This is a genomic window from Streptomyces sp. NPDC059166, assembly GCF_042755185.1.
In the GTDB taxonomy this organism is placed as follows: Bacteria; Actinomycetota; Actinomycetes; order Streptomycetales; family Streptomycetaceae; genus Streptomyces.
The window spans coordinates 113,459-165,289 of sequence record NZ_JBHZCI010000011.1 but is presented as its reverse complement, the minus strand read 5'-3'; the positions used below and the strand labels follow the sequence as shown (position 1 = coordinate 165,289).

General features: G+C 70.9%; 48 protein-coding genes and 1 pseudogene (1 of these 49 running past the window's edge). 7 read left to right on the top strand and 42 right to left on the bottom strand.

The window, feature by feature from the left end; translation table 11 throughout:
* Positions 1-79: 79 nt before the first annotated feature.
* The 5 genes from ACFXOA_RS11385 to rpsB form a co-directional block, all read right to left on the bottom strand.
* Positions 80-1,165, bottom strand: coding sequence for a phosphatidate cytidylyltransferase (locus ACFXOA_RS11385; protein WP_385025115.1), 1,086 nt, complete (start codon positions 1,163-1,165; stop codon positions 80-82).
* Positions 1,165-1,722: a ribosome recycling factor gene (gene frr / locus ACFXOA_RS11380; RefSeq protein ID WP_031100531.1), complete on the bottom strand. Its 558-nt coding sequence runs from the start codon at positions 1,720-1,722 to the stop codon at positions 1,165-1,167. The genes ACFXOA_RS11385 and frr overlap by 1 nt, the downstream gene beginning before the upstream one ends.
* Before the next feature lie 106 nt (positions 1,723-1,828).
* Positions 1,829-2,605 carry a UMP kinase gene (gene pyrH / locus ACFXOA_RS11375; RefSeq protein ID WP_362555085.1) on the bottom strand — a complete coding sequence of 259 codons (777 nt, stop codon included), beginning with the start codon at positions 2,603-2,605 and terminating at the stop codon, positions 1,829-1,831.
* Between the two features lie 159 nt (positions 2,606-2,764).
* A complete protein-coding gene (gene tsf / locus ACFXOA_RS11370) occupies positions 2,765-3,601 on the bottom strand; it encodes a translation elongation factor Ts (protein ID WP_385025111.1) in 837 nt (278 codons plus the stop codon).
* Positions 3,602-3,700: 99 nt separating this feature from the next.
* Complete coding sequence (gene rpsB / locus ACFXOA_RS11365; protein WP_365521390.1) at positions 3,701-4,612, bottom strand: 30S ribosomal protein S2; 912 nt, start codon at positions 4,610-4,612, stop codon at positions 3,701-3,703.
* A gap of 200 nt (positions 4,613-4,812) precedes the next feature.
* On the opposite strand from rpsB, the pseudogene ACFXOA_RS11360 reads away from it, so the two are divergent.
* A pseudogene (locus ACFXOA_RS11360) lies at positions 4,813-5,682 on the top strand (peptidoglycan DD-metalloendopeptidase family protein); the annotation flags it as partial.
* 158 nt (positions 5,683-5,840) lie between these two features.
* On the opposite strand, the gene ACFXOA_RS11355 reads toward ACFXOA_RS11360, so the two are convergent.
* The 17 genes from ACFXOA_RS11355 to ACFXOA_RS11275 form a co-directional block, all read right to left on the bottom strand.
* On the bottom strand, positions 5,841-6,407 hold the full coding sequence (locus ACFXOA_RS11355; protein WP_385025133.1) for a TetR/AcrR family transcriptional regulator: 567 nt from the start codon (positions 6,405-6,407) through the stop codon (positions 5,841-5,843).
* A gap of 180 nt (positions 6,408-6,587) precedes the next feature.
* Positions 6,588-7,424 (bottom strand): RNA polymerase sigma factor WhiG, encoded by an 837-nt coding sequence (whiG, locus tag ACFXOA_RS11350; protein WP_385025108.1) that lies wholly within the window; start codon positions 7,422-7,424, stop codon positions 6,588-6,590.
* Positions 7,425-7,687: 263 nt separating this feature from the next.
* Entirely contained in the window at positions 7,688-8,857 is a 1,170-nt protein-coding gene (gene dprA / locus ACFXOA_RS11345; protein ID WP_385025105.1) for a DNA-processing protein DprA, read from the bottom strand.
* Positions 8,854-10,479, bottom strand: a complete 1,626-nt coding sequence (locus tag ACFXOA_RS11340) for a YifB family Mg chelatase-like AAA ATPase (RefSeq protein WP_385025102.1) — start codon at positions 10,477-10,479, stop codon at positions 8,854-8,856. Before ACFXOA_RS11340 ends, dprA begins: the two co-directional genes overlap by 4 nt.
* Positions 10,479-10,838, bottom strand: coding sequence for a YraN family protein (locus ACFXOA_RS11335; protein WP_385025099.1), 360 nt, complete (start codon positions 10,836-10,838; stop codon positions 10,479-10,481). The genes ACFXOA_RS11340 and ACFXOA_RS11335 overlap by 1 nt, the downstream gene beginning before the upstream one ends.
* Before the next feature lie 133 nt (positions 10,839-10,971).
* Positions 10,972-11,280, bottom strand: coding sequence for a DUF2469 domain-containing protein (locus ACFXOA_RS11330; protein ID WP_003965949.1), 309 nt, complete (start codon positions 11,278-11,280; stop codon positions 10,972-10,974).
* A 62-nt stretch (positions 11,281-11,342) separates the two neighbouring features.
* Complete coding sequence (locus ACFXOA_RS11325; RefSeq protein ID WP_385025097.1) at positions 11,343-11,831, bottom strand: NUDIX hydrolase; 489 nt, start codon at positions 11,829-11,831, stop codon at positions 11,343-11,345.
* Positions 11,821-12,591, bottom strand: coding sequence for a signal peptidase I (gene lepB / locus ACFXOA_RS11320; RefSeq protein WP_385025094.1), 771 nt, complete (start codon positions 12,589-12,591; stop codon positions 11,821-11,823). The genes ACFXOA_RS11325 and lepB (ACFXOA_RS11320) overlap by 11 nt, the downstream gene beginning before the upstream one ends.
* A gap of 50 nt (positions 12,592-12,641) precedes the next feature.
* Positions 12,642-13,523 (bottom strand): signal peptidase I, encoded by an 882-nt coding sequence (lepB, locus tag ACFXOA_RS11315; RefSeq protein ID WP_385025130.1) that lies wholly within the window; start codon positions 13,521-13,523, stop codon positions 12,642-12,644.
* Positions 13,441-14,499, bottom strand: coding sequence for a signal peptidase I (lepB, locus tag ACFXOA_RS11310; RefSeq protein ID WP_385025091.1), 1,059 nt, complete (start codon positions 14,497-14,499; stop codon positions 13,441-13,443). The genes lepB (ACFXOA_RS11315) and lepB (ACFXOA_RS11310) overlap by 83 nt, the downstream gene beginning before the upstream one ends.
* Positions 14,492-15,265 carry a signal peptidase I gene (lepB, locus tag ACFXOA_RS11305; protein ID WP_385025088.1) on the bottom strand — a complete coding sequence of 258 codons (774 nt, stop codon included), beginning with the start codon at positions 15,263-15,265 and terminating at the stop codon, positions 14,492-14,494. Before lepB (ACFXOA_RS11305) ends, lepB (ACFXOA_RS11310) begins: the two co-directional genes overlap by 8 nt.
* A gap of 45 nt (positions 15,266-15,310) precedes the next feature.
* Positions 15,311-15,661 carry a 50S ribosomal protein L19 gene (rplS, locus tag ACFXOA_RS11300; protein ID WP_033304056.1) on the bottom strand — a complete coding sequence of 117 codons (351 nt, stop codon included), beginning with the start codon at positions 15,659-15,661 and terminating at the stop codon, positions 15,311-15,313.
* A gap of 126 nt (positions 15,662-15,787) precedes the next feature.
* Positions 15,788-16,609: a tRNA (guanosine(37)-N1)-methyltransferase TrmD gene (gene trmD, locus ACFXOA_RS11295; RefSeq protein ID WP_385025127.1), complete on the bottom strand. Its 822-nt coding sequence runs from the start codon at positions 16,607-16,609 to the stop codon at positions 15,788-15,790.
* Positions 16,609-17,190, bottom strand: coding sequence for a ribosome maturation factor RimM (gene rimM, locus ACFXOA_RS11290; RefSeq protein ID WP_385025084.1), 582 nt, complete (start codon positions 17,188-17,190; stop codon positions 16,609-16,611). Before rimM ends, trmD begins: the two co-directional genes overlap by 1 nt.
* 106 nt (positions 17,191-17,296) lie before the next feature.
* On the bottom strand, positions 17,297-17,536 hold the full coding sequence (locus ACFXOA_RS11285; RefSeq protein ID WP_014048589.1) for an RNA-binding protein: 240 nt from the start codon (positions 17,534-17,536) through the stop codon (positions 17,297-17,299).
* Positions 17,537-17,538: 2 nt separating this feature from the next.
* On the bottom strand, positions 17,539-17,979 hold the full coding sequence (gene rpsP / locus ACFXOA_RS11280) for a 30S ribosomal protein S16 (RefSeq protein WP_385025080.1): 441 nt from the start codon (positions 17,977-17,979) through the stop codon (positions 17,539-17,541).
* A gap of 155 nt (positions 17,980-18,134) precedes the next feature.
* Complete coding sequence (locus ACFXOA_RS11275) at positions 18,135-18,728, bottom strand: hypothetical protein (protein WP_362555114.1); 594 nt, start codon at positions 18,726-18,728, stop codon at positions 18,135-18,137.
* A 519-nt stretch (positions 18,729-19,247) separates the two neighbouring features.
* On the opposite strand from ACFXOA_RS11275, the gene ACFXOA_RS11270 reads away from it, so the two are divergent.
* Positions 19,248-20,108 carry a methyltransferase domain-containing protein gene (locus tag ACFXOA_RS11270; RefSeq protein ID WP_385025077.1) on the top strand — a complete coding sequence of 287 codons (861 nt, stop codon included), beginning with the start codon at positions 19,248-19,250 and terminating at the stop codon, positions 20,106-20,108.
* 60 nt (positions 20,109-20,168) lie between these two features.
* Here the strand turns inward: ACFXOA_RS11270 and ffh are convergent, their stop codons facing one another.
* The 5 genes from ffh to ACFXOA_RS11245 form a co-directional block, all read right to left on the bottom strand.
* Complete coding sequence (ffh, locus tag ACFXOA_RS11265; RefSeq protein ID WP_385025074.1) at positions 20,169-21,716, bottom strand: signal recognition particle protein; 1,548 nt, start codon at positions 21,714-21,716, stop codon at positions 20,169-20,171.
* Between the two features lie 122 nt (positions 21,717-21,838).
* Positions 21,839-24,292, bottom strand: a complete 2,454-nt coding sequence (locus tag ACFXOA_RS11260; RefSeq protein WP_385025071.1) for a [protein-PII] uridylyltransferase — start codon at positions 24,290-24,292, stop codon at positions 21,839-21,841.
* Between the two features lie 32 nt (positions 24,293-24,324).
* A complete protein-coding gene (locus ACFXOA_RS11255; protein WP_033304048.1) occupies positions 24,325-24,663 on the bottom strand; it encodes a P-II family nitrogen regulator in 339 nt (112 codons plus the stop codon).
* Positions 24,660-26,012 (bottom strand): ammonium transporter, encoded by a 1,353-nt coding sequence (locus ACFXOA_RS11250; RefSeq protein WP_385025068.1) that lies wholly within the window; start codon positions 26,010-26,012, stop codon positions 24,660-24,662. The genes ACFXOA_RS11255 and ACFXOA_RS11250 overlap by 4 nt, the downstream gene beginning before the upstream one ends.
* A gap of 337 nt (positions 26,013-26,349) precedes the next feature.
* Positions 26,350-27,825 (bottom strand): hypothetical protein, encoded by a 1,476-nt coding sequence (locus ACFXOA_RS11245; protein ID WP_385025065.1) that lies wholly within the window; start codon positions 27,823-27,825, stop codon positions 26,350-26,352.
* A 423-nt stretch (positions 27,826-28,248) separates the two neighbouring features.
* On the opposite strand from ACFXOA_RS11245, the gene ACFXOA_RS11240 reads away from it, so the two are divergent.
* Positions 28,249-28,896: a bifunctional DNA primase/polymerase gene (locus ACFXOA_RS11240; protein WP_385025062.1), complete on the top strand. Its 648-nt coding sequence runs from the start codon at positions 28,249-28,251 to the stop codon at positions 28,894-28,896.
* A 48-nt stretch (positions 28,897-28,944) separates the two neighbouring features.
* On the opposite strand, the gene ftsY is transcribed toward ACFXOA_RS11240, so the two are convergent.
* The gene (gene ftsY / locus ACFXOA_RS11235; protein ID WP_385025059.1) at positions 28,945-30,141 is read right to left on the bottom strand and encodes a signal recognition particle-docking protein FtsY; all 1,197 of its coding nucleotides are present in this window, start codon (positions 30,139-30,141) and stop codon (positions 28,945-28,947) included.
* 111 nt (positions 30,142-30,252) lie between these two features.
* On the opposite strand from ftsY, the gene ACFXOA_RS11230 reads away from it, so the two are divergent.
* The gene (locus ACFXOA_RS11230) at positions 30,253-31,644 is read left to right on the top strand and encodes a purine-cytosine permease family protein (RefSeq protein ID WP_385025056.1); all 1,392 of its coding nucleotides are present in this window, start codon (positions 30,253-30,255) and stop codon (positions 31,642-31,644) included.
* Between the two features lie 91 nt (positions 31,645-31,735).
* On the opposite strand, the gene ACFXOA_RS11225 is transcribed toward ACFXOA_RS11230, so the two are convergent.
* From ACFXOA_RS11225 to ACFXOA_RS11210, 4 genes are all read right to left on the bottom strand, one after another.
* Positions 31,736-33,154: a sugar porter family MFS transporter gene (locus tag ACFXOA_RS11225; protein ID WP_385025053.1), complete on the bottom strand. Its 1,419-nt coding sequence runs from the start codon at positions 33,152-33,154 to the stop codon at positions 31,736-31,738.
* A 253-nt stretch (positions 33,155-33,407) separates the two neighbouring features.
* Positions 33,408-37,145, bottom strand: coding sequence for an AAA family ATPase (locus tag ACFXOA_RS11220; RefSeq protein ID WP_385025050.1), 3,738 nt, complete (start codon positions 37,143-37,145; stop codon positions 33,408-33,410).
* Between the two features lie 314 nt (positions 37,146-37,459).
* Positions 37,460-37,672, bottom strand: a complete 213-nt coding sequence (locus ACFXOA_RS11215; protein WP_362554740.1) for a hypothetical protein — start codon at positions 37,670-37,672, stop codon at positions 37,460-37,462.
* A gap of 448 nt (positions 37,673-38,120) precedes the next feature.
* Positions 38,121-38,402 (bottom strand): acylphosphatase, encoded by a 282-nt coding sequence (locus tag ACFXOA_RS11210; protein WP_385025047.1) that lies wholly within the window; start codon positions 38,400-38,402, stop codon positions 38,121-38,123.
* Positions 38,403-38,558: 156 nt separating this feature from the next.
* On the opposite strand from ACFXOA_RS11210, the gene ACFXOA_RS11205 reads away from it, so the two are divergent.
* Together ACFXOA_RS11205 and ACFXOA_RS11200 are read left to right on the top strand one after the other, a co-directional pair.
* Positions 38,559-39,548 carry a CAP domain-containing protein gene (locus tag ACFXOA_RS11205; protein WP_385025044.1) on the top strand — a complete coding sequence of 330 codons (990 nt, stop codon included), beginning with the start codon at positions 38,559-38,561 and terminating at the stop codon, positions 39,546-39,548.
* Positions 39,549-39,722: 174 nt separating this feature from the next.
* The gene (locus ACFXOA_RS11200; protein ID WP_385025041.1) at positions 39,723-41,765 is read left to right on the top strand and encodes a fibronectin type III domain-containing protein; all 2,043 of its coding nucleotides are present in this window, start codon (positions 39,723-39,725) and stop codon (positions 41,763-41,765) included.
* A 55-nt stretch (positions 41,766-41,820) separates the two neighbouring features.
* Here the strand turns inward: ACFXOA_RS11200 and mutM are convergent, their stop codons facing one another.
* The 9 genes from mutM to ACFXOA_RS11155 all read right to left on the bottom strand — a co-directional run bounded on the left by mutM (position 41,821) and on the right by ACFXOA_RS11155 (position 50,917).
* Positions 41,821-42,678 carry a bifunctional DNA-formamidopyrimidine glycosylase/DNA-(apurinic or apyrimidinic site) lyase gene (gene mutM, locus ACFXOA_RS11195; protein ID WP_385025038.1) on the bottom strand — a complete coding sequence of 286 codons (858 nt, stop codon included), beginning with the start codon at positions 42,676-42,678 and terminating at the stop codon, positions 41,821-41,823.
* Between the two features lie 100 nt (positions 42,679-42,778).
* Complete coding sequence (gene rnc / locus ACFXOA_RS11190) at positions 42,779-43,603, bottom strand: ribonuclease III (RefSeq protein WP_385025035.1); 825 nt, start codon at positions 43,601-43,603, stop codon at positions 42,779-42,781.
* 19 nt (positions 43,604-43,622) lie between these two features.
* The gene (gene rpmF, locus ACFXOA_RS11185) at positions 43,623-43,796 is read right to left on the bottom strand and encodes a 50S ribosomal protein L32 (protein WP_003965982.1); all 174 of its coding nucleotides are present in this window, start codon (positions 43,794-43,796) and stop codon (positions 43,623-43,625) included.
* A gap of 2 nt (positions 43,797-43,798) precedes the next feature.
* The gene (locus tag ACFXOA_RS11180; RefSeq protein ID WP_385025033.1) at positions 43,799-44,407 is read right to left on the bottom strand and encodes a YceD family protein; all 609 of its coding nucleotides are present in this window, start codon (positions 44,405-44,407) and stop codon (positions 43,799-43,801) included.
* A gap of 210 nt (positions 44,408-44,617) precedes the next feature.
* Positions 44,618-45,715, bottom strand: a complete 1,098-nt coding sequence (locus tag ACFXOA_RS11175; protein ID WP_385025030.1) for a cell division initiation protein — start codon at positions 45,713-45,715, stop codon at positions 44,618-44,620.
* 98 nt (positions 45,716-45,813) lie between these two features.
* Positions 45,814-46,293 carry a pantetheine-phosphate adenylyltransferase gene (gene coaD / locus ACFXOA_RS11170; RefSeq protein ID WP_385025124.1) on the bottom strand — a complete coding sequence of 160 codons (480 nt, stop codon included), beginning with the start codon at positions 46,291-46,293 and terminating at the stop codon, positions 45,814-45,816.
* Between the two features lie 26 nt (positions 46,294-46,319).
* On the bottom strand, positions 46,320-46,904 hold the full coding sequence (rsmD, locus tag ACFXOA_RS11165) for a 16S rRNA (guanine(966)-N(2))-methyltransferase RsmD (protein ID WP_385025027.1): 585 nt from the start codon (positions 46,902-46,904) through the stop codon (positions 46,320-46,322).
* Between the two features lie 87 nt (positions 46,905-46,991).
* On the bottom strand, positions 46,992-49,223 hold the full coding sequence (recG, locus tag ACFXOA_RS11160; RefSeq protein WP_385025024.1) for an ATP-dependent DNA helicase RecG: 2,232 nt from the start codon (positions 49,221-49,223) through the stop codon (positions 46,992-46,994).
* A gap of 71 nt (positions 49,224-49,294) precedes the next feature.
* Positions 49,295-50,917 carry a DAK2 domain-containing protein gene (locus ACFXOA_RS11155; protein ID WP_385025021.1) on the bottom strand — a complete coding sequence of 541 codons (1,623 nt, stop codon included), beginning with the start codon at positions 50,915-50,917 and terminating at the stop codon, positions 49,295-49,297.
* 256 nt (positions 50,918-51,173) lie between these two features.
* On the opposite strand from ACFXOA_RS11155, the gene rpmB reads away from it, so the two are divergent.
* A complete protein-coding gene (rpmB, locus tag ACFXOA_RS11150) occupies positions 51,174-51,359 on the top strand; it encodes a 50S ribosomal protein L28 (RefSeq protein WP_026171429.1) in 186 nt (61 codons plus the stop codon).
* Between the two features lie 83 nt (positions 51,360-51,442).
* On the opposite strand, the gene thiD is transcribed toward rpmB, so the two are convergent.
* A protein-coding gene (gene thiD, locus ACFXOA_RS11145) for a bifunctional hydroxymethylpyrimidine kinase/phosphomethylpyrimidine kinase (protein ID WP_385025018.1) crosses the window boundary here: on the bottom strand, positions 51,443-51,831 show its final stretch. The gene runs 415 nt beyond the window's last position; only the last 389 of its 804 coding nucleotides appear in the window; its start codon lies off the right edge, out of view — the gene reads right to left on this strand; its stop codon occupies positions 51,443-51,445.

The window sequence follows — 51,831 nt, the reverse complement described above, 5'->3', positions numbered from 1 at the left end:
GCCGCGGTGGGGTCGTCCTGGGGGGGGGGCCCCCGATACGACGCGGCGGCCCCCACGGTCGCTGATGACGGCCGGGCGGTCAGCCCGAGCCGACGAAGAGCACCAGCAGCAGCCAGACGACCGGGGCGCTCGGCAGGAGCGAGTCGAGCCGGTCCATGATGCCGCCGTGACCGGGGAGAAGGGTCCCCATGTCCTTGATGCCGAGGTCCCGCTTGATCATGGACTCGCCGAGGTCTCCCAGCGTGGCGCTGGCGGCGACCGCGAGGCCCATGAGGAGGCCCTGCCACCAGGTCCCGTCGTCGATCAGGAACTGCATGCACAGGGCACCGGCCACCGTCGCGAAGCCGACGGCGCCCAGCAGGCCCTCACGGGTCTTCCCTGGGCTGATGCGCGGGGCGAGCTTGTGCGTCCCGAAACGCCAGCCGACGGCGTACGCACCGGTGTCGCTGACCACTGTGAGCAGCAGGAAGGTGAGGACACGCCACGCGCCGTCGTCCGCGGTGAGCATCATCGCGACGAACGTCGCAAGGAACGGTACGTAGAACACGGCGAAGACACCCGCCGTGACGTCCTTGAGGTATCCCTCGGGCGGTTCCGTCATCCGCCAGACGAGTACGGCGAGGGCGGTGAGCGCCATGGCGACCCACGCTCCCTCGGCCCCGCGCACGTAACCGGCGACCACCATCGCGGCGCCGCCGACGGCGAGCGGCACGAGCGGGGCGTCGATGCCCTTGCGCTCCTTGAGCCGGGAGGTGAGCTCCCAGAGCCCGACCACCACGGCGAGGACGACGACGCCGACGAAGACGGCCTTCACGATGAAGAGGCCACCGACGACAAGGGCGCCCAGACCGACCCCGACCCCTATGGCGGCACGCAGATCACGCCCCGCGCGCTTCTTCTGCGGCGGGGACGGCATCGGGGTGGACATGGGCTCCTGCGGCTTCTCGTCACGGAACAGGGGGCCGCTGACGCGCGCGGCGTCCCCGTTCCGGTCGTCGCGGTCGTCTGCGTCTCTACCTGCGTCGGGAACGTCCGGCACGATGGGCATGGGCCGAGTCTGCTGGGCGGCGTGCACATCGTATGCAGGACCCGCCGGAGCGGCCCCCATCTCGGGCGCGCTCCGGTAACCGGCTCCCTGCGGGGCGCCCCAGGAAGAGTCGTTCATCAGACTTCGAGCAGCTCGGCTTCCTTGTGCTTGAGCAGCTCGTCCACCTGCGCGACGTACTTCGCGGTGGTGTCGTCGAGCTCCTTCTCCGCGCGGCGGACCTCGTCCTCGCCGGACTCCTTGTCCTTGACGAGCTTGTCGAGCGACTCCTTGGCCTTGCGGCGGATGGAGCGGATCGAGATCTTGGAGTCCTCGGCCTTGGTCTTGGCGACCTTGATGTACTCCTTGCGGCGGTCCTGCGTGAGCTCGGGGAACGTCACGCGGATGATGTTGCCGTCGTTGCTCGGGTTGACGCCGAGGTCGGAGTCGCGGATCGCCTGCTCGATGTTGCGCAGCGCGGTCTTGTCGAACGGGGTCACCACGGCCATCCGGGGCTCCGGGACCGAGAACGAGGCGAGCTGGTTGATCGGGGTCAGCGCGCCGTAGTAGTCCGCGACGATCTTGTTGAACATCGCCGGGTGCGCACGGCCGGTGCGGATCGCGGCGAAGTCCTCTTTCGCGACCACGACGGCCTTCTCCATCTTCTCCTCGGCCTCGAGGAGGATTTCTTCGATCACCACGTGCTCCTGCGTGTCTTGAGCGGACCCGGCATCGTCGGATCCTGCGTCGCGTCCTCACCTGCACGGTGTCCGACCGGCAGGCCGTTGTCCATCTTTCGGGCCGTCAGGCCCGGGTGCTCTCGTCGCTCACCAGCGTGCCGATCTTCTCACCCTTGACCGCGCGGGCGATATTGCCCTCCGCGGTCAGCTCGAAGACGAGGATCGGGAGCTGGTTGTCACGGCAGAGGGTGATGGCGGTGGCGTCGGCGACCTTGAGGTCCCGGGCGATCACCTCGCCGTACTCCAGAGCGTCGAACTTCACCGCGCCGGGGTTGGTCTTCGGGTCGGAGTCGTAGACCCCGTCCACCCCGTTCTTGCCCATCAGCAGCGCCTGCGCGTCGATCTCCAGTGCGCGCTGCGCCGCGGTCGTGTCGGTGGAGAAGTAGGGCATCCCCATACCGGCACCGAAGATCACGACACGGCCCTTCTCCAGGTGCCGGACGGCACGGAGCGGGATGTACGGCTCCGCGACCTGGCCCATGGTGATGGCGGTCTGGACGCGGGAGTCGATGCCTTCCTTCTCCAGGAAGTCCTGCAGCGCCAGGCAGTTCATGACCGTACCGAGCATGCCCATGTAGTCGGACCGCGCCCGGTCCATGCCGCGCTGCTGGAGCTCGGCGCCACGGAAGAAGTTGCCGCCGCCGATGACGACGGCGATCTCCGCGCCGTCGCGTACGACCGCCGCGATCTCGCGGGCGATGGCGTGCACGACGTCGGGGTCGACACCGAGGCCGCCTCCGCCGGCGAAGGCCTCGCCGGACAGCTTCAGCATGAAGCGCCCGGAAATCGTGCCGTCGTCGCGCTTGTGGTCACCCTGTGTGGCGTCCGCGCCCTTTTCCATGGAAATTCTCCTCGTGCACATACGAAGAAGGCCATTGCCGGTGGGTCTGGTGTCCCTCAGCGGCAATGGCCTCCTCGTCAGATCTGCGGTCGTCCGGCATGAGTGCGGCCGTCGACTGCACTAGACCCTATCGGGGTCCACCGTTGTTCGCGGACGGACTCAGATGCCGACCTTGATACGCGTGAAGCGCTTCAGGGTGACACCGGCCTCGTCCAGGACCTTCTGGACCGACTTCTTGTTGTCCAGCGCGTACGGCTGGCCGAGGAGGGTGGCCTCCTTGAAGAAGCCGTTGACGCGACCCTCGACGATCTTCGGGAGGGCGGCCTCGGGCTTGCCCTCGGCGCGCGTGGTCTCCTCGGCGACGCGGCGCTCGGCCTCGACGACCTCGGCCGGGACGTCCTCGCGGGAGAGGTACTTCGGGGCGAAGGCGGCGATGTGCTGGGCCAGACCCTTGGCCAGCTCGGCGTCGGCCTTGTCCAGCTCGACCATGACACCGATCTGCGGGGGCAGGTCGGGCATGGTGCGGTGCATGTAGACGTGCACGAAGGCGCCCGAGAACTGCGCGAAGCGGTCCAGGACGATCTTCTCGCCGAGGTTGGCGTTGGCCTCGTCGACGTACGCCTGCACGGTCTTGCCGGGCTCGATCTCGGAGGCGAGGAGCGCCTCGATGTCGGCCGGGGAGGTCGCGGCGACGTGGGCGGCGAGCGTGTTGGCGACGGCCTGGAACTTGTCACCCTTGGCGACGAAGTCCGTCTCGCACTTCAGCTCGAGCAGGACGCCGGACGTCTTGTCCTCGGAGACGAGGGAGACGACGGCGCCGTTCTCGGCCGAACGGCCCTCGCGCTTGGCGACGCCCTTCTGGCCCTTGATGCGGAGCGCCTCGACGGCGCCGTCGACGTTGCCGTCGGCCTCGTCGAGGGCCTTCTTGCAGTCCATCATGCCGGCGCCGGTGAGCTCGCGGAGCTTCTTGACGTCAGCGGCGGTGTAGTTCGCCATGAGTCTTTTTCTCTCTCGAAGTCTGAAAGATCTACGGGTGAACGGCGGGGGCGGTGCCAGTGCACCGGCCCCCGCCGTCATTCAGCCGTGACTGACGGGTCAGGCCTGCTCGGCGTCCGCGGCCGGAGCCTCGGCAGCGGCCTCGGCCTGCTCGGCGGCGACGGCGGCCGGCTTGGCGTCCTCGTCGGCGTCCTTCTCGGTCTCGGCGGAGGACTGGACCTCGTCGGCCTTCTTGTCGCCCTCGAGCAGGTCGCGCTCCCACTCGGCGAGGGGCTCGCCGGCGGCCTTCTCGCCCGGCTTCGAGTCGCCCGTGGCGGCACCGGAGCGGGCGATGAGGCCCTCGGCGACGGCGTCGGCGATCACGCGGGTGAGCAGGGTGACGGAGCGGATCGCGTCGTCGTTGCCCGGAATCTTGTAGTCGACCTCGTCGGGGTCGCAGTTGGTGTCGAGGATCGCGACGACCGGGATGTGGAGCTTGCGCGCCTCACCGACGGCGATGTGCTCCTTCTTGGTGTCGACGATCCAGACGGCGCTCGGCACCTTCTGCATCTCGCGGATACCACCGAGGGTCTTCTCCAGCTTGGCCTTCTCGCGGGAGAGGACCAGGAGCTCCTTCTTGGTGAGGCCGGAGGCGGCCACGTCCTCGAAGTCGATGAGCTCGAGCTCCTTCAGACGCTGAAGGCGCTTGTAGACGGTGGAGAAGTTGGTGAGCATGCCACCGAGCCAGCGCTGGTTGACGTACGGCATGCCGACGCGCGTCGCCTGCTCGGCGATGGCCTCCTGGGCCTGCTTCTTCGTACCCACGAACATGATGGAGCCGCCGTGGGCGACGGTCTCCTTGACGAACTCGTAGGCGCGGTCGATGTACGACAGCGACTGGAGCAGGTCGATGATGTAGATGCCGTTGCGCTCGGTGAAGATGAAGCGCTTCATCTTCGGGTTCCAGCGACGGGTCTGGTGACCGAAGTGGACGCCGCTCTCAAGCAGCTCCCGCATCGTGACGACGGCCATGGCCGTACTCCTAGGTGTTCTCGGTTCTCGCGACCGCAGGATTGCTGTCGCGCCTGACGCCCCGACGCGCCGTGCCACAAGGGACCGAGGAGCGCGGCCACCGTCCGCGAAGAGGGAGGTGGCGGGGCGTGCGAAGTCGACCCGGTGACCCGGATCGCCAGAAGAAGTGTACGGGACCCGCCGGGTGCCGGGTGACGGCGATGTCCACAACGCCCCGCTCGTCCACAGATCCGGACCTTGATCCCCACGGACACCCGGGTCCGGGAGAGCGTTCGGTCATGCGCCGCACACCGGAAGTCACCACGTTCCCGCGTCTCGCAGCCCTCACGGCGAAGGCCCTTACGGCCCGGGCTCTCACGGTCAGGGCCCTGACGGTTCGGGCCCTCACGGTCCGAGCCCCGATGGCGGTGGGGGCCCGCGCGGTGAAGGCCCCCGCGGCACCGACGGGTCCCGCGGGGGCCATGACATCCGTGGGGCCTTCGGCCGGTGCACCTCCGGGTGCCGCTCCGGCGATCACCGCCCCGCCGGGCTCGGTGGCCCGTCGCCGGGCACGGCCGGGCGTCCTGCCGCCGCGATCCCGGGCTCCGCTCATGGGACCCATCCGGTGGGCCGCCCTCCTGCTGGCTGCCTCGCTCCTCTGCCTGGCGGGTCCCGCCGTGGCAGGACCCGCCACCGCGCCGGCCAGAGCGGAGGGGGCGAGAGGGGTGACCGGGACGGGCCGTACGGGAGCCGCCGCGGAGGCGCGGGACGAGGGACGCGTGTGGCCGATCGCCGGCCGGCCCCTCGTCGTACGGGGCTGGGAGCCGCCCGCGGGTCCCTACGGGCCCGGTCACCGGGGTGTCGACCTGGCGGCGCCCGCGGGCACCGTCGTGCGGGCGGCGGCCACGGGGCGGGTCGCCTTCGCGGGCCGGGTGGCGGGGCGAGGGGTGGTCTCCGTCGACGTCGCCGGGACCGCGGGGGACGGGGAACCAGCGCTTCGGGTCACCTACGAACCGGTGCGGGCGGAGGTGTCCGAAGGGGACGAGGTGACCGCGGGCCAGGCGGTGGGGGTGACGGAAACGGGGCCGTCGCACTGCCTCTCGGGCTGCCTGCACTGGGGGCTTCGGCGCGGTGGGGTCTACCTGGATCCCCTGTCACTGCTGCCACCGTCACTGCTTCGGCGAGGGCCCTCCAGGCTGCTGCCGGTGTTCGGCGTGCCCGTCCCGGGGACGACGCCCGGCGCGCGCCTTCAGCCGCGTGCGCCGAGCACCCCGCGCAGGACCATGGCCACGGCGGTGTCCGCCACGGTGCCCGGCTCCTCCGCCGCCCCGAGCTCGATCCTGCGCACCGCGGCGTCCACCGAACCCTGCAGCAGCATGGCGGCCAGCCTCGGCTCGGCGTGCCCGAGGTCGGCCAGAGCCTCGACGATCATGGCGATCAGGCCGCCGTGGGCGGCACGGATCTTCTCCCTCGCGCCGGCGTCCAGCTCGCTCGCGGAGATGGCGACCACGGCACGGTGGCGGCGGTCTCCCACCAGGTCGAGCTGCCGGCGCACATAGGCCTCGATCTTCGCCTCGGGCGTCCCGGCGCGCGCCATCGCCCGCTCGACCTCGGCGGCCCACACGGGGAAGTCGACGGCGCAGAGCTCCTCGACCACGGCCGCGCGGGACCGGAAGTACTCGTAGACGGAAGACCTCGCGAGGCCGGTGCGCTCCGCGAGGGCGGGGAAGGTCAGCGCCTCCGTACCGCCCTCGGACAGCAATGAGCGTGCGGCGTCCAGGAGGGCGCCGCGCTGCATGGTCCGGTGCTCGGCCACCGAGGCCGCTCGAATCCTGGGCACGCCTCCACAATACGGCGGGACCCCCCGGACGGAAGGTCCGCGTCGGTGATCCGACGGCCGGGGCAGAGCGTGCGGCCGGGCGGGGCAGAGCCCCCGGCGAAGGCGCGACGGAGCCGAGCCGGCCAGTCAGGTCAGGTCAGGTCAGGTCAGGTCAGGTCAGCGTCCCGCGTCGGCAAGTTTCGCGCGGAGCTGGAGTACGGACTTGGTGTGGATCTGACTGACCCGGCTCTCGGTGACACCGAGGACGTTGCCGATCTCGGCGAGGGTGAGCCCCTCGTAGTAGTAGAGCGTGACCACGGTCTTCTCCCGTTCGGGGAGCGTGTTGATGGCGCGGGCGAGCAGCCGTCTGAGCTCCCGGTCCTCGGCGACCTCGACCGGGTTGTCGGCCGCCGTGTCCTCGAGGGTGTCCATCAGGCTCAGCCGGTCGCCGCCGTCCCCTCCGACATGCAGCAGCTCCTCCAGCGCCACCACGTTGGCGAGCGACAACTGGCTGAAGACGGAGTGCAGTTCCTCGATGGCGATGCCCATCTCCGCGGCCACCTCCGCCTCCGAGGGCGTGCGGCGCAGCTGCGCCTCCAGGGTCGCGTAGGCCCTCTCGACGTTGCGGGCCTTCTGCCGCACCGAGCGGGGAATCCAGTCCAGCGCGCGGAGTTCGTCGATCATCGCCCCACGGATCCTGGTGATCGCGTAGGTCTCGAACTTGATGGCCCGCTCGAGGTCGAACTTCTCGATGGCGTCGATCAGCCCGAAGACCCCCGACGAGACGAAGTCCGCCTGTTCCACGTTGGACGGCAGCCCCACACTGACCCGGCCCGCGACGTACTTCACCAGGGGCGAGTAGTGGAGGATCAGCTGCTCGCGCAGCCTGCCGTCGCCGGTGGTCTTGTACGAACGCCACAACTCGTCGAGCGAGGAGGGGGCGGGAGGGCGCACAGTGCCACGCGCAGCCGGTGGTACTGCCGCGCGGTCAGACCCGGAGGTGTGCTGGGGCATGTGGTGCCTTGAGCCGTTCTGCCGTGAAGTGCTGAGGGACGTGTCTCTGGGGCGGATTCCTCGTGAGCGTAGCGTGACTGACGTGTTGCGGTGCGCGCAGGACAAGGGAACCGTGCGGCACGAATCCGTTCATAATCACTCACCGTTCCCCGCCGCGCGGCGGGGAACGGTGAAGGCGGACATCAGCGTTCCCACCACTCCCGGAGGCCTGGCCGGGTGCTGCCGAAGTCGTCGGCATCACCATTTCACCCGAATGCTCCGGATCAAGTACCGCCTCGCCGCACAGGCCCTTCACGTGTCCGTCCCCGCGTCAACCGCCAGCCATCGCCCTCTCGTTCGACGAACCCCAGTGAGTGCAGTTCGTACAACCGACCGAGGACTTCGTCCGCAGGCATCGCGGCGCACCGGGCGACGTCACGCACCTGCGCGAGACCCCTGGCGGGCAGTTCTTCGAGCACCCTCGTCGAAGCCGCGTCCAGAAGGTCCCTGGGCAGGACCGGCCCTCTCCGCGCAGGGGCGAGGTCGCCGATCTCCCCCACCAGTTCACAGATTTCGGCGGCGTCGGTGACCAGGACGGCCTCACCGCGCAGGAGTTCGTGGACCCCTGCCGAGAGCGCGCTGGTCGCCGGACCGGGAACCCCCATGGTGAAGCGGCCGAGCCGCTGCGCGTTCCTCGCGGTGACCAGGGAGCCACTTCGGTATTCGGCCTCCACCACGACCGTGCCCCTGGTCAGCGCCGCGATCACCCGATTCCTGAGGATGAACCTGGTGCGCGTCGGATGGTCGGCGGGCGGCAGTTCGCCCATCACCATGCCCTGCTCGACGATGCGTCCGATCAGTTCGGCGTGTCCCCGGGGATAGGCCACGTCCACCCCGCAGGCCAGCACCGCCATGGTCGCCCCGCCCGCGGCCAGCGATCCGCGATGGGCCGCGCCGTCCACACCGAACGCCCCGCCGGACACGACCACCCAGCCCCGCTCGGCCAGCCCGCCGGCGAGCGTGGCCGCCATGTGGGCGCCGTAGGGGGTGCAGGCCCTGGCTCCCACCAGCGCGACAGATCGCAGCGCCCAGAGACGCAGATCGGACCGGCCACGCACCCAGAGCCCGATCGGTCTCGCGTCGCCGAGGTCGTCGAGCTGGCTCGGCCACTCCCGGTCCCCCGGGCAGACGAAGCGCCCGCCGGCGGCGGTCACCGCGTCCAGGTCCCTTGCAGGGTCGGCGGCGGCCGCCCGCAGCCGATGGCCCGCGAGCCGGGCCTGCGTCATACCCGGGAGGGCGCGGGCCGCGCCGTCCGTGCCGGTCAGGCGGTCCATGAGCTCGACGGGCCCGATCTCTCGGAGCCATCGGCCACCCCGCTCGTCGCCGGGCTCGAAGACACGGGTGAGCGCCGCCCGTGCGAGCCGTTCCCGTTCCCGGTCGGCCTCCGGGGTCATCGGACGGCCTCCGCACGCAGGGGGACGCCGCGCTGGATGCCGGTGCGCAGCTCCAGGGCCACCGCGATGTCCGACGCGTCGGGGCGGCCGGCCGCCCTGAGGTCCGCCACGGTCCACGCCACGCGCAACACGCGGTCCAGCCCACGCGCCGTCAGAATCCCCCGTTCCATGTCGCGTTCGGCCGCAGCCAGCGCTCCGGGAGCCGCCACCAGCCTGGTGCGCAGCTCGTGGCCGGGTACTTCGCTGTTCGTGGACCAGGGAGTGCCGGCCAGGCGCTCGGCGGCCCGTTCCCGCGCCTCCCGCACCCGGTCGGCGACCGCGGCGGAGGACTCCCCGCGGCCGCCGCCCCCGATCAGGTCGGCCCTGCCCACCGGCTCGACCTCGACCCTCAGGTCGACCCGGTCCAGCAACGGTCCCGACAGCCTCGCCTGGTAGCGGCGGACCGCGGAGGGCGGGCATTCGCACCCCGCGCCGGCCAGGGTGTGCCTGCCGCACGGGCAGGGGTTCGCGGCCAGCACCATCAGGAAGCGGGCCGGCAGCCGGACGACGCCGGCCGCGCGTGCGACCACCACGTGGCCGGACTCCAGGGGCTGGCGCAGGGCGTCGAGTGCGCGCCCGGAGAATTCCGGCGCCTCATCCAAAAAGAGGATGCCGCGGTGGGCCAGGGACACCGCACCGGGCCGTGGCATGCCGTTGCCCCCGCCGATGAGGGATTGCATCGTCGCCGAGTGGTGGGGTGCGCAGTAGGGTGCCCTGCTGATCAGAGGTTCACCCGGTGGGAGGATCCCCGCGACCGAGTGCACGGCGGTCACCTCCAGGGAATCCTGGCGCGACAGTGCCGGCAGGATGCCGGTGAGCCGTTCGGCCAGCATGGTCTTGCCGGCACCCGGCGGTCCGGAGAGCAGCAGGTGATGACCTCCCGCCGCGGCCACCTCCAGCGCCTGGCGAGCCCGGTGCTGCCCCGCCACGTCCGCCAGGTCCGGCCGGTGCGCGCCGCCCCCGGCCACGGGCAGGGCCAGCCCCGTACCGAGGCCCGCTCCCGGCACCGTCAGTCCTGCCCCCGTCGCGTCGGGGCGGCCCTGGTCGGCGGTCGGCTCGTCGGGCACGGGTTCGTCGCCGAGGACGGCGATCAGCTGCCGCAGACTGCGTACACCGAGGACGGAGATGCCCGGCACGAGAGCGGCCTCACCCGCGGTCTGTTCCGGGACGACCACCTGCCGGTACCCCGCCTCGGCCGCCGCGAGGACGGCGGGCAGGATTCCGCGGACCGGGCGCACCCGGCCGTCCAGGCCGAGTTCGCCGATCATCACCAGGTCGGCCACGGCCGCCGGGTCGATCCGCCCCGCCGCGCCGAGGACCGCGCACGCGACAGCGAGGTCGAACCCCGAACCGCTCTTGGGCACGGAGGCGGGTGACAGGCCGACAGTGAGCTTTTTCTGCGGCCACTCGGCACCGGAGTTGACGACCGCGGCCCTGACCCTGTCCCGGCTCTCCACCAGGCTCTTGTCCGGCAGTCCGACCAGGGTGAACGCCGCCACGCCCGGTTCCAGATCCGCCTGGACCTCCACCACCACGCCCTCGACGCCGACCAATGCCACCGAGCAGGCCCTCGCGAACCCCATCAGGCCACGCCCCGCACGTGTTCGGCGACCGGGGCGCCCCGCCCCGGCAGGATCACGCCGACCAGGTCGATCCGGACGCCACCCGGGGGCGGTCCTCCGTGCCGGCAGAGCCAGATCTCGGCGAGTCTGCGCAGCCGCTCCGCCTTGACCGGAGTGACGGCCTCCATCGGATGCTCGAAGGATCCGGCCCTGCGGGTCTTCACCTCGCAGATCACCACCGCGTCGCCGTCCCTGGCCACGATGTCGATCTCTCCCGCGCGACACCGCCAGTTGCGCTCAAGGATCGTCATCCCGGCGTCGGCCAGCAGCCGCGCCGCCAGATCCTCGCCGTACCGCCCGAGTGCCCCCCGTGCGTTCATATCGGCACCACCTCCGGCACCGACTGTGACCCGGATCGGCCGATCTATTGGATCTTGGTGGAAAAGTGGTCGGATGTGAATATCCCGGCCACTCGGACGAGTGAACCGGGACTCCGGAGGACTGAGCCGTGGATCAGCCTCCGGGGAGCTCGAGATCGCTCTTGTTGAGCTCCTCGATGTTCACGTCCTTGAACGTGAGCACGCGGACCTGCTTGACGAAGCGGGCGGGCCGGTACATGTCCCACACCCACGCATCAGCCATGGACACCTCGAAGAACACCTCGCCCTGGACCGAGTGCACCTGCATCTCGTAGTCGTTGGTGAGGTAGAACCGCCGTTCGGTCTCGATCACGTATTTGAACAGACCGACGACATCGCGGTACTCCCGGTAGAGCTTCAGCTCCATCTCGGTCTCGTACTTCTCGAGGTCCTCGGCACTCATGGCAGTTCCCCTTCAGCCGTGCGTCCCCCTATTGTGCGTCAGCCCCACGCGACCCTGGCCGATTAGACGATTTCGGGGTCGAGAACCAGCGGAACACTCGGGGGACCCTCGTCGAGCAGCGTGCGCAGCAGCCCGGCGAGCCTGGTCGGATACACCGTCTCACGCGTGGCGAGAAGTTCGGTGGAGGTCCACCACCTCAGACCGTCGACGCTGCGGAGTTCGAGCTCGGTGAGGCCCGTCTGGTCGGTGTCCGTCCGCGTGGTGCGGGCGAGGAAGTACCACTCGTCCTGGTCCCAGCGGCGCCCGTCGAACAGAAAGGAGCACTTCCGCGTCCAGAGGAGCGGCCCGAGCGTCACGTCGGTGATCCCGGTCTCCTCGACGAGCTCGCGCGCCGCGGCCTCCTCCCGGGTCTCGTCGCCCTCCAGGCCGCCGCCCGGGGTGAACCACCAGGACTCGGCCGCGTTCCCGGGCTCGTGACCGTGCAGGAGCAGGATCCGGTCCTCGGGGTCGAGGAGGACGACACGGGCGACCTTGCGCACCTCAGTGTCCACCGGCGGACGCCTTCGCTTTGCCGGGCCGCTGCGCGGACCGGGCGGCGAGCGGCCCGTAGGCCGCACCGACGAGGATGAGGACCGCACCGGCCACGAGAGCGCCTGTCTGAAGCGCCAGCGGGCCCTCCGAGGACACTCCGCCCGGCAGGGCCGCGAACGCCTCCGGGCGTCCGATCATGCCGCCGAAGGGCCACACCACGGCGTCCACCCGCGCCTCGACCGCGCTGCGCGGCACCGAACCGTGCCCCGGATCCTGCAGGTGGACCCGTGAGTCCATGGAGGTGCTGCGCTGGTCTCCCAGGAGGAAGAGCTGCCCCTCGGGCACCTCGGCGGTGAACTCCTGGGGAGAGGCGGCGGAGCCGGCGGCCGCTCCGAAGGCCGAGGCCCCCTCCGCCCGCAGATACGGTTCGTCGACGGGCTTGCCGTTCACGGTGAGCCGCCCGGTCCGGTCGCAGCAGGCGATCTTGTCACCGCCCACGCCCACGACCCGCTTCACCATCGGCACATCTCCCCACGCCGGGTCGGTGAAGACCACCACGTCCCCGCGCCGCACCTCGTCGCCCGCTATCCGCTGCGCCAGGATCCGGTCACCGGCGTTCACCGTCGGTGTCATCGAGTCGGTGGGCACGGTGTACGGCTTGTACACCACGGCTCCCCACGCGAACGCGCCCAGGAAGAGCACACAGCCGACGGCCACGGCCAGGTTCGACAACGTGCTGCCGAGCCGGCCGCGGCCGTCATGACGTCCTGATCCACTCATCCCAGCGCTCCCCCATCGGAGATCGACAATCGCTGATCCGAGTCGGCACCCTACCCGGCGGTACGCCCGCGGGTCAGCCTGCGGCGACGCCAGAACACGAGGGGCAGCGCTCCGGCTACACCGAGTGCTCCCGGTACGGCCGCCGAGGCCGCCGCGTCGAGTCCGGGCTGGTCGAAGGTCTTCGGGACCGGCAGGGTCGCCCAGCGGTTGACCGGCCAGGCGATGACGACGGCGCGTCCGACGACCTCGTCGGTGGACACCGTGCCCCCACCGGGCAGCTCCTGGTGGTAGCGGGAGTCCCAGGAGTTCTGGCGGTGGTCACCCATCACCCAGATCCGGCCCTCGGGCACGTGGATCGGCCCGAACGGCTCGTCGTCGCAGGCGCTGTTGCCCTCGAAGATGAAGGACTTGTCGTCGAGTGCCTTGCCGTTGACCGTCACCGGTCCGTTCTTCTTGCACTGGACCGTGTCACCACCGACCGCGATGACCCTCTTGATCAGGTCCTTCTCCTCGGCGGACGGCATCAGCCCGATGAAGCTCAGGAACTTCTGCACCGCGTTGGGTTCAGGGACGGCGGTGTCCTCGAGCCAGCCGCCCGGATCGTGGAAGACGACCACCTCCCCACGCTCCGGCTCCGCGCCGAACCACGGTGTCAGCTTGTCGACCAGCACCCGGTCACCCCGCTGCAGGGTGTTCTGCATGGAGTCCGAGGGAATCGAGAACGCCTGGACCAGGAAGGTCTTGATCAGCAGCGCGAGGATGAGCGCGATTCCGATCAGGAGCGGCAGCTCCTTCCAGAACGAACGCGGCTTCTTCGCCGCCGTACTGCCACCGCCCGGGGACTCGCCGTCACTCTCCGCGTGCACCGGGACCCCGTCGTTCGAAGGCCGGTCCTCGGGTTCGTCGTGTCCGGATCGTGCGCCGACCGCCAAATCCCCCACATCCACTCCTCACTCCGTGCCACCGCCCACGCCCGATTCGGCGCAGGCCCACCACTCCCATAACGAGCGGGAGTTCCGCAGGGGTCGGGAGCAGGACCATTCCGTTGTGATCCTGGGAGGACACACTATTCGACCCGGCCACCGCGGCGGCCGGTACGGAGCCCCCGTCGGGGACCGAGGCGTACGTCCCCGGCTCCTCCAGCCTGCGCCAGTGGCCCAGCGGCCAGGCGATCACCACGGCGCGCCCGACGACCTCGTCCTCGGACACCGTGCCCATTCCCGGCTTGTCGAGGTGGAAGCGTGAGTCCGCGGAATTCGACCGGTGGTCGCCCATGACGAAGATGCGGCCCCGGGGAACCTTTACCTCGAATTTGAGAGTGGATGGCACATCGCCGGGGTTCAGATAGGGCTCGTCGAGCGCCGTGCCGTTCACCGTGATCCTTCCGTCGGTGCCGCAGCACTTCACGGTGTCACCGCCGACGGCGATCACCCGCTTGATCAGATCCTGCTCGTCCGCCGAGGGGAGAAGGCCGATGAAGGTGAGCAGCTCCTTGGCCTGCCTGACGCCCGCGGGAGAGTCGTCGGCGCCGGAGTTCTCCTGCTGCAGCCAGCCGCCCGGATCCTTGAAGACGACCACGTCACCGCGTTCGGGTCCGGAGCCGAACCACGGTGTGAGCTTGTCCACCAGCACCCGGTCACCGATCCGGATGGTCTGCTCCATGGATCCCGAGGGGATGACGAATGCCTGCACGAGGAAGGTCTTGAGGACCAGCGCGATCAGCACCGCGACCAGGACGAGGAGGGGTATCTCCTTGATCGCCGACCGGCGTCTGCGGCGTCTGACCTTGCGGGCCAGCTTCCTGCGCTCCGCCCTCGTGGGCAGCGAGCGTTCCGATGCCTGCCGCGCCCCGGTGGGCGGCTGGGGGCCCGAGTGCGGCCCGCCCCGTCCGCGCCCCCGGTTACCCATGGTCCGCGCCCGGCGGCCGCGTCCCGACGAAGGCGTCGGTGCCCTCCAGGGAGCCGATCCTGCCGAGCGGCCAGCCGAGCCAGTCGACCCGGCCGATCACCCGCTCGACGGGCACCATGCCGCCCCCCGGCTGCCCGAGGTGGTCCCGTGAGTCCCGTGAGTTGCCGCGGTGGTCGCCCATCATCCAGAGCCTGCCGTCGGGTACCACGATGTCGAAGGCGACGGCGGACGGACGGTCGCCCGGGTACAGGTACCGCTCGGTCACCGGATCCCCGTTCACCTCGATCCTCCCGCGCCTGTCGCAGCAGACCACCCGGTCGCCGCCCACACCCACCACCCGCTTCACGAAGTCGGAGCCGGCGGGTTCGGCCAGCCCGAGGGAGGCCGCCGCCCCGTGCAGCAGTTCACCGAAGGCATTCCCCTCCGCCCCCGTCTCCTGCACGAAGGATCCGGTGCCGTCGAAGACGACCACGTCTCCGCGCCGGGGCTCGGAGCCGAAACGGTACGCCAGTTTGTTGACCAGGACCCGGTCCCCGATCCGCAGAGTGGGCTGCATGGAACCGCTGGGGACCAGGAAGGGCTGCAGCACGAACGTGCTGAAGAGCAGCAGGGCGACGGTGCAGGCGAGGCCCAGGGCGATCACGCGTCCCCAGGACATGGAGACGGCCGTCTCCTCCCGGACATGCGTGGAGCGCGATCCCTCCTCCGCCCCTGTGACGGGGTCGGAGGAGCGATCGCGCTCCAGGTGCTGTTCTTCGGTGTCCATCGGGGCCGAATCCTATCGGGCCCCGCTGTGGACGCCGGAGGGGATTCAGCGGTCGCGCTTCTCCTTGATCTTCGCGGCCTTGCCGCGGAGCTCACGGAGGAAGTACAGCTTGGCGCGACGGACGTCACCGCGGGTGACGAGCTCGATCTTCTCGAAGATCGGGCTGTGCACCGGGAAGGTGCGCTCCACGCCGACGCTGAAGGAGACCTTGCGGACCGTGAAGGTCTCGCTGATGCCCGAGCCCTGGCGGCGGATGACGATGCCCTTGAACTGCTGGATACGGGAGCGGTTGCCCTCGATCACGCGCACGTGGACGTTGACGGTGTCACCGGGGCGGAAGGCCGGGAGGTCGGTACGGAGCGAGGCGGCGTTGACGCCATCGAGCAGGGAGGTCATGTGATCTGCTTTCTTCGCCGATGCCACAGGTCATCGACGGGAGAGTGTGAGGTTTCAGGACGCTGATCACATCGGGCGGGCGTCTGTCCCCCTGTGGCAGGGGCGCACGCCGGACGTACAGCGGGCCTATTCTTCCACGGCCTCGGGCCTGCGCCAAAATCGCCCGTCGGGGGCGGGCGACCAGCCGAGGATGGAGAGCATCTCGCGGTCCTTCTTGTCGAAGCCCGACGCCTCGCACCGCTCGATCAGATCGGGCCGGTTGAGTGCGGTGCGGCGGAAGGCCTCGTCCCGTCGCCAGCGCGCGATACGGCCGTGGTGGCCGCTGAGCAGCACGTCGGGGATGCCCCGCCCCCGCCACTCGGGCGGCTTGGTGTAGACGGGCCCCTCGAGCAGGTTGGCCATCGCCCCGGGGGCGAAGGAGTCGTCGCGATGGGACTCGGCGTTGCCGAGCACCCCGGGCAGCAGCCGGGCCACCGCCTCCGTGACGACCAGGACGGCGGCTTCCCCGCCGGCCAGGACGTAGTCCCCGATGGAAACCTCGACCACCGGCATACGCGTCGCGTACTCCTCGGTGACCCGGCGGTCGATGCCCTCGTAGCGGGCGGGGGTGAAGATCAGCCACGGCTGCCGTGACAGCTCGACGGCGAGCTCCTGGGTGAAGGGCCTGCCGCTGGGCGTGGGCACGACGAGCACCGGGGAGCCGGCCCCGGTCTCGTACCCGTCGGCCAGCGTCTCGTCCAGCGCCTCGCCCCAGGGCTCGGTCTTCATGACCATGCCGGGGCCGCCGCCGTAAGGGGTGTCGTCCACCGTGTTGTGGCGGTCGTACGTCCAGTCCCTGAGGTCGTGGACGCGTACGTCGAGCCGGCCGGAGGCGCGCGCCTTGCCGACGAGGGAGACGTTCAGGGGTTCGAGGTACTCCGGGAAGATCGTGACGACGTCGAGCCGCATCACGCGTCCTCCTTGCCGTCGCCGTCCTCGGACAGGTCGTCCCCGTCGCGGGTGGAGGCGATGACGGCCTCGCTCTCGTCGATCAGGCCCGGCGGCGGGGTGATGACGGCCCGCTGCTCCTCCAGGTCGATCTCGGTGACGATCTCCTCGACGAAGGGGATCATCACCTCACTGCCGTCCGGCCGTTCGACGATGAAGAGGTCCTGGGACGGCAGGTGGGAGATCTCGGTGATCCGGCCGATCTCCGTGCCGTCGGCGAGGACGACGTCGAGGTCGATCAGCTGGTGGTCGTAGAACTCCTCGGGGTCCTCGGGCAGTTCCGCCGGGTCGACCTCGGCGATCAGCAGGGTGTTGCGGAGCGCCTCGGCGGCGGTGCGGTCGCGGACGCCCTCGAAACGCAGGAGCAGCCTGCCGCTGTGCACCCGGCCCGTCTCGATGGTCAGCGGACCGGCGTGGGCGGGCTCCGTGGCCAGCACGGCGCCGGGCCCGAGCCTGAGTTCGGGCTCGTCGGTACGCACCTCGACGGTGACCTCGCCCTTGATGCCGTGGGCGCGGCCGATCCGCGCAACTACCAACTGCACGCTTCTTCTCCCGGTGATCTCTGACTTGAGGAGGCGGTGGTGTACGGACGACAAAGGCCGGGGACGGCTCGAAAGCCCTCCCCGGCCCCTGCCGGTGTTCAACTCTTCAGCGAACCTGGTCCACATCGACGAGGTCGACACGGATCCCACGGCCGCCGATGGCACCCACGACGGTACGCAGGGCGCGTGCGGTGCGGCCGTTCCGGCCGATCACCTTGCCGAGGTCCTCGGGATGAACCCGGACCTCGAGTACGCGTCCACGGCGCAGGTCACGCGAGGCGACCTGCACATCGTCGGGGTTGTCGACGATGCCCTTCACGAGGTGCTCAAGAGCCTCCTCGAGCATGCTCAGGCCTCGGTCGACTCGGTGGACGCGGCGGCGTCAGCAGCCTCGTCCGCCTTCTTGTCCGACTTCTTGGCCTTCTGGGTGATGGCCTCACCCTTGGCCTCGTCACCGTCCGCGGACAGTGCCTCGAACAGGGCGCGCTTGTCAGCCTTCGGCTCCGGCTGCAGAAGCGGCGCGGGGGCCGGGAGGCCCTTGTGGGCCTGCCAGTCACCGGTGAGCTTCAGGATCGCGAGGACCGGCTCGGTCGGCTGGGCGCCGACGGAGAGCCAGTACTGCGCACGCTCCGAGTTGACCTCGATGCGCGACGGGTTCTGCACCGGGTGGTACAGGCCGATCTCCTCGATGGCCCGGCCGTCACGGCGGGTACGGGAGTCGGCGACGACGATGCGGTAGTGAGGCGAACGGATCTTGCCCAGACGCTTCAGCTTGATCTTGACTGCCACGGAAGTGGTGTCTCCTGGTCTCTGACGTGGTTGGGCACAAAAGATGCCACGTGGGGTTGCGGTACTCGGGTGCCCGATGGACGCGTCAGCCGGAGGAGAGAGGGGTCCTGTGCGACTGTCGAGTACAGCTAGCCATTGTGCCACATCGCCCGGGGTCACCCCACCGCGACCGCCCCTTCCGGGATCCGGAACGGCTTTCCGCACCCTCCGCAGACGATCGGCGCCTGCGCGAGGACCGAGGGTACGACGCGGACGTTGCGCCCGCAGTCGCAGACGGCCTTGACCCGGACCCCTCCCCCCGACGACCCGTGCCGGGCGGCGGGGCCGCGGAACGAGCGCTTGGTGTCCGCCGCGGTGGCCACGGTGTGGGCCTTGAGCGCACGCTGCAGCCGCTCGGTGGTCGGGCGGTATCTGCGCTTGGCCTCGGGGTTCAGCGTCACCAGCGAGAATCCGCTGCTGGGGTGCGGCTCGTCGGCGTGGTCCAGGCCCAGCTCCTCGGCGATCGCCAGGAAGCGCCGGTTGTGGTAGCGGCCGGCGCGGGAGGTGTCGCGGACACCTCTCGCGGCGGCGATGCCGTGGACTGCCTCGTGGAGCAGTCGTTCGAAGGAGAGCTCGGCGCCACAGGCGGACGAGGATTCTCCGATCAGGGACTCTGGGGCGGCAAGATCGGGCAGCTCGGGGTGGTACCGCTGAATGTCGGCCCACGCCTGCGCCAGCTCTGCGGCAAGTACAGGTGGTGTCGTGCTCACGTCGTGACAACGAGCCTGAGTGCTCCGGTGTTCCTATTCCGGGGCATCCCAAATAATTTGCACGTACCAGTCAGTCGTCCTTGATGCGTCCGGACGAGGGCGGGTGCGCCGATCAGTGGAGAAGTCTCACAGCCGGCACCAAGGTGGTACGTAGCCACACGTACGCACCGGCGTCCACGAGCGCCCGACCGGCGACCTTACCCGTCGTGGAGCGGCGGCCCCCTCCCGGCCCCGCCGGGGACGCGAGCTCCCGACGTGCTGCGCCCCGCCTGTCGGGTAAGACTGTGAGGAAGCGAGCGGCAGGCGTGCTGTTTCCGGCGCCCGCGCCCGTCGCGCGGCCCAGGGGGCGCACGACCGGGGCACGCAAGCATTGCCATCCCACCCCGTCCGACCCCTGGACGGGACCGCCGATGCGGAGTTCTCTGACATACGGGGGCTGTGGGCACACATACACAGCACATCGACATGGGGGACCTCACTCGGGCACGACCGACCTCACGGCGGATTGGGGCGCATTCCATGACACCTACGCTCGTCCGGCACCACAGGTACGCGGATTCGTCCGCCCCGGCGGACGCCGGTCACCGCGCCCGCGACTGGGCCGAGATCCAGGAGCGCATGCTCGCGCCGCTGTACGAGGCGGTGTACGAGCGGCTCGAAGCAGGCACCGGTACGCGGATGCTCTCCCTCGGCTGCGGTTCCGGCCTCGCGCTGCTGATCGCCGCCTCGCGGGGGGCACGCGTCACCGGAGTCGACAGCGACCGTGAACGGCTCGCGCTGGCCCGCGAGCGGCTCGCTCCGGGACCGGGGCACGACACCGGCCGCGCGCACCGGCCGGCCCGCCTCCTCGACCGGGTCCCCACCGCGGTCCCGGACGGCGAGGCGCCGTACAACCTGCTGACCGCCTTCCAGCCGATCGGGTGCGCGGACGGTGACTCCGAGGGCCTCGCGCCCGCGCTGGCGTCCGCCGTACCGCTTGCCGTACGGGGGGCGACCGTGGTGCTGGCCGGCTGGGGCCCGCCCGAGCGGTGCGCCACGGCGCCGGTGCTGCGGGTGGCGGCCAGGCTGACGGAGTCCGCGCGCGTCCCGCGCTCCGGGGCGGGCTGGCGGCCGGCGCTGCGGGACGACCTCGAGGAGGTCGCCGCACGGGCCGGGCTCAAGCCGGACGGCTCGGGCCGGGTCTCCTGCCCGTTCGGCTACGCGGACGTGGACAGCGCGGTGCGGGGCCTGCTGTCGACCGGTCTGTTCGACACGGCGATAAGGGCGACGGACCGCACCCAGGTGGAGAAGGAGGTCGCGGAGGCCCTGCACCCGCATCAGCGGCCCGACGGCACCGTGTGGATGCCGAACGTCTTCCGCTACCTGGTGTGCGTGACCTGACGGAACGGGAAGAGGCGCCCCGCTCGGCGGGGCGCCTCTCTCGTCTCACGGCCTCGGCGGTCAGCCCATGAACTTCTTGAACTCGTCGGGCAGCTCGAAGTTCTTGTCGCCCTGCGCCGGCAGACCGGGCACACCGCCCTGAGCGGCCTGCTCACGGCGGGCGGCCGCGGCCTGCTCCTCGGCCTTGCGCTTCATGGGGTTACCGCTCTTGCGCTTGCCCTTGGCCTGCTTGACCTGCTTCTTCTGACGTCCGGGGCCGCCACCCATGCCGGGCATCCCCGGCATGCCGGGCATACCGCCGCCCTGGGCCATCTTCGACATCATCTTGCGGGCCTCGAAGAACCGCTCGACGAGGTTCTTCACCGCGGAGACCTCGACTCCGGAACCCTTGGCGATACGGGCCCGGCGCGAACCGTTGATGATCGTCGGCTCGGCCCGCTCCTTCGGGGTCATCGACTTGATGATCGCGGCCGTGCGGTCGACGTCGCGCTCGTCGATGTTGTTGATCTGGTCCTTGATCTGCCCCATGCCGGGCAGCATCCCGAGCAGCTTGGAGATGGAGCCCATCTTCCTGACCTGCTCCATCTGCGCCAGGAAGTCGTCGAGCGTGAAGTCCTTGCCCTTGCTCGACGCCAGCTTGGAGGCCATCTTGGCGGCCTCTTCCTGGCTGAAGGTCTTCTCCGCCTGCTCGATCAGGGTGAGCAGGTCACCCATGTCGAGGATGCGGGAGGCCATGCGGTCGGGGTGGAAGGCGTCGAAGTCCTCGAGCTTCTCACCGTTCGACGCGAACATGATCTGCTTGCCCGTGACGTGGGCGATCGACAGGGCGGCACCACCGCGGGCGTCGCCGTCGAGCTTGGAGAGCACCACGCCGTCGAAGCCGACACCGTCGCGGAAGGCCTCCGCGGTGTTGACGGCGTCCTGCCCGATCATGGCGTCGACGACGAAGAGGATCTCGTCGGGGCTGACGGCGTCGCGGATGTCCGCGGCCTGCCGCATCAGTTCCTCGTCGATGCCGAGGCGTCCGGCGGTGTCGACGATGACGATGTCGTGGACCTTGGCCTTGGCGAACTCGATGGAGTCCTTGGCCACCTGCACCGGGTCGCCCACACCGTTGCCCGGCTCGGGCGCGTAGACCGCGACACCCGCGCGGTCCGCGACGACGCTCAGCTGGTTGACGGCGTTGGGACGCTGGAGGTCGCACGCGACGAGCAGCGGGGAGTGCCCCTGGCTCTTGAGCCAGAGACCGAGCTTTCCGGCGAGGGTGGTCTTACCGGCACCCTGGAGACCGGCCAGCATGATCACGGTGGGCGGGTTCTTGGCGAACCTGAGCCGCCGGGTCTCGCCGCCGAGGATGGAGACGAGCTCCTCGTTGACGATCTTGACGACCTGCTGCGCGGGATTCAGCGCCTGGGAGACCTCGCTGCCCCGCGCCCGCTCCTTGATGCTGGCGATGAACGCGCGCACGACGGGGAGGGCGACGTCGGCCTCGAGAAGGGCGATACGGATCTCACGAGCCGTGGCGTCGATGTCCGCCTCGGACAAGCGGCCCTTGCCCCGGAGGTTCTTGAAAGTCGCGCTAAGGCGGTCGGAGAGAGTATCGAACACGGCGCTCGTCGGTCCTCAGGGTCGGGGGCGTGGCAGGTCAGTCGTCCTCCAGGGTATCCGGACCCCGGAGGACGCAAAGCCCTCGGCCGTTTCTCGTGACGAACCGGCACGGGACCGGGGGGTCAGCCCAGCTCCTTCTCGACCTCCCTGGCCACCTCGGCGGCCCGTTGCGGGGACAGCGGTTCGCCGTCGGTGTCCGTGACGTAGAAGGCGTCCACCGCGTTGGCCCCCAGCGTCGAGACATGGGCGCTGCGCACCCGTACGGCGCTCCGCTCCAGCGCGTGCCCGATCCGGTGGAGGAGCCCCGGGGCGTCCTGGGCGCGGACCTCGATCACCGTGGCCAGACGTGAGCCGGCGGCTGCGACGGTCACCCTGGGGGGCGGGGCCTTCATCCCGCGCCGCCGCGGGTAGGCGGCCTCGCGCTCGGCGAGCCTGGCCCGGATGTCCAGTGAGCCGTCCAGGGCGCGTACGAGGTCGGCACGGAGTCTGGCGGCCTGGGGAAGCGCGCCGTACTCCGCGGCGACCCGCCAGCTGAGCACCAGCAGACCGGCCGTCTCGCCGAGCTCCGTGGGGAGTTCCACGGCACGCAGGTCCGCTGCCCGCACGGTGAGCCGGTGCAGGGCGAGCACTCCGGCCGCGGCGGGCAGGACCCCGGGGCGGTCGGGCAGCGCGATGAGGAGTTCGGCGCCGACGGGTTCGGGTTCGCCTTCCTCGGCCGCGGGCCCCGGCCGGGTGTGCAGGGACAGGACGGGCTCGCCGGTGCGCAGCGCCTCGACGGCGAGGCGTTCCTGCTCGGCGCTGGGCGCGATCGGTTCGGGTTCGGGCGGTTCCTCGCCGGCCAGCAGGGCGGCGACGCGTTTGACGAGGTCGGCCACGAGGGAGGCCCGCCAGGAACTCCACGCCGCGGGACCGGTCGCCAGCGCGTCGGCCTCGGTGAGCGCGTGCAGCAGTTCCAGGGTGGAGGCGCTGCCCACGGCCGTGGCGACGGAACGGACGGTGGCGGGGTCGTCGAGGTCGCGCCGGGTGGCGGTGTCGATCAGAAGCAGGTGGTGGCGGACGAGCGTGGCGACGACCGCCACGTCCTGCTTGTCGAAGCCGATGCGGGTGGCCATGTCGCGGGCGATGACCTCGCCCGCCACGGAGTGGTCCCCCGGCCAGCCCTTGCCGATGTCGTGGAGCAGCGCGGCGATCAGCAGGAGGTCGGGGCGGCCGACCCGGCGGGTGAGGTGGGAGGCGCGGACCGCCGTCTCGACGAGGTGCCGGTCGACGGTCCAGGTGTGGACGGGGTTGCGCTGGGGCCGGCAGTGGACGCGTTCCCAGTCGGGCAGCAGGCGGGTGATGATGCCTTCCGCCTCCAGCGCCTCCCAGACGGCGACGGTGGACTCGCCGGCACCGAGCAGGGTGACGAGCTCCTCACGGGCCTGGGGCGGCCACGGCACGGGCAGCGGCTGGGCGGATGTGCCCAGGTGCCGGGCGAGGTGGCGGGAGAGCGGGAGCCCGGCCTCGGCCGCGGCGGCTGCGGCCCGCAGGGTGAGCAGGGGGTCGCGCTCCGGGCGGGCGGTGCGTGCGAGCACGACCTCGCCGTCGGCCTCGACGACGCCCTCGGCGAGCGGGGTGCGTTCCGGCGCGGCCTTGGCGCCGCCCCCGAGGAGTGCCCGCAGCCGCGGCCGTGAGGAGCGTGCGCGCAGGACGCGGTTGACCTCGCGCCAGGTGACGTCGGTGGCGTAGGAGACGGTCCGGGCGGCTTCGTACACCTGGCGCAGGAGGGCGTCCGCGTCCAGGAGTCCGAGCGCCCCCGCGACCTGGTCCTGTTCCTGGAGCGAGAGCCGGTCGGTGGCCCGGCCTGTGGTGAGGTGCAGTGCGTCGCGGGCGTCGAGGAGCGTACGGCGCGCCTCGGCGAGTCCCTCTCGGGGCGCGTCCGCGACCCAGGAGGCGGCGACGGCGCGCAGCGCGGTCGCGTCGCGGAGGCCGCCGCGGGCCTCCTTGAGGTCGGGTTCCAGGAGGAACTGGAGCTCGCCCACGCGCTCGCCCCGCTCCCGGCAGAGTTCGTCGAGGGCCGGGAGGCGTTTGGGGGCCTGGTTGCGCCAGTCGGCGAGGATCGTGGTCCGCAGTCCGGCGACGAGACCGATGTCCCCGGCGACGGGACGCGCGTCGAGCAGCCCGAGCTGGACCTTGAGGTCCTCCCCCGCCGTGCCGCGCGCCTCCGCCGGTGTCCGCACGGAGTGGTCGAGGGCGAGGCCGAGGTCCCAGACCGGGTACCAGATCGCGTCGGCCAGGGAGGCGACCGCTCCGGCGTCGGCGCTGCCGTCGTGCAGGAGCAGCAGGTCGAGGTCGCTGCGCGGGGAGAGTTCGCCCCGTCCGTATCCGCCGACGGCGACGAGGGCGGCCCCCCGGACGCCTGACCGTTCGGCGGCCGCGGTGAACAGCCCGGTGAGCCAGTCGTCGGTGAGGCGGGCGAGGGCCGCACGGCGCGGCGGCCCGGACCGCGCCTCCTGCTGGAGGAGGCGCAGCCGGGCCGCCGCGTAGCCGCTGGGTCCCGAGTCCTCTGCTTCGGTGGTCACTTCGGTGCTCGTCACCCAGTTGCCTTTCCGTTCACGGGAACCGTCGGTCAGAGTGCGTCGGGGCCGCGTTCGCCGGTCCGTACGCGGATCGCGGTGTCGACCGGGACGCTCCAGACCTTGCCGTCACCGATCTTGCCGGTCCGCGCGGCCTTGACCACGACGTCGATGAGCTGTTCGGCGTCCTCGTCCTCGACGAGTACCTCGATGCGGATCTTCGGGACCAGGTCGACGGTGTACTCGGCACCACGGTAGACCTCGGTGTGGCCGCGCTGACGCCCGTAGCCGCTGGCCTCGGTGACCGTGAGGCCCTGGACGCCGAAGGCCTGGAGGGCCTCCTTGATCTCGTCCAGCCGGTGCGGCTTCACGACTGCCGTGATGAGCTTCATGCGTCCACCTTCTTGTTCGTCGGGGCTGCCGGGGTGCCGGGCGCGGGCTGGGCGGTACGGGAGGCCGCGCCGCCGCCGGCTCCGCTGAAGTCGTACGCGGTCTCGGCGTGCTCGACCTGGTCGATGCCGGAGATCTCCTCGTCCTCGCTGACCCGCATACCGATGGTCCTGTCGAGGATGAAGGCGAGGACGGCGGAGACGACCAGGGAGTAGGCGAGGACGGCGAAGACACCGACGGCCTGCTTGCCGAGCTGGTCGAGCCCGCCGCCGTAGAAGAGGCCCTTGGCGTCGGACTGCACGCCACCGGTGGCGAAGAAGCCGATCAGCAGGGAGCCGAGGACACCGCCGACGAGGTGGACGCCGACGACGTCGAGGGAGTCGTCGTAGCCGAACTTGTACTTCAGGCCGACCGCCATGGCGCACAGGACACCGGCGATGACACCGATCGCGATGGCGCCGAGCGGGCTGACCGCTCCGCCGGCGGGGGTGATGGCGACGAGGCCGGCGACCGCGCCGGACGCGGCGCCGAGGGTGGTGAAGGAGCCGTGGCGGATCTTCTCGTAGGCGAGCCAGCCGAGGACGGCCGCGCCGGTGGCGACCTGCGTGTTGACGAACATGACGGCGCCGACACCGTCGTCGTTGCCGAGCCACGAGCCGGCGTTGAAGCCGAACCAGCCGAACCAGAGGAGGGCCGCGCCGAGCATGACGAGCGGCAGGCTGTGCGGCCGCATCGGGTCCTTCTTGAAGCCGATCCGCTTGCCGATGACGAGGATCACGCCGAGGGCGGCGGCACCCGCGTTGATGTGGACGGCCGTACCACCGGCGAAGTCGATCACGCCCAGCTCGAAGAGCCAGCCGCCCGCACCCCAGACCCAGTGGGCGACCGGGAAGTAGACGACGGTGACCCAGAGGGTGATGAACAGGGCCCAGGAGGTGAACTTGACCCGGTCGGCGAGGGCGCCGCTGATGAGAGCCGGGGTCAGGATGGCGAACATCAGCTGGAAGACGGCGAAGACGTAGACCGGGATGGTGTAGCCGTCCCAGAGCTCGGTGACGCCGATTCCGCTGAGGCCGACGTAGTCCGAGCTCCAGCCGATGACGGAGCCGACGTCGGTGCCGAAGGCGAGGCTGAATCCGTAGAGCACCCACAGGATCGTGACGATCCCGAGGCTGATGAAGCTCATCATCAGCATGTTCAGGGTGCTCTTGACGCGGACCATGCCTCCGTAGAAGAAGGCCAGACCCGGGGTCATGAGCATCACCAGCGCGGAGCAGATGAGCATGAACCCTGTGTTGGCGGCAGACAGCTCCGGGGCGTCTGCGGCAAGCGTCGTGATGCCTGGGGGCATCGGCGTCTCCTCGTCGTCGGTGCGGCCACGTGCGGGGGTGCGGGACCACGGTGAAAAGGTGCGGGCCGGTTATGCGCCATGAGATTCGCGCAGCGCGGTTTCCACGAATGCCGCACGATGTTTCACCGCAGTGACGAAGGCACGCCGCGTGTTACGTCCGAATGAATGAGGAGTGTCGGACCCGGTCCCCTGCCTACCATGCTGCCTGCGCCGCATACGGCACGTCCGGCGCGCCGCACGACGTGAACCGGCCACGACGGCGACCCGCTGACCTGGCGATGGGGGAGCCGAGTCGGGTATGACGGGGCGGCCGTCGTGGCCGGTGGCCGGATTGCCTTCAGACCGCTTCGGCGGTCTCCGGGAGCTGCTCACCGAGCAGCTGGGTGAGGTCGGCGACCTCGGAGATGTCGCCGAAGTCCCTGGCAGCGGTGTCGACGGTCTTGCGGAGCCGGGTGTTGACGCGCTCCGACCGGACCTTCCTGGCGATCTTCAGCGCCTGGGTGGCCAGGACGGTCGACTGTTCGGGCTCCCGCTTGAGCAGGTGCACGGTGGCCATGCCGATCAGGTTGAGCGCGTAGGACCTCTGGTGCTCGTCGTCCTCGCCGAAGAGCTCCACGGCTCGGGCCATCACGGGTTCGGCGAGGGAGGCGTACGTGGGGCTGCGGCCGGCGACATAGGCGAGGTCACGGTAGGAGTGCGCGTTCTCGCCGTGGAGTTCGGCGTCGGAGAAGAAGCGGATCCAGTCGGGCTCGGGCTCGTCGTCGAGGACGGCGTCGGCGAAGGTGTCCTCGGCCATCCGGACGGCTCTCTTGCACTTGCTCGGCTGCCCCATGTTGGCGTACGCGCGCGCCTCCATCGCATACAGCATGGCCTGGGTCCGGGCGGTGGCGCAGTCGCGGCTTCCGTACTGGGCGAGGTGGATGAGTTCGAGCGCGTCGTCGGGCCGGCCGAGGTGAATCATCTGACGGCTCATGCTGGAGAGGATGTACGAGCCCAGCGGCTTGTCCCCGGCTTCCTTGGAAGCGTGCAGGGCGAGCACGAAGTACTTCTGGGCGGTGGGCTGGAGGCCCACGTCGTAGCTCATCCAGCCCGCCAGCTCGGCCAGTTCGGCCGCGCATCGGAACAAGCGCTTGGCCGTGGCCGGCGGTTGGGGCTCCTGGAGCAGGTCGGTCACCTCGTGGAGCTGGCCGACCACGGCCTTGCGGCGCAGGCCGCCGCCGCACTGCGCGTCCCACTGACGGAACATCGCCGTGGTGGATTCCAGGAGGTCGAGCTCGGGGGCGGAGAGCTTGGAGGGGCGGCTCCCCTCGGTGGGCAGCCCGGTCTCCGCCTGCCCGGTCCGGGTGGCGGGCACCAGCCAGCGCTGCATGGGCTCGATCAGGGTGGGGCCGGCGGCCAGGGCGAGGGAGCTGCCGAGGAAGCCCCGCCGGGCCAGCATGAGGTCGCTGCGGGAGAACTCGCTCAGCAGCGCGACGGTCTGCGGGCCCGCCCAGGGGAGGTCCACGCCGGACACCGACGGGGCCTGGTGGGCGACGCGCAGTCCGAGGTCCTCCACGGAGACGACGGCTCCGAAGCGTTCCGAGAAGAGCTCGGCGAGGATGCGCGGGATGGGTTCGCGCGGCTGCTCACCGTCGAGCCACCGGCGTACCCGGGAGGTGTCGGTGCTGATGTGGTGGGCGCCGAGCTGGCGGGCCCGCCGGTTCACCTGGCGGGCGAGTTCGCCCTTCGACCAGCCGCTCCGGACGAACCACGATCCCAGTTGCCCGTTCGGGCGCTTCCCGGCATTCGCCTCGCCTGCGCCGCTGCCACTCACGGATACGCCCCCATCCCGCTGAAACCTGTCGCGCGAACCTCTATCAGACTGCCGTGCGTCCGCGCTGCCCGTACTGACTTCGGGCGCCGTCGAACAGAAAATCGGGTTGCCCGGGGCATACCCATGAGCGCGTGCAATTGCAGGTTCGGGTACCCACGGTAATCCTACGATCACCCGCTCCGCGAGGGCAGTTGCTGAAACGCCACCATTCGCCACCCCTTCGAATGAACCCGCTCGGCGCCGTCCGCGATTCACTTGACAGGCCGCGATCAGCAGCAGGCGCAGCGAGGCGTTGCGGGGCGCGCGGATCGTGCCGCGTCCTCCTGGAACACCCCCTGGGCGCCGCCGGATCGGAGGCTGCGGCGGAGGGCGTCCCGGACAACGGGTCGTAACCACCGGTGAGTCGGACCCGTTGGAGGGGGCATGGGCTTCACGATCGGCGGCATACGGGAGATGCGTTCCGGCACCCGGCGTCGCGGTCGCGCGACGGGCGCGACCGCGGTGGCCGAGTACACGGGGCTGTGGGGCTGGGCGGTCGTTCCGGGCGCCCGGGCCGCGGCGGGCGACTGCTCGTGCGGGGACGAGTCCTGCCCCGCCCCGGGCGCCCATCCGCTCGACTTCGCCCGGGAGGTGCCGCCGGGCGCCACCCTGGGGGCGGCCGCGGACGCGTGGGCGGAGGTTCCGGGTGCCTCCGTGATGCTGCCGGTCGGCCGCACCTTCGACGTGCTGGACGTGCCGGAGGCGGCGGGCCGCCGGGCACTGGTCCGCATGGAGCGGATGGGACTGCCGCTGGGCCCTGTGACGGTCACGCCGGACGGCCGTACGCAGTTCTTCGTCGCCCCGGGGGCCGCGGCCGGGCTGCCGGGCCTTCTCTACCTGATGGGCTGGGACGACGCGGATCTGGATCTGCGGGCGCTGGGCCGCGGCGCCCACGTGACCGCCCCTCCGTCGGACCTCGGCGGACTGGGCCCGGTCCGCTGGCTGCGTCCCCCGGTCCCGGACACCGCCGCCGCTCCCCCGCAGGCCAGGCTGCTGCTGGGGACCCTCGCCTACATATGCCACCGCTGGTGACCCGTCGGGACGGATAAGGGCTCCCCTCCGCCGTACGGTCGCGAACGGTCAGTCGCCGATCAGCGCGTCCACGAATGCTCCCGGCTCGAACGGGGCCAGGTCGTCCGGCCCCTCACCGAGGCCGATGAGCTTCACCGGGACGCCCAGCTCGCGCTGGACGGCGATGACGATCCCGCCCTTGGCGGTGCCGTCCAGCTTGGTGAGGACGATGCCGGTGATGTCCACCACCTCGGCGAACACCCGCGCCTGGACGAGACCGTTCTGCCCGGTCGTCGCGTCGAGCACGAGAAGGACCTCGTCGAGCGGACCGTGCTTCTCGACGACCCGCTTGACCTTGCCGAGCTCGTCCATGAGGCCGGTCTTGGTGTGCAGCCGGCCGGCGGTGTCGATGAGCACCACGTCGGCGCCCTCGGCGATGCCCTCCTTCACGGCGTCGAAGGCGATCGAGGCCGGGTCGCCGCCCTCGGGGCCGCGCACGGTGCGGGCACCGACCCGCTCGCCCCAGGTCTGCAGCTGGTCGGCGGCGGCGGCGCGGAAGGTGTCGGCGGCACCGAGCACGACGCTGCGGCCGTCGGCGACGAGCACCCGGGCCAGCTTGCCCGTGGTGGTCGTCTTGCCCGTGCCGTTGACCCCGACGACCATGACGACGCCGGGCGTCTCGGCGCCGCCCTCGGTCTTGACCTCGCGGTCGAAGTCGGGGCCGAGCAGCGTGATCAGCTCTTCACGCAGCAGGGTGCGCAGCTCGTCGGGCGTACGGGTGCCGAGGACGCGGACCCTCTCCCGGAGGCGCTCCACGAGCTCCTGGGTGGGGGCCACGCCGACGTCGGCGGTGAGCAGGGTGTCCTCGATCTCCTCCCAGGTGTCCTCGTCGAGGTTGTCGCGGGACAGCAGGGTGAGCAGCCCCTTGCCCAGGGAGTTCTGCGAGCGGGCGAGCCGGGCGCGCAGCCGCACCAGGCGGCCTGCGGTGGGCTCGGGCACCTCGAGCTGGGGGGTGGGCTCGAGGACGACCGGCGTCTCCTCGACGGGAGTACCGGGGAGACCGACCTCCTCGACGGTGCGCCGCGCTTCGTCGCGCGGTGTCTCGGCCTCCTCGCCGACGTGGGGCTCGGCGGGAGGAGTGATGGTCGGCGTGCTCGACGGCGCCGAGGGCGGCAGCTGCTTCTTCTTGCGGCTGCTGACCACGAGCCCGCTGATCAGGCCGACCGCGACCAGGGCGATGACTACAGCAAGGATGACGATTTCCATAACCCGTCCAGTATCGGGCACCGCCGCGGTCCGGGCGTGGTTCCGGCGGGCGGCGGTGAGGGACCGCACGATCGGGATGCCACGTTTGGGGGTAAAGGTACGCTTCTGCCCGTGGAGAACCGCGGCCTGGACCCCGTCCCCGACGGTGAGCGCACCGGCCGGGTCCGCTCCCTCCTCACCACGTGGGCCACGGCCAACATGACGGTCCTGCTGCTGACCGTGGGCGCGGGGCTGACCGTGCTCGACGGGCTCAACTTCTGGCAGGTGCTGGCCGTGGGGGCGGTCGCCCCCGTCCTGTCCTTCGGGCTCGTCGGCATGGTGTCGGTAGCGGGGAAGCGTGGCGGCGCCCCCGGTATGGCGCTGTCACGGGCGGTCTTCGGCCAGCGCGGGAATCTCCTCCCCGGGGCCCTGGTGTGGGTGTCCCGCTGGGGCTGGGAGAGCGTCAACGCGGTCACGGGCTCCTACGCTCTGCTCGCGGTGCTCGATCTGACACTCGGGGTCCGGAGATCCTCCGGGGCGGCCCTGGTGACCCTGACGGCGTTCGTCGCCGCGGGCTTCCTGGTCTCGGGGCTGGGGTTCCGCGCACTGCGGGTGTCCTCCAGGATCTCCGCCTGCCTCTTCGGCGCGGCGAGCCTGCTCGTACTGGCCCGTCTGATCGCGACGGCCCCCTGGGCCGCCCTGCTGGCCCGGCCTCCGGGAGAGGCGGCGCTGGTGACGGCGGGGATCGGGACCCTGGCCGCCGGCGGCATCAGCTGGGCCCCGTCGGCTCCCGACTTCACCCGATACCTGCCGAGGTCCGCTTCGGCCGCGGCGCTGGTGGGGGCAGCCGCGGGCGGAGCCCTGGCCGTGGTGCTCCCCCTGGTGACGACGGGCGCGGTGATGGCGGTGGCCTCACCGGACCTCGCCTCCGCCAGGGACCCCGTGTCGTTCGTCGGCGACCTGCTGCCGCGGTGGATCGCCGTTCCCTACCTGCTGACGGCGGTCGTCGGCATGATGCTGATCAACTCGATGTCCCTCTACTCGGCGGGGTTCACGGCGCAGACACTCGGCTTCGCGCTGCCCCGCGCCTGGGCCGTGGGGGTGAACGCGGCGATCAGCCTGCTGCTCGGCGGGCTGCTCATGGTCGTGGCGACGAGCTTCCTCGGTACCTTCCTCTCCTTCCTGACCTTGCTGGGCGTGACCTTCTCGGCCTGGATCGGGGTGTTCGGGGTCGACCTGCTGCGCGGTCGCACCTACGACCGGGTGGCGCTCATGGACACGGGGCCGGGCAGCGGCTACTGGTACACGGCCGGATTCAGCCGGCCCGCCGTGGGGGCCTGGGCGGCCGGGCTAGTGGTGGGACTGCTCCTGACGGAGGTCGAGTGGTTCAGCGGGCCGCTCGCCTCCACCCGGGTGGGCCGCGACGGACTGGGCTGGGCGGTGACGGTGCTCGTCTCCGGAGGGCTCTACGCCGTCCTGCCACGCCCGGCCGACGGGACGGGTGGTACGCCGCGCGGGCTCTGACGCCCGGCGTCCGGACGCTCGGCCCGTACGGCGCTGCCCCGGTCCGGCACGGGCCGGACCGGGGCAGCGGTCGAGGAGGGGGCAGCGGGGATCAGCCCATCTCCTCCAGCGCCTTGCCCTTGGTCTCCTTCACGAACTTGAGCACGAAGGGGATGGAGAGCACGGCGAAGCAGGTGTAGATGATGTAGGTGCCCGAGAGGTTCCAGTCGGAGAGGCTGGGGAAGCTCGCGGTGATCGCCCAGTTGGCGATCCACTGCGCGGAGGCGGCGACACCGAGGGCGGCGGCGCGGATCCGGTTCGGGAACATCTCGCCGAGGAAGACCCAGACGACGACACCCCACGACAGGGCGAAGAAGAGCACGAAGACGTGGGCCGCGATCAGCGCCACGGTGCCCTGCGCGGTGGGCAGCTTCCCGTCGACCAGGTCCGCGGAGAAGGCCCATGCCTCGAAGGCCAGGGCGACGGCCATACCGGCGGAGCCGACGAGTGCGAGCGGCCGGCGGCCGACCCGGTCCACCAGGATCATGGCGATCACGGTGCCGATGATGTTGATGATCGAGGTGGTGAACGAGTAGAAGAACGAGTCGGTCGGGTCGATGCCCACGGACTGCCACAGCGTCGCCGAGTAGTAGAAGGCGACGTTGATGCCGACGAGCTGCTGGAAGACCGACAGCCCGATACCGACCCAGACGATCGGCAGGAAGCCGAACCGGCTGCCGAGCAGGTCGCTGAACTTCGACTTGTGCTCACGGCGCATGGCCGTCTCGATCTCCTCGACGCGGGCGTCGAGGTCGACGTTCTTGCCCTCGACCTCTTCGAGGATCTGCCGGGCACGGTCCCTCTTGCCGACGGAGATCAGGAAGCGCGGCGACTCGGGGATCGCGAAGGAGAGCAGGCCGTAGAGGATGGCCGGCACGACCATCACGCCGAGCATCCACTGCCAGGCCTCGAATCCGGCGATCTCACCGCGCTGGTCGCCGTCGGCGATCTGCAGGATGCCGTAGTTGACCAGCTGCGAGATCGCGATGCCGACGACGATCGCGGCCTGCTGGAAGGACCCGAGACGTCCGCGGTAGGCGGGCGGGGAGACCTCGGCGATGTAGGCCGGGCCGATGACCGAGGCCATACCGATCGCGAAGCCGCCGATGATCCGCCACATGGCGAGATCCCAGAGGGCGAACGGCAGCGCGGACCCGACGGCGCTGATGGTGAACAGCACCGCGGCGATCTGCATGCAGCGGATACGGCCGATCCGGTCCGCGATCCGGCCCGCGGTCGCGGCACCGATCGCACAGCCGATCAGCGCGATGGCGATCACCTGTGCGAGCGTCCCCGACCCGATGTCGTAGCGGTCGCGGATGGCCTCGACCGCACCGTTGATCACGGAGCTGTCGTAGCCGAAGAGGAAACCGCCCATCGCCGCGGCGGCGGTGATGAAGATGACATGGCCGAGATGGTCCGGGTGGGCCTCCCGGGCTCCGGACTCCGGTCCGCGCGCTCTGCTGGTCACATGAACTCCTGATACCTGGCCGCAACGTCAGGCGTGGGGGGTGAGCCCTCCCAGTGGCGCACAACTTTCAGTCGACCACCACTTGAAGGCAAAAACAACATTGCTGAGGTTATGCGTTCAAGTTCCGAAGTCAAGAGGCGATGAAGATCCCCTGACACTTCACAATCACCCAGAAACACCCAAAACCTACGTTGAAGTATTGAAGATTTGGTAAAGCCGGCCTGATGGCCTGTCAGTCCGTATGCCCCGGATCTCAGCGAAGACGCTGACTGATCACCTTGGAGACTCCGTCCCCCTGCATGGAGACTCCGTACAGCGCGTCGGCGACCTCCATCGTCCGCTTCTGGTGCGTGATCACGATGAGCTGGGAGCTCTCCTGGAGCTCCTCCATGATCCGGATCAGGCGCTGCAGATTGGTGTCGTCGAGCGCCGCCTCCACCTCGTCCATGACGTAGAACGGGCTCGGCCTCGCCTTGAAGATGGAGACCAGCAGGGCAACTGCCGTAAGGGATCTCTCGCCCCCGGACAGCAGCGACAGGCGCTTGACCTTCTTGCCGGGCGGCCTCGCCTCGACGTCGAGACCGGTCGTCAGCATGTTGTCCGGGTCGGTGAGGACGAGGCGTCCCTCACCGCCGGGGAAGAGGCGGGAGAAGACGCCCTCGAACTCACGCGCGGTGTCCCGGAAGGCCTCCGTGAACACCTGCTCCACGCGTTCGTCGACCTCCTTGATCACCTGCATCAGATCGGCCCGGGTCCGCTTCAGGTCCTCGAGCTGCTCGGAGAGGAACTTGTGCCGTTCCTCCAGCGCCGAGAACTCCTCGAGAGCCAGCGGATTCACCTTCCCGAGTTGCTGATACGCCCGTTCGGCCGCCTTCAGCCTCTTCTCCTGCTCGGCCCTGACGAAGGGCTTCGGCTGGTTCCGGGGGTGCTCGGGATCCTCGGGAAGTTCCTCGCCCTCGGCAGCGGGTGAGGGCGGCACCGGTTGGCCGGGGCCGTACTCCTCGGCGAGACCGGCCGGCTCGACGCCGAACTCCTCCAGCGCCTTGGCCTCCACCTGCTCCATGCGCAGCCGCTTCTCCGCCCCGAGGACCTCGCCCCGGTGCACCGAGTCCGTCAGCCTGTCCAGCTCGCTCTTGAGGTCCCGGCCGCGGCCGCGCTCGGCGGCCAGGTCCCGCTCACGTTCGTCCTTCGCGGCCTCTGCCCTGGACCGCTCCTCCTCGGCGCGGACGACCGACACCTCCACGTGGGCGAGCAGCTGCCGGGCGCCCGAGGCCACGGCGCCGGCGACGGTCGCCTCGTGGCGCAGCCGGGCGCGGCGCTGCTCGGCACGGGCGCGGGCCTCGCGTTCGGCGCGGGCTCCCCGGTCGAGGGCGTCGGCCCGTCCGGCCAGCGCCTTGACCCGCTCCTCGTGGGTACGGGCCTGGAGGCGCGCCTCCATCTCGGTCTGGCGCGCGTTGGCGCCGTCGGCGGCGAGCCGGTCGCGTACGGAGGTGTCGGGCTCCTCCTCCACGGGGGTCTCCTCGGCGACCAGCAGGCGTTCCGCCAGCTCCTCGGCCTCCTCGGTCGCCCGCTCCAGCGCCTCCTGCGCCCGGGCGGCGGAGGCCGTCGTACGCTCCGCCTCCCCGGCCGCGCCACGGGCCTGCCCCGCCAGCCGCCCGAGCTGCTGCGCGACACCGGACTTCTCCCGCTCGGCGGCCCGGCGCCGCTCCCCCAGTTCCTCCACACGGGCGGCTCCCTCCGCCCGGCGGGCCGCGGCCGCGCGCTGGGCCGAGGCGAGCTCCTCGCAGCGCACGGCGAGCTCGGCCAGCTCGGCGGCGGCCTCGTCGACCGATGCCTGCACCTCCAGCAGGCTGGGTGCCCCCGCGGACCCGCCGTGCGCGAAGTGGGCTCCGAGGACGTCGCCCTCGGAGGTGACGGCCGTCAGCCCGGGATGGGCCGCGACCATTTCCGCGGCGTCCTCCAGGGTGTCGACGACCACCATGTCCCGCACCAGTCGCCGCACGGCCGCCATCAGGTCGGCGGGCCCGCTCAGCAGACCGGCGACCGCCGGAGCGGGGTGTTCCCCTGTGACGGACCGGCCGGGGGACGGCTCGGGCAGGCCGGCGGGCACGGCGGCACCGCGTCGCGTCCCGGCCTCCGTCACCGTCCCCGGTGCGGGGAGCGTGACGGCCGTTGCCGGCCCGTCCTCCACCGCCGCGGCCTGGCCGGGCACATGGCCGGCCGGAGGCTCCGGGATCTGCTCCGTTCCCTGCGCCGGGACCTGCGCGCTCCCGGAGCCACCCGGCAGCAGGGCCGCCCGCCCGGCGTCCTGCTTGCGGAGCATGCGGATCGCCTCGGCCGCCGTGTCGAGGTCGGTGACCGCGATCGCGTCGGCGGCGGCCCCCAGTGCGGCGGCGACCGCGACCTCGTGTCCCGGTGCAACCGTGAGCAGCTCCGCGGCAGGGCCCAGCAGACCGGGCAGCCGGTCCCCGGCGGCGAGCAGCGCTCCCGTGCCGTCCTTGCGCCGCAGCCCCAGCGACAGCGCCTCGTGCCGGGCCGAGACGGCGGCCCGGCTGCGCTCGGCCGAGGTGAGCGCCTCGCGGGCGGCGCTCAGCTCGGTCTCGGCTCCGGCGAGCTCCCGCTTCGCGGCCTCGTGCCGTCCGGCCAGTTCCTCGTCGTCGGCGTCCAGTCCGTCGACCTCGGCCCTGAGCTGCTCGTACTCCTCCTGAGCCGCGGTCGCCCGCTCCAGGGCCTCGTCCCGGGACGCGGCCAGCCGGTCGATCTCGGCCTGTGCCGAACCCGCCCGGCTGCGGGCCGCGTTGACCTGGCCGGTGAGCCGGGCGAGGCCCTCACGCCGGTCGGCGATGGCGCGGGCGGCGTCGCGGAGCCTGCGTTCCTCCGCCGCCAACTCCCTTTCCAGTTCGGTCCGGTGCGCGGTGGTGTCCTCCAGGGCGTGCTCCGCCGCCTCGAGCGCCGCCTCAAGTTCCGCCTCCTGCTCACGGATCCGCGCGGCCTCGCGTTCCATGTCCTCCGGGTCACGTCCCCGGCGCTCCTCCTCCGGTGCGGAGACGGCGCTCTTGACCCGTGCCTCGGCGAGCGAGACGGTGCCGCGGACACGCTCGGCCAGCTGCGACAGCTCGTACCAGGTCTGCTGGGCGCGCTGGAGCCTGGGGGCCAGCCGGCGCACCTCGTCCTCCAGGTCCGCCTCCCGGACCAGCGCCGCCTTCAGCTCGGCCTCTGCCGCCTCCCGGCGCTGCTTGAGGGCGGCCTCGTCGGCGATCTCCTCGCGCAGCGCCTCGCGCAGCCCCACCAGGTCGTCGGCCAGGAGCCTCAGCCGGGCGTCCCTCAGATCCGCCTGGATGACGGCGGCCCGGCGCGCCACGGCGGCCTGCCGGCCGAGTGGCTTGAGCTGGCGCCGCAGTTCGTCCGTCAGATCCTGGACGCGCGCGAGATTGGCGCCCATCGCCTCCAGCTTCCGCAGCGCCTTCTCCTTGCGCTTGCGGTGCTTGAGGACCCCGGCCGCCTCCTCGATGAAGGCGCGGCGCCCCGTCGGGTCGGCGTGCAGGACGGAGTCGAGCCGGCCCTGGCCGACGATGACGTGCATCTCCCTGCCGATGCCGGAATCGGAGAGGAGTTCCTGGATGTCGAGCAGCCGGCAGGTGTCCCCGTTGATCTGGTATTCGCTGCCGCCGTTTCGGAACATGATCCGGGTGATGGTGACTTCGGCGTACTCGATGGGGAGCGCACCATCGGAATTGTCGATCGTCAGCGACACCTCCGCGCGGCCCAGAGGGGGTCTCCCCGTGGTGCCGGCGAAGATCACGTCCTCCATCTTGCCGCCACGCAGGGATTTGGCCCCCTGCTCCCCCATGACCCAGGAGAGCGCGTCCACCACATTGGATTTGCCGGATCCGTTCGGGCCGACGACGCAGGTGATACCGGGTTCGAACCGCAGGGTCGTGGCGGAGGCGAACGATTTGAAACCACGGAGGGTCAGGGCCTTGAGGTGCACGCCGCCGGACTCTACCTTTCACTCTCGGTTTCGCTGATGAAGGTGCAGGGCACATCAGACGGTAAGCGAAGAGCGATAGGGCGGGGATGATACCGGGGGAAAGAAAAAAGGGACGCCGAAGCGTCCCTGTGTACGTCCCGCACAGCGCTGCCGTGCGGTCGTCCGAGCAGAGTCCTACGTGACGGATCGCGAACAGGCGCGGTCCGGGAGCGGTCCCCGGTGATCCGGAACGACGATCCGTGACGAAGACTTCGAGGGGTTGAATCCCGAGCGACTGGCTTACGGCCCCGACCGGCCCCGGCAGGGCCTTGGGATCAGGTCAGCGCGGGCTCCGCCTGGGGTACGTCGATGTCGATGCTGTCGAGCAACGACTCCTGGTGCTGGGCGGCGGCGTTGAGCGCGTCGTTCTCGTCCTGGATCCGTACGAGCTCGGATTCCAGGTCCTGGACGCGCTTCTGAAGCCGTCGCATCTCGGCGAGGAGTCGCGGGTCGGTACCGCCGACGTAACCGAGAAGCGCCTTTGCCATGATGGATGGTCCTCCACACTGAGTGACCGACCGCTGAGGTGTGGGTCGTGGTCGTGGACGTGAGGGAATCGCACCCGCGGCGTTCGGCAGTGTTGTCTCTTCACTGCTGTTCTGCTGTCACCAGCCCTGCCGAACAGCTCAGGTGCGCGGGGTTTTCAGCGTCTCACCAAAAAGTTTGACGGTCAACACGATCACATGCCAGCGAGTCGGGCGGCCCGGGGGCGCGCAGCCGGCTGATCGCGCGGCGCGGCTCTCCTGCGGGTCCCGAAGGGCTTGGAGATCTTCTTCAATGCCGCAGCCTGACACGGCGTGCGCGTCTTGGCAACCATGTCCGGCCGCCTGCTTCTTTCGCAGGTCATTTCGGGTGCGAGGCCTTCATCCCCACCCCCGGGCACTCACTCCGGCCGCCCGCGAGCAGAGTGAATCCGATCTGCTTCCGCCGCCGCCTTCAGCGGATCGCGAATCCGTCGTATCCACCGCGGGGCGTGTCCCAGATCTCAGTGACCCCGTCCACGCGGCCGGGTGTGTCGTCGGAGCCGAGCCAGCTGAGCAGACGGTGGCAATTCTCACGTGGACCTTCGGCCACCACCTGCACCCGGCCGTCGTCGAGATTGAGCGCGAAGCCGGTGAGATTTCCGATCTCCAAAGCATTTGCCCTGGTGAACCAGCGGAACCCTACTTGCTGTACTCGTCCGCGTACCCATACGACGAGTCGTGCATCTTCGTTCATGACCGAACGCTAACCGTCCAATTGCCCGGGAAGCACCTCGCCCCCATTCCGCGATGGCGTAAGGTCCCCTCGCAATAGCCTCACTCGAACGGGTGAGCTTGATCTTGAATGCGGTGACGTCGGAACGACGCCCGGAGCACGAGGAAGGCACAGCGCATGGGACGGCATCGACGCGCAGGCGCGGCCCCCGCCGCTGAGCAGGACGCGGCGCACACCACGGGCGGGCACCATCACGGCACCCGCCGGAGGAAGCGGGCCGGTATACCGGTGCGTGCCGGACTCCTCGGGGTGTCCGCGGCCGTGGCGGTGGGCGCGGTCGCCGTGGCTTCCGGACTGCTGCCGGGCGGTGACGGCTACAGCGTCAGCGGCAACGGTGTGGCCGACCAGGTCCACGCCGGTGGCGCCCCCGATCTGCTGACCCAGGGCGGCACGTCCGCCGAACCGACCGACCGTACGTCCGCCTCCGCGTCTGCGCAGGCCAGCCGGGGTGCGGACCGTTCCGCCGCTCCCTCGCGGTCTCCTTCCGCCTCGGCGAGCCCGTCGAAGTCGGCCGGCGCCAAGGCGTCCGCCACGGCCACGAAGCCCTCCGCCACCGCCTCGAAGAAGGCGACGAAATCACCGGAGCGCACCAAGGCTCCCGCGCGGACCAAGGCACCCGTGGCCCAGCCGAAGAAGACCGCCACGTCGGCCCCCGCGACCAAGTCCGCATCCCCGAAGCCCTCCACGGCCTCCCCGAGCAGCAGGCCCAGCGCCGCTCCGAGCCCGTCGGCCGCCTCCGCCCAGGCCACCGTGCTGTCCCTGGTCAACCAGGAGCGCGCGAAGGTCGGCTGCAGCCCGGTCACGACCAGTTCCCCCCTCACGGCGCTCGCCCAGGACTTCAGCGAGGACATGGCCGCCCGCGACTTCTTCGGCCACACCGACCCGGACGGGAAGACCCCCTGGGACCGCGCCGCCGCGGCGGGTGTGGACGGCCTCGGCGGGGAGAACATCGCTCGCGGCCAGGCCGACGCACAGGCCGTCATGGACGCCTGGATGGCCAGCGACGGTCACCGAGCAAACATTCTCAACTGCGACTACAAGACCATGGGCGTCGGTGTGCACCTCGGCTCCGGCGGGCCTTGGTGGACGCAGGACTTCGGCTTCTGAGCCGACCGTCCGGCTGAATTCCGCCCCTGCCCGTCCCGGACCGGCAGGGGCGGCTCCGTTCCGTCGCCCCTCGAAGCAGTCCCGGCTTCCGGACCTACAACCATGCGGCCCTCACAGGAGTCTTGATCGTCGGCAGTCACCTCGTGACGCGGACGACCAGAACCGAAGGAACGCATGAACCGACCCAGAGTCACCACGGTGGCCACGGCCGCCGCCGTGGTGCTCGCCGCGGCGGGCAGCCTGCTCGCGACGGCCTCCCCCTCCTCCGCAGCCGTGACCTGCGCGTCGCCCGTCTTCAAGCGGACGTTCTACGCGAACACCACGTTCACCGGGACGCCCAAGGGCACCGACTGCGACTCGGTGATCGACCAGAACTGGGGCACAGGCGCACCCGGTTACAAGGGGATGCCCTCCAACGACTTCGGTGTCCGCTGGGCCACGACCCGCGACTTCGGCTCGGGCGGGCCCTTCACGTTCACCGCGTCCTCGCGTGACGGGATCCGCGTCTACGTCGACGGGGTCCGCAAGGTCGACCTGTGGAAGAACGTCGCCGACACTGTCTCCAGGACCACCTATGTCACCATCCCCTCCGGCACGCACAGTCTGCGCATCGACTTCGTGAACTGGACCGGGGCCGCGAACGTCAGGTTCGCCTACGCGCCCCGGACGACGGCCACCGTCGACAAGGTCAAGCCGCTCGTTCCCACCGGGACCACCGTCACCTACAGCCCCGTCACCACCTCCACGAAGGTCAGCTGGGCGAAGAACAAGGAGATGGACCTCGCCGGGTACCGGGTGTACCGGCGCCTGAAGGGCTCCGCCTACCCGTCGGCTCCCCTCGCCACCACCACCACCTCGACGTCGTACACGGACACGACCGCGCCGAAGGACGGCAACGTCTACTACTACGAGGTGCGCGCCTACGACAAGGCGGGCAACGCCTCATCGGGCACCGCCGACCTCGGCGTCACCACGACCGACCGCACGGCCCCCGCGCCTCCGAAGGGCGTCGAGGACAACTGGGCGATGGGCTCCCCCACGAAGATCACGCTCTACTGGGACGGCAACGGCGAACCGGACCTCGCCGAGTACCGGGTGTACCGCTCGACGTCCACCCCTGTCGCCCTCACTCCCGCCAACCGGCTCGCCTCGTCGGGCGGCGGCTACACCGGCCCGCTGCCCCAGACCGGTGACGTCTACTACTACGTGGTCACCGCCGTCGACACCAGCGGCAACGAGTCGGCCGCCTCCGGCACCGCGATGTACTACAGCGACGACCTGACCGGTCCGGTCGACACCGCGCTCGGCGCACGGGCCTCGGAGAGCGAGGCCGGTGTCACCCTGACCTGGGACGCCTCCGCGGGGACCAGCCCCGATTTCGCGGGCTACTCCGTCTTCCGGACCAGCCGCCCAGGCACCTCCAACTCCCAGCGGTCCGAGGTGGGCAAGGGGATCAAGGGCACCAGCTTCACGGATCCGGCCCCGCCGGCCGGCGCCACCTACTCGTACCAGGTCGTCGCCCTGGACCACGAGGGCAACGGCGGCACTCCCTCCGTACCCCTGTCGGTCACCGTCGTCGGCAACACCACGGCGCCCGCCTCCGTCACCGGTGTGAAGGCCGTGCCGAAGGCCAACGGCGTCAGCCTCTCCTGGGACGCGAGCGGTGATCCCGGCCTCGCCCACTACCTCGTCCTGCGCGGCGTGCTCACCGACGGGCAGTGGATGTACAGCCCGGTCCTCCACCCCGCCGACTTCCGGCCGTGGAAGGTCGAGGGGACGGCGTTCCACGACCACGTGCCCGCCGACGGGCAGCAGGTCCGCTACAGCGTCGTGGCCGTCGACCAGTACGGGAACCAGCTGACCCCCGCCACGGGCGCCACCGCGGTGGACGTCACCGAGCTGGATCTCCGCCCGACCGCCCCGGCGGCCCCCGGCGCTCCGGTCGCCTATCTGGGCGCCGACCAGAACGGCTGGCTGTCCTGGGCGCTCGCCGGCACGGAGAGTCTGAGCGAGGTGACCGGCTTCGCGATCCACCGCTGGAACCCGGTGACGCAGGCGTTCGATCTCGTGCACACGGAGCCGATCGGCGCCGGCACCACCTGGGGCTGGAAGGACCCGGCGCTGCCGCCGGCCAGCACGGTCTACTACCGCGTCTCGGTCCTCCGCGAGGACGGGACCACCTCCGACGCGAGTGAGGTGGCCGTCGTGACCCGCTGACGGGACACGTATCGGGCCTGGTGGGGCGCTCAGAGGTGAGTGCCCCACCTCTGCCTCACGAGGACCGGGGCGGACGCTGACAGCGTGGGCAGAAGTAGCTCGACCGGTTCATCCACGGCCGCCTGCGCATCGGCGTACCGCAGCGGCGGCACGGCTCGTCCTCACGCCCGTAGGCGTCCAGGGACCGGTCGAAGTAGCCGGACTCGCCGTTCACGTTGACGTACAGGCTGTCGAAGCTGGTCCCGCCCTGGTCGAGGGCCTCCCGCATGACGTCCCGTACGTGGCCGAGCAGCTCGGCGGTTTTGGGCCGGGTCAGGGTGGCCGTGGGGCGCTCGTAGTGCAGCCGGCTGCGCCAGAGCGCCTCGTCGGCGTAGATGTTGCCCACCCCGCTGATCAGCGACTGGTCGAGCAGGGCCCGTTTGACGGTCGTACGCCGCAGTCGCAGCGCCCGGTGGAAGGCGGCGTCGTCGAAGGCCGGGTCGAGGGGGTCGCGCGCGATGTGCGCGATGACGTCGGGCAGGCCGTCGGGGGTGTTCGCGTGGAGCGACAGGCCGCCGAAGGTGCGCTGGTCCACGAAGCGCAGCTCGGTGCCGAGCCCGTCGTCGAAGCGGATCCTGATCCGCAGGTGCTTCTCGTCGGGGGCGTCCTCCGGCTGCACGAGGAGCTGGCCGCTCATCCCGAGGTGACCGAGGAGGGAGGCGTCCGCCTCGTCGAGGGGGATCCAGAGGTACTTGCCGCGGCGCATCGCCGTACCGAAGCGCAGGCCGACGAGGCGTGCGGCGAAGTCCGTCCCGCCTCCGGGATGACGGCGTACGGCCCGTGGGTGAAGGACCTCGGTCGCCTTGACCGTACGTCCCGACGTCCAGCGTTCCAGTCCCCGCCGCACCACTTCGACCTCGGGCAGTTCGGGCACGGCGGGCACTCCTCGGGAGGTGGAGGGACGGGACGGAGCGGGTGTGACGGGACAGCGAAAACCCCCCGGTGCGCGAGGCACCGAGGGGTTTCCTGATGGGTCAGGCCGGAGCGGCGTCCGAGTGCGGCGACGGGCTGGAAGGGGTGTCGGCGACCCCTCCGTCGGCTGCGGCCTTGGCCGCGGCCTCCCGTGCTTCCGCGGCGGCGCTGATCTCACGCCAGGCGGACTCCGCCGCCTGCTGCTCCGCTTCCTTCTTGCTACGACCGGTGCCGGTGCCGTACGAGACACCACCGACGCGAGCAGCAGCAGTAAAGGTCTTCTCGTGGTCGGGGCCGGTCTCCGTGACGAGGTACTCGGGAACCCCGAGGCTCTCGCTCGCGGTGAGCTCCTGGAGGCTGGTCTTCCAGTCCAGGCCGGCACCGAGGTTGGAGGACCTGTCGATGAGCGGGTCGAAGAGCCGGTGCACCAGCTCCGAGGCCGCTTCCAGGCCCTGGTCGAGATAGACGGCGCCGATCACCGCTTCAAGGGTGTCGGCGAGGATGGAAGCCTTGTCCCGGCCACCCGTGCCCTCTTCACCGCGGCCGAGCCGGATGAAGGAGCCGAGTTCGAGGCCGCGGCCCACCTCGGCAAGCGCACGCGAGTTGACCACCGCGGCCCGCAACTTGGCCAGCTGGCCTTCGGGCAGGTCGGGGTGGGTGCGGTACAGCGTGTCCGTGACCACCAGGCCGAGCACCGAATCCCCGAGGAATTCGAGCCGCTCGTTGGTGGGCAGACCGCCGTTCTCGTACGCGTACGAACGGTGGGTCAGCGCACGCACCAGAAGGGCGGACTCGAGGTGATACCCGAGCCGCCCTTCCAGAAGCGTGTGGGACGAGGCTGTGTTGATGTTGTCTGCCTGCTTCTTGGCGCTGGACAACTCAGACATCGGGCCTCTCACCAGCCGCTCAGACCTCGAGGACCTGGCGCTTGTTGTAGGTGCCGCAGCTCGGGCACGCGATGTGCTGCAGCTTCGGCTCCTGGCAACGCTCGCACGAAACCAGGGTGGGGACCGCAGCCTTCCACTGCGACCGGCGGTGGCGCGTGTTGCTGCGCGACATCTTCCGCTTCGGAACAGCCACGGCTACTTCTCCTGCTTCTCGTCGACGCCCGGTTCGGCGCCGCCCATGTTGTCCTTCTCGCCGTCCTGAACGGTCTCGGCGAGTCCTTGCAGTGCCGCCCAACGGATGTCGACGGCATCGTGGTGGTGATCCGGATTCTCGTCCAGCCTGATTCCGCACTCGGAACACAGGCCGGCACAGGTCTCCTTGCACACCGGCTGCAGCGGCAGTGCGAGCACCACCGCGTCACGCAGCACAGGCTCGAGGTCGAACGAGTCGTCCTCGAGAAAGAACCTGTCCTCGTCGTCCTCGGCGTCGTCGACCGGGTCCGCGGTCCTGCTGCGGTTCCGGTCATCGGCGTCAGGGTACGAGAACATCTCCTGGAAGTCCGCTTCGACCTCCACGGTCAGCGGCTCCAGACACCTTACGCACTCCCCCTCGGCCGTCGCACGGGCGGTACCTGTGACGAGCACCCCTTCCATGACCGATTCGAGGCGGAGGTCCAGCGCCAGGGGCGCATTCTCCGGAACACCGATGACCCCGTCGATGCCGAGGTCCTTCGGTGCGTCCGCCGTGCGGGTCAGCCGCTTCATGGCACCCGGACGCCGACCCAGCTCGCGCGTATCGAACACGAGGGGGTTGCGGTGGTCGAGGTGGCCGTTCAGGGCTTCTCCTGCTTTCGAAAGATCATGTGCGTGGTGAGGCTTCGGGAGGGCCGCCCCGCAGTCTCGTGGACGTCGTCCCGAGAGAAGAGGGCAGCCGGGATCGCGGACATACGCGCGACCGAAGAGCCAGGATACTGGACGTACCGCCCAGCTCCCAATCCGGTCCGGACCCTCCGGTCAGCGCCCCTGTTCGTAGCGGCGCAGCTGCTCCAGGTCGATCATGCTGGTGTCGAAGAGGCTGGTCTCGTCGAGGGCCCCCTCCCCCTGCTGCGCGGGGACCTGCGCCTGCTGGGGCCAGCCGTACTCCGGCGCCTGGTTCGGGTCGTACGCCTGCTGCTGGTAGCCGGCGTACGGGTCGTGCTGCTGGTAGCCGTAGGCGTCCTGGGGCTGCTGCGGGTCCTGGTAGCCGTAACCCTGCGCGTACGTGGGCTCCTGCCCCGACTGGACCGGAAAGCCCTGCGCGGGGTCCTGGTAGGCGGCCGCCGGGGCGTAGCCGGGCTGCTCGGGCTCCGCGTAGGAGGGCTGCCTCGGCTCGGGGGTGGCGAGCTCGGCCAGTCCGGCCCAGTGGTCCTCGTCGCTGAGGTGCGGGCGCCCGTCCACGGCGTCCTGGGCCGCCATGTGCGCGCCGAGGTCGTCGGTGGCGACCCTGCCGTGCAGCTTCTGGCGGCCCCGGCCGACGGCCTCCAGGGTCTTGGCGAGCACCGCCTCGAAGGCGCCGAGCTTGGTGTCGACGTAGTCGTCGGCACGACGGCGCAGTATCTCGGGGTCGGCGCTGCGCTCCGGCGCCTCGGCGAAGTCGGGGTCCTCGTGGCCCTGCTCGTCGAGACCCTCGCCACGGCCCAGGAGCTTCTCCCGGCCGCGGTCCACGGAGCCGATGGTCTTGGTGAGGACGACCTCGAAGTTGGCGAGCTTGCTGTCGACGTACTCGTCCGCCTCGGCGCGTACCTCGTCGGCCTCCCTGCGGGCCTCGGAGAGGATCCGGTCCGCCTCCGCCTGGGAGCGCTGGGCAATCTCCGTGCCGGAGACCAGTGAGCCGCGCTCCGCGCGGGCGGACTCGATGATCCGCTCCGCTTCCTGCCTCGCCTGCTCGACGAGCTGCTCACGGCCGCCGATGAGCTCCTCGGCGTGGGCCAGCGAGCCGGGTAGCGCCTCGCGCACCTCCTCGAGCATCGCGAGCAGTTCGGCCCGGTTGACCACGCAGGACGCCGACATGGGCATGGAGCGGGCGTTCCCGACCGTTTCGACGATCTCGTCGAGCTTCTTCTGCACGTCCACCGTGTGCTCGCCACTCTCTGCTGCTGTTGGAGACGGACGGGGACGACTGTACGGCCAGTCGCCTCCCCACCGACACCTGGTGACGGCAGGTCAGGGCATCAGCTCCGGCCCAGCCGCTCCACGAGCGCCGTGTGGACCGTGGGCGGGAGCAGGTGCGCCACGTCGCCGCCCCACGTGGCGACCTCCTTGACCAGGGAGGAGGAGAGGAAGCTGTAGGTCGGGTTGGTCGGCACGAACAGGGTCTCGACCCCGGAGAGACCGTTGTTCATCTGGGCCATCTGCAGTTCGTAGTCGAAGTCGCTGACGGCCCGCAGGCCCTTCACGATCGCCGGGATGTCGCGCTGCTTGCAGAAGTCGACCAGCAGACCGTGGAAGGACTCGACCTCGACGTTGCCGAAGTCGGCCGTCACCTCGCGGATCAGGTCGATCCGCTCGTCGACGGTGAACAGGCCCTTCTTGGACTGGTTGATCATCACGGCGACGTGGACGACGTCGTACAGCTTCGAGGCTCGTCCGATGATGTCGAGATGCCCGTTGGTGATGGGGTCGAACGACCCGGGGCAGACGGCGCGGCGCAACGTGGTTCCCTCGCTCTCCGGTGCGGTCATCGTGCGTCTTCGCACGTAGAGGCGGCGCGACCGTACCAAAACGTGGCTTCGCCGTAACGGCGCGCCCGCTCCGGTTCGAATCCGCCGGGCCAGTCGAATTCCCCGCCCCTGGTGCTCCGTTCCACCGTGACGAGCGCGTCCTCCGCGAGCCACCCCTGAGAGCGGAGTGTGAGCAGGATCTCGCGTAGATCGTCGTCGGTGACGGCGTACGGCGGGTCGAGGAACACCACGTCGTAGGGGTCCGCCGGCGCCGGTCCCGTCACGATCTGCTCGGCCCTGCCCGCACGGAACTCCGCGCCGGGCAGGCCGAGGGTGCGGATGTTGTCGCGGACGGTGCGCGCGGCCTTCGCCTCTGCCTCGACGAGCAGCGCGTGGGCGGCGCCCCGGGAGAGCGCCTCCAGGCCCACGGCGCCGGAGCCCGCGTACAGATCGGCGACACGGATGCCGTCGAGCGTTCCCAGGAGCGCCTGCCAGGTGGAGAACAGGCCCTCGCGGGCACGGTCTGAGGTGGGGCGGGTGCCGGTACCGGGCGGGACGGCCAGGCGGCGTCCGCCGGCCGAGCCGGCGATCACGCGGGTCATGGGTGTCGGTTCCTCGGGTCGCGGGCGGCGCACAGGACGGGACGTGCGCCGTTTCCCACGATATGGCGTCGCCGGGGATCCGCCTGGTCACCCCTTGTCGAGGTACTCCTCCCGTTCCTTGTCGAGCAGGGCCTCGAGCGCGGTGCGCAGCTCGGGCAGCCCTTCGAGCGCGGGGTCGTCGGCGACGACCCGGACGGCCTCCTCGCGGGCAGCCGCGATGACCTCCTCGTCGTCGATGACGCTGAGCACCCGCAGCGAGGAGCGGACGCCGGACTGGGCCTGTCCGAGGACGTCGCCCTCGCGGCGCTGTTCGAGGTCGATGCGGGAGAGCTCGAAGCCGTCGAGGGTGGCGGCGACCGCGGAGAGCCTGGCCCGGGCGGGGCTCGCCTCGTGGGCCTCGCTGACGAGCAGGCAGAGCCCGGGGGCGCTGCCTCGTCCGACGCGGCCCCTGAGCTGGTGCAGCTGGGACACCCCGAACCGGTCCGCGTCCATGATCACCATCGCGGTGGCGTTGGGCACGTTCACCCCGACCTCGATGACGGTGGTGGCGACGAGGACGTCGGCGCGGCCGGCGGAGAACCGGCGCATCACCTCGTCCTTCTCCTCGGGGGGCATCCTGCCGTGGAGCACCTCGACCCGGAGACCGGCGAGGGGGCCCTTCGCGAGCTGCTCCGCGATGTCCAGCACGGCCAGCGGTGGCCGCTTCTCGGCGTCCTCCCCCTCGGGGGGCGCCTGCTTCTTCCCGCCCTTGCCCTTCTTCTCGGCGGCCTCGTCGGCGTCGTCGCCGATGCGGGGGCAGACCACGTAGGCCTGGTGGCCGTTCTCCACCTCCTCACGGACCCGCTCCCAGGCGCGGCTGAGGAAGTGCGGTTTGTCCTTGGCCGGGACGACGTGGCTGGCGATGGGCGAGCGCCCGGCGGGGAGCTGGTCCAGCACGGAGGTCTCCAGGTCCCCGAAGACGGTCATGGCGACCGTACGGGGGATGGGGGTGGCGGTCATCACCAGCAGGTGGGGCGGCTGCTTCCCCTTGGAACGCAGCGCGTCACGCTGTTCCACCCCGAAGCGGTGCTGCTCGTCGACGACGACCAGGCCGAGGTCGTGGAACTTGACCTTGTCCTCGATCAGCGCATGGGTGCCGATGACGATCCCGGCCTCGCCCGTCACCAGGTCGAGCAGGGCCTGCCGGCGGGCGGCGGCGCCCATCGAGCCGGTGAGCAGGACGACCTTGGTGCCCTTGTCGGAGCCGCCGAGCATCCCGCCCTGTGCCAGCTCGCCCATCATCTCGGTGATGGACCGGTGGTGCTGCTGGGCCAGCACCTCGGTGGGCGCGAGCATCGCCGCCTGGCCGCCCGCGTCGACGACGCGGAGCATCGCCCTCAGCGCGACCAGGGTCTTGCCCGAGCCGACCTCTCCCTGGAGCAGTCGGTGCATGGGGTGCTCGGTGGCCAGTGCGTCGAAGATCTCGCCGGTGACCTTCTGCTGGCCCTCGGTGAGGGTGAAGGGGAGCGTGGCGTCGAAGGAGTCGAGCAGTCCGCCGGGGACGGGCCGCCGGGCGGCGGCCGGGAGTTGGGTGTCGGCGTAGCGGCGGCGGGCGAGCGCGACCTGGAGGACGAAGGCCTCGTCCCAGCGCAGCCGGTCCCGCGCGGCCGCGATGTCCGCCTTGGTGCGCGGGCGGTGGATCTTGAGGAGCGCCTCGGGGAGCGGGACGAACCCCCGTCCTTCGCGCAGTGCGGGGGGCAGTGGATCCACCGCCTCGCCGGCACTGGGCAGGACGGTGTCCACGGCCTTGGCGATCCGCCATGAGTCGAGCTGTTTGCAGGCCGGGTAGATCGGCAGCAGCTGCCCCGCGAAGGCGTCGACGGCCTCGGTCACCTCGCCCGGGTCGTCCCCGTCCCTGGTGTCGAGCAGCTGGTAGGTGGGGTGGGCGAGTTGCGTCTTCCGGTTGAACACGGAGACCTTGCCCGCGAACATCGCGCGCCGCCCGGGGAGCAGCTCCTTGTGGGGCTTGTGCACGCCGTGTCCGAAGAAGACCAGCTGGAGGCGCCCGCTGCCGTCGGTGAGGGTGACCTCAAGGCGCTTGCCCCGGCCGTTGTTGAACATCATGATCCGGGCGTCGGCGACCTGGGCGACGACCGTCACGTGCTCGTCCAGCGGGAGTTCGGTGAGCGCGGTCAGCCGGCCCCGCTCCTCGTAGCGCCGCGGGTAGTGGTGCAGCAGATCACCGACCGTGTGGAGGTCGAGGTGTTCGGCCATCACCTTCGCGGTGGCTCCGCCGAGCAGCTTCTTCAGGGGTTCATCGAAAGCGGACACGATGTCCATTGCACACCACGGCACCGACAGAAGCGGTCGGGCACCGTCGCCGCGGACGTGTCACCGGGCGGCGGCAGGGGTCACTCGACGCCGATCAGCAGGGGAGCCGCCTGGTGGCCGCCGCGGTAGACGACCGTGTCGACGGCGAGGTACCCCTCGCGGACGTACGCGCCGAGCTCGTCGGCGAGGGTCTCGGGCACCTCGTCGCCGAGGACGAGTGTGACGAGTTCGCCGCCGGCCGACAGCATCCGGTCGAGGACGGTGCGGGCGGTACCGGCGAAGTCCTCCCCGATGACGGCGACGTCCCCGTCGATGAGGCCGAGGATGTCGCCCGCCTGGCAGATGCCCGCCATGGTCCACGACTGCCGCTCGGCGACGGCGAGTTCGGCGTAGCGGGTGGCCCCGGCGGCCGAGGTCATGGCGACGACGTCCTCGTCGAAGCTGCGGCCGGGTTCGTGCACGGCGAGGGCGGCGATTCCCTGCACGGCGGCGCGGGTCGGGACCAGGGCGACGCGGACGCCTTCGGTCCTGGCCTGCTCGGCGGCGGCAGCGGCGGCGTGGCGGAGCCGGGCGTCGTTGGGCAGCAGGACCACCTCACGGGCGTTCGCCCGGCGGATGGCCTCGACCAGCTCGCCGCTCGCGGGCGGTTCACCGGGGCGTGCCAGTACGGTCGTCGCGCCCGCCTCCGCGCACAGGCCGCAGAGCCCGTCGCCGGGCACGACCGCCACGACCGCGCGCTGGACGGGGTCGTCGTGGACGGCGCCCCGGCCGGCGGCGAAGTGGGTGATGCGGATCCGGTGGGGGCGGCCCGCCTCGACGCCCGCTTCGACGGCTGCCCCGGCGTCGTCGACGTGGACGTGGACGTTCCAGAGGCCGTCGCCACCGACGACGACCAGGGAGTCCCCCAGGGCGTCCAGCCGGGTCCGCAGGCGGGCGACCGCGTCGTCGGTGGCGTCCAGCAGATAGATGACCTCGAAGGCGGGGCCGTCGTCCGGGCCGGTGTCCTCGCAGTCCCGGAGCGGGGGCGGGCCGTCGGGGGCGGGGCCGACGGGCCTGTTCCCCGCACGGCCGCCGACCGCCTCAAGCAGGGCGCCCAGCACGGTCACGAGTCCCCGGCCTCCCGCGTCCACGACTCCCGCCCGGCCCAGGGCCGCCAGCTGGCCCGGGGTCGCGGCCAGGGCGGTGCGCGCGCCCTCGTACGCCGCGTCGAGCACGTCCTTGAGGCTGTCGCTCCCCGTGCCGGCCGAGGCGGCCTCGGCGGCGGCGGTGGCGACGGTGAGGACGGTTCCTTCGACGGGGTGCGCCACGGCCAGCCGGGCCGCTGCCGCCGCCCTGGTCAGGGCGGTGCGCAGATGGTCCGCGTCACCGGCCTCGGCCAGCACCCCGGCCATCCCGCGCAGCAGCTCGGCCAGGATGGTTCCCGAGTTGCCCCGGGCCCCGATCAGCGCGCCGTGCGCCATGGCCCGTACCGCGTCGGCCCGGGCCGGTGCGGTGGTGCCGGTCTCGTGGGCGGCGAAGACCGCTTCGACGGCCGCCGCCGCAGATTCGACCGTGAGGTACAGGTTGGTGCCGGTGTCCCCGTCGGCGACGGGGTAGACGTTGATGGCGTCGATCGCGGCGCGTTCCCGGCCCAGCGCGTCCAGGGCCAGCGAGCACCAGGTGCGGACCGCGACGGCGTCGAGGGCGTCGGGGGGCTGCGGCACCGTTGGTCCTCCTTGGGACGGCCGTGGGGGGCTGGCTGCACCGCAGGGTAGCCCTCGCGCGCGGGCGGTCGCGGACGGAGGGCGGTACGGAGGGGTCCGGGAGCCGTGGTAGTTTCGTATCTCCGACGCAGCCGTTGTATGCTGCTTCGGTTGCCCGACGAAAGTCGGGACATTCCTCCGGTACCGCCACTTCAGTAAAATGATTCCGGCGCGCCGGAATTCACTGTAAGTGCATCTGAAGTCTTTGGAGTGACCCGTGGCTGCCAACTGCGACGTTTGCGGCAAGGGGCCGAGCTTCGGCAACAACATTTCGCACTCGCACCGCCGTACGTCCCGTCGCTGGAACCCCAACATCCAGCGCGTGCGTGCCGTGGTCGGTCGGACGCCGAAGCGGCTCAACGTCTGCACCTCGTGCATCAAGGCCGGCAAGGTCGCGCGCTGACGTCCCCGTCGTAGCGCAGCCTTCCGGTTGCCCAAAAAGCCGGTCCACCTCGGTGGACCGGCTTTTTGCTGTGCCCGGGCGGCTCAGGCGCGGGTGGGCCAGCCGTGGTCGACGGGGCCGATCCCGGTGCCCAGCGCGAAGCCGGAGCGGATCGCGCCGGTGACGTACTCCTTGGCGCCGCGTACGGCCGTCGGCACGTCCTGGCCGCGGGCGAGGCCGCAGGCGATGGCCGAGGCGAGGGTGCATCCGGTGCCGTGGGTGTGCCGGTTGTCGTGCCTGGGGGCGCGGAGCCAGTGCTCCTCGCCGCCGTCCGTCAGCAGGTCCACCGCCTCCCCGGGCAGGTGGCCGCCCTTGATCACCACCCAGCGGGGCCCGTGGGCGAGTATCTCCGCGGCGGCCCGCCGCATTCCGGCCTCGTCGGTGACGGTGACGCCGGTGAGCTGGGCCACCTCGTCGAGGTTGGGGGTGGCGA

What these genes read in the sequence shown, in the direction of transcription:
- pyrH (WP_362555085.1), bottom strand. Translation starts at nt 2,605, where the DNA reads ATGGAAAAGGGCGCGGACGCCACACAGGGTGACCACAAGCGCGACGAC.
- ACFXOA_RS11250 (WP_385025068.1), bottom strand. Translation starts at nt 26,012, where the DNA reads ATGCCCCCAGGCATCACGACGCTTGCCGCAGACGCCCCGGAGCTGTCT.
- ACFXOA_RS11335 (WP_385025099.1), bottom strand. Translation starts at nt 10,838, where the DNA reads ATGAACGCACGGGGGGCACTCGGGCGGTACGGCGAGGATCTGGCGGCG.
- recG (WP_385025024.1), bottom strand. Translation starts at nt 49,223, where the DNA reads ATGGACATCGTGTCCGCTTTCGATGAACCCCTGAAGAAGCTGCTCGGC.
- rsmD (WP_385025027.1), bottom strand. Translation starts at nt 46,904, where the DNA reads ATGACCCGCGTGATCGCCGGCTCGGCCGGCGGACGCCGCCTGGCCGTC.
- ACFXOA_RS11385 (WP_385025115.1), bottom strand. Translation starts at nt 1,165, where the DNA reads ATGAACGACTCTTCCTGGGGCGCCCCGCAGGGAGCCGGTTACCGGAGC.
- ACFXOA_RS11205 (WP_385025044.1), top strand. Translation starts at nt 38,559, where the DNA reads ATGGGACGGCATCGACGCGCAGGCGCGGCCCCCGCCGCTGAGCAGGAC.
- ACFXOA_RS11210 (WP_385025047.1), bottom strand. Translation starts at nt 38,402, where the DNA reads ATGAACGAAGATGCACGACTCGTCGTATGGGTACGCGGACGAGTACAG.
- ACFXOA_RS11255 (WP_033304048.1), bottom strand. Translation starts at nt 24,663, where the DNA reads ATGAAGCTCATCACGGCAGTCGTGAAGCCGCACCGGCTGGACGAGATC.
- ACFXOA_RS11270 (WP_385025077.1), top strand. Translation starts at nt 19,248, where the DNA reads ATGACACCTACGCTCGTCCGGCACCACAGGTACGCGGATTCGTCCGCC.
- ACFXOA_RS11330 (WP_003965949.1), bottom strand. Translation starts at nt 11,280, where the DNA reads ATGAGTGCCGAGGACCTCGAGAAGTACGAGACCGAGATGGAGCTGAAG.
- lepB (WP_385025088.1), bottom strand. Translation starts at nt 15,265, where the DNA reads ATGGACACCGAAGAACAGCACCTGGAGCGCGATCGCTCCTCCGACCCC.
- ACFXOA_RS11240 (WP_385025062.1), top strand. Translation starts at nt 28,249, where the DNA reads ATGGGCTTCACGATCGGCGGCATACGGGAGATGCGTTCCGGCACCCGG.
- ACFXOA_RS11215 (WP_362554740.1), bottom strand. Translation starts at nt 37,672, where the DNA reads ATGGCAAAGGCGCTTCTCGGTTACGTCGGCGGTACCGACCCGCGACTC.
- trmD (WP_385025127.1), bottom strand. Translation starts at nt 16,609, where the DNA reads ATGCGGCTCGACGTCGTCACGATCTTCCCGGAGTACCTCGAACCCCTG.
- dprA (WP_385025105.1), bottom strand. Translation starts at nt 8,857, where the DNA reads ATGACCCCGGAGGCCGACCGGGAACGGGAACGGCTCGCACGGGCGGCG.
- rpsB (WP_365521390.1), bottom strand. Translation starts at nt 4,612, where the DNA reads ATGGCCGTCGTCACGATGCGGGAGCTGCTTGAGAGCGGCGTCCACTTC.
- lepB (WP_385025091.1), bottom strand. Translation starts at nt 14,499, where the DNA reads ATGGGTAACCGGGGGCGCGGACGGGGCGGGCCGCACTCGGGCCCCCAG.
- rplS (WP_033304056.1), bottom strand. Translation starts at nt 15,661, where the DNA reads ATGACCTCCCTGCTCGATGGCGTCAACGCCGCCTCGCTCCGTACCGAC.
- ftsY (WP_385025059.1), bottom strand. Translation starts at nt 30,141, where the DNA reads ATGGAAATCGTCATCCTTGCTGTAGTCATCGCCCTGGTCGCGGTCGGC.
- ACFXOA_RS11285 (WP_014048589.1), bottom strand. Translation starts at nt 17,536, where the DNA reads ATGCTCGAGGAGGCTCTTGAGCACCTCGTGAAGGGCATCGTCGACAAC.
- lepB (WP_385025094.1), bottom strand. Translation starts at nt 12,591, where the DNA reads ATGAGTGGATCAGGACGTCATGACGGCCGCGGCCGGCTCGGCAGCACG.
- tsf (WP_385025111.1), bottom strand. Translation starts at nt 3,601, where the DNA reads ATGGCGAACTACACCGCCGCTGACGTCAAGAAGCTCCGCGAGCTCACC.
- ACFXOA_RS11200 (WP_385025041.1), top strand. Translation starts at nt 39,723, where the DNA reads ATGAACCGACCCAGAGTCACCACGGTGGCCACGGCCGCCGCCGTGGTG.
- whiG (WP_385025108.1), bottom strand. Translation starts at nt 7,424, where the DNA reads ATGCCCCAGCACACCTCCGGGTCTGACCGCGCGGCAGTACCACCGGCT.
- rnc (WP_385025035.1), bottom strand. Translation starts at nt 43,603, where the DNA reads ATGTCTGAGTTGTCCAGCGCCAAGAAGCAGGCAGACAACATCAACACA.
- ACFXOA_RS11340 (WP_385025102.1), bottom strand. Translation starts at nt 10,479, where the DNA reads ATGGGGTTCGCGAGGGCCTGCTCGGTGGCATTGGTCGGCGTCGAGGGC.